The sequence below is a fragment of the Kordia sp. genome (assembly GCF_022447245.1).
Taxonomy (GTDB): domain Bacteria; phylum Bacteroidota; class Bacteroidia; order Flavobacteriales; family Flavobacteriaceae; genus Kordia.
Map to the genome: position 1 here is coordinate 1 of NZ_JAKVBC010000040.1, position 44,811 is coordinate 44,811.

At 34.1% G+C, this 44,811-nt stretch carries 36 protein-coding genes and 3 pseudogenes; 10 read left to right on the plus strand and 29 right to left on the minus strand.

What is annotated here, in order from left to right; translation table 11 throughout:
* Nucleotides 1–327 precede the first annotated feature (327 nt).
* Nucleotides 328–1,050: a hypothetical protein gene (locus tag MK119_RS20630; protein ID WP_290682920.1), complete on the minus strand. Its 723-nt coding sequence runs from the start codon at nucleotides 1,048–1,050 to the stop codon at nucleotides 328–330.
* A 209-nt stretch (nucleotides 1,051–1,259) separates the two neighbouring features.
* Here MK119_RS20630 and MK119_RS20635 point away from each other — a divergent pair, with 209 nt between their 5' ends.
* The 3 genes from MK119_RS20635 to MK119_RS20645 all read left to right on the plus strand — a co-directional run bounded on the left by MK119_RS20635 (nucleotide 1,260) and on the right by MK119_RS20645 (nucleotide 5,501).
* Nucleotides 1,260–2,474 carry a multidrug effflux MFS transporter gene (locus MK119_RS20635; RefSeq protein ID WP_290682922.1) on the plus strand — a complete coding sequence of 405 codons (1,215 nt, stop codon included), beginning with the start codon at nucleotides 1,260–1,262 and terminating at the stop codon, nucleotides 2,472–2,474.
* Between the two features lie 54 nt (nucleotides 2,475–2,528).
* Nucleotides 2,529–4,709, plus strand: coding sequence for a T9SS type A sorting domain-containing protein (locus tag MK119_RS20640; protein ID WP_290682924.1), 2,181 nt, complete (start codon nucleotides 2,529–2,531; stop codon nucleotides 4,707–4,709).
* 138 nt (nucleotides 4,710–4,847) lie between these two features.
* Nucleotides 4,848–5,501 carry a T9SS type A sorting domain-containing protein gene (locus tag MK119_RS20645; RefSeq protein WP_290682926.1) on the plus strand — a complete coding sequence of 218 codons (654 nt, stop codon included), beginning with the start codon at nucleotides 4,848–4,850 and terminating at the stop codon, nucleotides 5,499–5,501.
* Between the two features lie 129 nt (nucleotides 5,502–5,630).
* On the opposite strand, the gene MK119_RS20650 is transcribed toward MK119_RS20645, so the two are convergent.
* The 3 genes from MK119_RS20650 to MK119_RS20660 form a co-directional block, all read right to left on the minus strand.
* Nucleotides 5,631–8,558, minus strand: a complete 2,928-nt coding sequence (locus MK119_RS20650) for a S8 family serine peptidase (protein WP_290682928.1) — start codon at nucleotides 8,556–8,558, stop codon at nucleotides 5,631–5,633.
* Between the two features lie 302 nt (nucleotides 8,559–8,860).
* Nucleotides 8,861–10,081, minus strand: a complete 1,221-nt coding sequence (locus MK119_RS20655; protein ID WP_290682930.1) for a bifunctional alpha/beta hydrolase/OsmC family protein — start codon at nucleotides 10,079–10,081, stop codon at nucleotides 8,861–8,863.
* Between the two features lie 63 nt (nucleotides 10,082–10,144).
* A complete protein-coding gene (locus tag MK119_RS20660; protein ID WP_290682932.1) occupies nucleotides 10,145–11,707 on the minus strand; it encodes a protein adenylyltransferase SelO in 1,563 nt (520 codons plus the stop codon).
* 88 nt (nucleotides 11,708–11,795) lie between these two features.
* Here MK119_RS20660 and MK119_RS20665 point away from each other — a divergent pair, with 88 nt between their 5' ends.
* The 3 genes and pseudogenes from MK119_RS20665 (at nucleotide 11,796) to MK119_RS20675 (ending at nucleotide 14,532) form a co-directional block, all read left to right on the plus strand.
* Entirely contained in the window at nucleotides 11,796–12,488 is a 693-nt protein-coding gene (locus MK119_RS20665; RefSeq protein WP_290682934.1) for a pseudouridine synthase, read from the plus strand.
* A 430-nt stretch (nucleotides 12,489–12,918) separates the two neighbouring features.
* Nucleotides 12,919–13,848: pseudogene (locus tag MK119_RS20670) on the plus strand (S41 family peptidase).
* Between the two features lie 123 nt (nucleotides 13,849–13,971).
* Nucleotides 13,972–14,532: a biopolymer transporter ExbD gene (locus tag MK119_RS20675; protein ID WP_290682936.1), complete on the plus strand. Its 561-nt coding sequence runs from the start codon at nucleotides 13,972–13,974 to the stop codon at nucleotides 14,530–14,532.
* A gap of 72 nt (nucleotides 14,533–14,604) precedes the next feature.
* Here the strand turns inward: MK119_RS20675 and MK119_RS20680 are convergent, their stop codons facing one another.
* From MK119_RS20680 to MK119_RS20695, 4 genes are all read right to left on the minus strand, one after another.
* Nucleotides 14,605–18,960 (minus strand): immunoglobulin-like domain-containing protein, encoded by a 4,356-nt coding sequence (locus MK119_RS20680; RefSeq protein WP_290682938.1) that lies wholly within the window; start codon nucleotides 18,958–18,960, stop codon nucleotides 14,605–14,607.
* A gap of 422 nt (nucleotides 18,961–19,382) precedes the next feature.
* Entirely contained in the window at nucleotides 19,383–21,074 is a 1,692-nt protein-coding gene (locus tag MK119_RS20685; protein ID WP_290682940.1) for a patatin-like phospholipase family protein, read from the minus strand.
* A 174-nt stretch (nucleotides 21,075–21,248) separates the two neighbouring features.
* The gene (locus tag MK119_RS20690; protein WP_290682942.1) at nucleotides 21,249–23,141 is read right to left on the minus strand and encodes an FAD-dependent oxidoreductase; all 1,893 of its coding nucleotides are present in this window, start codon (nucleotides 23,139–23,141) and stop codon (nucleotides 21,249–21,251) included.
* Nucleotides 23,142–23,174: 33 nt separating this feature from the next.
* Nucleotides 23,175–23,351, minus strand: a complete 177-nt coding sequence (locus MK119_RS20695; RefSeq protein ID WP_290682944.1) for a hypothetical protein — start codon at nucleotides 23,349–23,351, stop codon at nucleotides 23,175–23,177.
* 273 nt (nucleotides 23,352–23,624) lie between these two features.
* Between MK119_RS20695 and MK119_RS20700 the strand changes: the two genes are divergently transcribed.
* Both MK119_RS20700 and MK119_RS20705 read left to right on the plus strand, forming a co-directional pair.
* Nucleotides 23,625–23,753, plus strand: coding sequence for a hypothetical protein (locus MK119_RS20700; protein ID WP_290682946.1), 129 nt, complete (start codon nucleotides 23,625–23,627; stop codon nucleotides 23,751–23,753).
* A gap of 6 nt (nucleotides 23,754–23,759) precedes the next feature.
* Nucleotides 23,760–23,897, plus strand: coding sequence for a hypothetical protein (locus MK119_RS20705; RefSeq protein ID WP_290682948.1), 138 nt, complete (start codon nucleotides 23,760–23,762; stop codon nucleotides 23,895–23,897).
* 8 nt (nucleotides 23,898–23,905) lie between these two features.
* Here MK119_RS20705 and MK119_RS24435 read toward each other — a convergent pair.
* The 6 genes and pseudogenes from MK119_RS24435 to MK119_RS20730 form a co-directional block, all read right to left on the minus strand.
* Nucleotides 23,906–24,052 (minus strand): annotated as a pseudogene (locus MK119_RS24435) (LytTR family transcriptional regulator DNA-binding domain-containing protein); the annotation flags it as partial.
* 15 nt (nucleotides 24,053–24,067) lie between these two features.
* Nucleotides 24,068–24,262, minus strand: a complete 195-nt coding sequence (locus tag MK119_RS20710; RefSeq protein WP_290682989.1) for a histidine kinase — start codon at nucleotides 24,260–24,262, stop codon at nucleotides 24,068–24,070.
* A gap of 39 nt (nucleotides 24,263–24,301) precedes the next feature.
* The gene (locus MK119_RS20715) at nucleotides 24,302–24,619 is read right to left on the minus strand and encodes a hypothetical protein (RefSeq protein WP_290682950.1); all 318 of its coding nucleotides are present in this window, start codon (nucleotides 24,617–24,619) and stop codon (nucleotides 24,302–24,304) included.
* Between the two features lie 5 nt (nucleotides 24,620–24,624).
* Nucleotides 24,625–24,873 (minus strand): hypothetical protein, encoded by a 249-nt coding sequence (locus MK119_RS20720; RefSeq protein ID WP_290682952.1) that lies wholly within the window; start codon nucleotides 24,871–24,873, stop codon nucleotides 24,625–24,627.
* Between the two features lie 90 nt (nucleotides 24,874–24,963).
* Entirely contained in the window at nucleotides 24,964–25,260 is a 297-nt protein-coding gene (locus MK119_RS20725; protein ID WP_290682954.1) for a hypothetical protein, read from the minus strand.
* Nucleotides 25,261–25,277: 17 nt separating this feature from the next.
* A complete protein-coding gene (locus MK119_RS20730; RefSeq protein WP_290682956.1) occupies nucleotides 25,278–25,538 on the minus strand; it encodes a hypothetical protein in 261 nt (86 codons plus the stop codon).
* 305 nt (nucleotides 25,539–25,843) lie between these two features.
* Between MK119_RS20730 and MK119_RS20735 the strand changes: the two genes are divergently transcribed.
* Nucleotides 25,844–27,784: a sensor histidine kinase gene (locus MK119_RS20735; RefSeq protein ID WP_290682957.1), complete on the plus strand. Its 1,941-nt coding sequence runs from the start codon at nucleotides 25,844–25,846 to the stop codon at nucleotides 27,782–27,784.
* A 180-nt stretch (nucleotides 27,785–27,964) separates the two neighbouring features.
* Here the strand turns inward: MK119_RS20735 and MK119_RS20740 are convergent, their stop codons facing one another.
* The 15 genes from MK119_RS20740 to MK119_RS20810 form a co-directional block, all read right to left on the minus strand.
* Nucleotides 27,965–30,166, minus strand: a complete 2,202-nt coding sequence (locus MK119_RS20740; protein ID WP_290682959.1) for a TonB-dependent receptor — start codon at nucleotides 30,164–30,166, stop codon at nucleotides 27,965–27,967.
* A gap of 143 nt (nucleotides 30,167–30,309) precedes the next feature.
* Entirely contained in the window at nucleotides 30,310–30,645 is a 336-nt protein-coding gene (locus tag MK119_RS20745; RefSeq protein WP_290682961.1) for a DUF6660 family protein, read from the minus strand.
* An 87-nt stretch (nucleotides 30,646–30,732) separates the two neighbouring features.
* Nucleotides 30,733–32,577 carry a carboxypeptidase-like regulatory domain-containing protein gene (locus MK119_RS20750; RefSeq protein ID WP_290682963.1) on the minus strand — a complete coding sequence of 615 codons (1,845 nt, stop codon included), beginning with the start codon at nucleotides 32,575–32,577 and terminating at the stop codon, nucleotides 30,733–30,735.
* A 107-nt stretch (nucleotides 32,578–32,684) separates the two neighbouring features.
* Nucleotides 32,685–33,017, minus strand: a complete 333-nt coding sequence (locus tag MK119_RS20755) for a hypothetical protein (RefSeq protein ID WP_290682965.1) — start codon at nucleotides 33,015–33,017, stop codon at nucleotides 32,685–32,687.
* Between the two features lie 99 nt (nucleotides 33,018–33,116).
* Nucleotides 33,117–33,293 carry a hypothetical protein gene (locus MK119_RS20760; protein WP_290682967.1) on the minus strand — a complete coding sequence of 59 codons (177 nt, stop codon included), beginning with the start codon at nucleotides 33,291–33,293 and terminating at the stop codon, nucleotides 33,117–33,119.
* A 169-nt stretch (nucleotides 33,294–33,462) separates the two neighbouring features.
* A complete protein-coding gene (locus tag MK119_RS20765; protein WP_290682969.1) occupies nucleotides 33,463–33,828 on the minus strand; it encodes a hypothetical protein in 366 nt (121 codons plus the stop codon).
* Between the two features lie 428 nt (nucleotides 33,829–34,256).
* Nucleotides 34,257–34,478 carry a hypothetical protein gene (locus MK119_RS20770; RefSeq protein WP_290682971.1) on the minus strand — a complete coding sequence of 74 codons (222 nt, stop codon included), beginning with the start codon at nucleotides 34,476–34,478 and terminating at the stop codon, nucleotides 34,257–34,259.
* Between the two features lie 134 nt (nucleotides 34,479–34,612).
* Complete coding sequence (locus tag MK119_RS20775; protein WP_290682973.1) at nucleotides 34,613–34,888, minus strand: hypothetical protein; 276 nt, start codon at nucleotides 34,886–34,888, stop codon at nucleotides 34,613–34,615.
* 178 nt (nucleotides 34,889–35,066) lie between these two features.
* A complete protein-coding gene (locus tag MK119_RS20780; RefSeq protein WP_290682975.1) occupies nucleotides 35,067–35,630 on the minus strand; it encodes a DUF664 domain-containing protein in 564 nt (187 codons plus the stop codon).
* 262 nt (nucleotides 35,631–35,892) lie between these two features.
* Nucleotides 35,893–37,542, minus strand: a complete 1,650-nt coding sequence (locus MK119_RS20785; protein WP_290682977.1) for a tetratricopeptide repeat protein — start codon at nucleotides 37,540–37,542, stop codon at nucleotides 35,893–35,895.
* A gap of 104 nt (nucleotides 37,543–37,646) precedes the next feature.
* Nucleotides 37,647–38,405 (minus strand): LytTR family DNA-binding domain-containing protein, encoded by a 759-nt coding sequence (locus MK119_RS20790; RefSeq protein ID WP_290682979.1) that lies wholly within the window; start codon nucleotides 38,403–38,405, stop codon nucleotides 37,647–37,649.
* A complete protein-coding gene (locus MK119_RS20795; protein ID WP_290682981.1) occupies nucleotides 38,386–39,483 on the minus strand; it encodes a histidine kinase in 1,098 nt (365 codons plus the stop codon). Before MK119_RS20795 ends, MK119_RS20790 begins: the two co-directional genes overlap by 20 nt.
* 77 nt (nucleotides 39,484–39,560) lie before the next feature.
* Nucleotides 39,561–40,460 (minus strand): hypothetical protein, encoded by a 900-nt coding sequence (locus MK119_RS20800; RefSeq protein WP_290682983.1) that lies wholly within the window; start codon nucleotides 40,458–40,460, stop codon nucleotides 39,561–39,563.
* A gap of 23 nt (nucleotides 40,461–40,483) precedes the next feature.
* Nucleotides 40,484–41,683, minus strand: a complete 1,200-nt coding sequence (locus MK119_RS20805) for a serine hydrolase (RefSeq protein ID WP_290682985.1) — start codon at nucleotides 41,681–41,683, stop codon at nucleotides 40,484–40,486.
* Nucleotides 41,673–43,442, minus strand: a complete 1,770-nt coding sequence (locus MK119_RS20810) for a serine hydrolase (protein WP_290682987.1) — start codon at nucleotides 43,440–43,442, stop codon at nucleotides 41,673–41,675. The genes MK119_RS20805 and MK119_RS20810 overlap by 11 nt, the downstream gene beginning before the upstream one ends.
* A gap of 196 nt (nucleotides 43,443–43,638) precedes the next feature.
* Between MK119_RS20810 and MK119_RS20815 the strand changes: the two are divergent.
* Nucleotides 43,639–44,811, plus strand: a pseudogene (locus tag MK119_RS20815) (hypothetical protein); the annotation flags it as partial.

The window sequence follows — 44,811 nt, forward strand, 5'->3', positions numbered from 1 at the left end:
CTGGAAAGCGTCGGCATATTGTGTGTAGAAAAAAATGCCAAAACATTTTATTTATACTAAGCAATAAAGCATTTGCGCGCGGCAATTTAGCATAACGACAAATTATAGTACAAAGAATTATGTAGCGCAGCGTTCCGATTAAATAAGGTTCATAGCCCAAGCAGAATGATTCTAGTAGCAACTCAAAGGTTCTGGGATATTTAGCATAATGTAGAATTATAGTTACAAAAACGAGAAATACACTTATTTACTTTATATAGTTTTTGTATTATAATTTATATTATGTTAAATAGAATATTTCAATAAAATCAATACAAAACAAATTCACTAATCCTCTATTTCATTAAAAAGGTTACGATATTTCATCAATATATCTTTTAACTTTGAAACAATGTTATTGTAGACATGTTTATATAAAAATAATAAAGTTACTATCCGAGCTTTGTGTTGCTTATTATTAAAGAAATAATTCGCACAGTCTTCTGTGCACTGAAAATTACTCATGACAAATTCTAAATACCAATCTTGTGTACGCTCTATTTCTTTAAGAACTTCTGTAGTTGTTATAAAAATTAATTGCTCCGTAGATTTTAATTTCTCATTGTAAAGCCTGTAATCCATAGCTAGACTCTTTAAATCTAACGATGTTTTAGATTTATTCAATGTAGCATTATCAATCATCGTAATCACTCTTGTGTCGTTTTCATGTGCATGATTATCAAATAATAAAGATCCTAGCACTTCTCCTGGAAATATTTCTGCACTATCCTTCGGGTGCTGTAAATACTTTCGGTAATTTTCATGTACGTTATCTGATTTGTTCAGATGCTCAGAAATTGAAGTAATATCTGTATCTAATTGCTTAATTACTTCCATACGAAGCTCTGCATTTGCATTGTTCAACTCTTTACGCTGATTCCAATTATTTAAGGCAACAGCAATCAAAATCCCAATTACAACCAACACAATTTCACCCAAAGCATACGTAAGGTATTTCTTAAAATTGGTTCCTCCCATAATCGCAAAACGTTGTTTGTTAAATAGTTTCATATCAAAAATTCTAATCGAATATACTAATATTCAACAATAAGAAAAAATAGACCGCAAATAACCAAGCTATAATATGTAAAACTACTAAGGAAAAAGCCCAGATCCAATAATAGCAAAGCGATCCAGACTCTTGAATTTAATAAAAAACAATATCTAAAAGCAAAGCGACCTAACACCCAAAACAAAAAAAATAGCCGTACTTTTGCCGAATGATTTCAAAACAACAATCGCAAACAGAATTTATCATCCTAATGGCATCGTTGATGTCTATTGTAGCATTATCTATTGACGCGATTTTACCAGCTTTGGAAGCTATTGGTGTCTCTATCGGTACAACACAGTCTACAGACAATCAAACCTTAATTACGATGATATTCTTAGGTTTAGGTTTTGGACAATTAATTTTTGGGCCGTTGTCTGACAGTATGGGACGTAAACCCATTATTTACATAGGATTTGGCGTATTTGTTTTTGCAAGTTTTCTTTGTGTATTAGCGCCAAATTTAGAAATCATGATTATCGGACGTATTCTACAAGGTATTGGACTTTCCGCACCAAGAACGATTAGTATTGCCATGGTTCGCGATAGTTTTAGCGGTGATTATATGGCAAAAATCATGTCGTTTATAGTGGCTATCTTTATTCTAGTTCCTGTGGTTGCTCCTGCTTTAGGAAAACTATTATTGGATAATTTTGGTTGGCGAGCTATCTTTAATAGTCAGTTAGCCTTTGGAGCTATCATCATGATTTGGCTTTGGAAACGACAACCAGAAACCCTTGATACAAAAAATAAAATAAGGGTTTCTAAAAATTTGTTTATCAATGGATTAAAAGATTTTTTTAAATTTAAATCTTCTGTAGCTTTTACCTTAATCTCAGGATTTATTACAGGTTCATTTATGGTGTATTTAAGTGCTTCTCAAGACATATTTCAAAATCAATATGGAATGGTCGAAGAGTTCCCATACATCTTTGCAGCATTGGCAATCTCTGTAGGATTTGCTACATTTTTAAACGGAACATTTGTGTTAAAGTATGGAATGTATGCTATGGTACGTGCTTTTATGATTGCATTTACAGGAATTCCAATACTATATCTAGCTTTTTTCTATGGTGAACCCAACCCAAATATCTATGTATTAGTGAGTTTCTTTGGTATTCAGTTTTTCTCAATTGGTTTCCTTTTCGGGAATTTACGTTCGTTGGCCATGCAACCTTTAGGGCATATTGCTGGAATTGGAGCTGCAATTAATGGATTTGTTTCCACTATCATGGCTGTCCCTATAGCAACTTATATTGGAAGCTTTATAAAAAAGACCGCTTCTCCTCTATTTATGGGCTTTTTAATTTGTGGCTGCGCTTCACTCCTAATTCTAGCAATTCTAAAAAAAGTGAATAAAACGGATTCATTGTCAAGAACATAGTTTGTAAAAAAAAAATCTTTTAATTAAGTTTACAAAAAAACCTCTATCAAGCTAATGAAAAAGATATTTATAACGACTTTTTTGAGTCTATTTCTTTGTATACCAATACTTAAGGCGCAACATTCTGTAGCTCGTGACTGGAATGAAGAATTACTAAATGCCATTCGTGGCGATTTTGCGCGTCCAACCGTACATGCCAGAAACCTTTTTCATAGTTCCATGGCAATGTATGATGCTTGGGCAGTTTTTGATACTACAGCAGAAACGGTATTTTTAGGAAAAACCTTCGGAACATACACAAGTACTTTTAATGGTATTGCAGCACCCACTGATATAGAAGTTGCACGTCATGAAGTCATTAGTTATGCTATGTATCGCTTATTAACTCATCGTTTTGCTAGTTCGCCTGGAGCAAGCACTTCTCTACCGAGTTTTCAAACCTTATTTCAATCCTATGGCTATGATATCAATTTTACGTCTACTGATTACAGTACAGGATCGTATGCAGCGTTAGGAAATCATTTAGCGGAAGAAATTATTGCTTTTGGTTTGCAAGATGGCTCTAATGAGCAGAATGATTATGCAAATGAATTCTATCAACCTGAAAATACCCCGTTGATTTTAGATTTATATGAAGATACCAACAATATAAATCCTAACAAATGGCAGCCTTTAGCATTTGATGTTTTTATTGATCAAAGTGGAAATACGTTTCCATTAAATACACCCGAATTTTTAAGTCCAGAATGGGGAGAAGTCTATCCTTTTGCCCTAAAATATGACAATTTAGAAATCATCAACGAAGGATTTGATTGTTACGTTTACAATGATCCAGGTCCGCCAGAATATATACAAAACTCAAATGAAGATGGTATTGACGATCCGTATAAGTGGCATTTTGCTTTGGTCTCTTTGTGGTCTTCACATTTAGATCCTGCTGATAATACCATGATTGATATCTCGCCGGGTGCTTTAGGAAACTTGTCTACAACAACTTTACCTGAAACTTTTGAAGAATACAAAGCATTTTATGATATCATTAATGGTGGCGATCCAAGTACGGGACATGCAATGAATCCAGTGACGAATCTACCGTACACTCCACAAATGGTAAAAAGAGCTGATTATGCACGTGTATTGGCAGAATTTTGGGCAGATGGACCTGATTCTGAAACACCTCCAGGACATTGGTTCACCATCATGAATTATGTAAGCGACCATCCCATGTTTGAGAAGCGATTGAATGGTTCAGGACCAGTTTTAGGTGATTTAGAATGGGATGTAAAGTGTTATTTAGCGCTCGGTGGCGCAATGCATGATGCAGCCATTAATACTTGGGGAATAAAAGGATATTACGACTATATACGACCAATTTCTGCCATTCGTTATATGGCAGGAAAAGGACAAAGCACTGATGCTTCCTTACCTAGTTATGATCCACATGGTTTACCGCTTATTCCAAATTATATCGAATTGATAGAAACTGGCGATCCATTAGCGGGAGCTAGTGACGAGAATGTCGGAAAAGTAAAAGTATATGCATGGAAAGGTCCAGATTATATCAATGATCCTACGCAAGATATTGCAGGTGTTGGCTGGATTTTAGCAAACAGATGGTGGCCTTATCAACGCGGAACCTTTGTAACGCCTCCTTTTGCAGGATATCTCTCAGGACATTCCACTTTTTCAAGAGCTGCGGCAGAAGTATTGACATTATTAACTGGAGACGAATTTTTCCCAGGCGGAATGGGAACGTTTGACATTCCACAAGACAACTTCTTAGTCTTTGAAAAAGGACCAAGCGCGCCATTCACACTACAATGGGCAACCTATCGTGATGCTTCTGACCAAACTAGTTTATCTAGAATTTGGGGTGGAATTCATCCTCCGATAGATGACATTCGTGGACGTCTGATTGGAGCAACCATTGGTGTAGAAGCGTATACCAAAGCGAGCGATTATTTCAACGGTGTATTAAGTACAGAAGATGTCGAAGTTAGCAATACAAGAATTTACCCAGTTCCATTTAAAAATCAGTTAACGATTGAAGCTGAAACTGAGCAAATTTCAAAAGTAAATTTATATAGTATTGATGGACGCTTGTTGTTTACAGAAGATATGAACGCTACACAAAAAACAATTGATTTGCCAAGTTTACAAACGGGAATCTATTTCCTAAAAGCCTATAATGCAACAGGAAAAGTGATCGTACAACAAAAAGTAATAAAGAATTAATAGGATAGATTGAAAGAAGGCTAAGTAACTATTTGTAACTTTAGAAGAAGTACTAAAAATTAACTTATGATACATACCATAAAAAAAACGCTTCTAAGACTTTGCTTTCTTGTATTCTTTTGCCTAGCAACTACAAAAATGACAGCACAAAACCCTGACGTTATCGGTACTTGGTATATTATCAATGTTATAAACGATTTTCAACCTATTACATATACACAACCACCAATTACTACAGAAGTTGCCTCAATTAAATTTTTAGATACTACAGATGCAGTAAACGCAATAGGTTTTAGTGGATGTAATAACTTTCAAGTGGAAGCCGATGTGTCTGCAGATACTATGTTCGGATATGGAGACATTTTTTTATCTAATTTTAGTTCAGAAATGAATTACTGTTCAGATGCTTATGATAATTGGGAAGGTCGTTTTTATTGGATACTAGATAATTATAATCAGTATTATTTAAGTAGTTCCAATGGTGTTGATTATTTAAGTATAGAAAATCCCATATTCAGTGGAATTTACATGCAAAATCAACCATTAAGTGTGACACAAAATAGTTTGACAAAGATACACATGTATCCCAACCCTGTAACAGATGTACTTTTTATAACAAATACAGCATTACAAATAAAATCGTTTGTAATTTACAATACGCAGGGACAAAAAATTAAAGAAATAAATAATCACAATAATTCTTTAGATGTTTCTACCTTATCAAAAGGTTTGTATTTCTTAGATATTTTGACATCTACAGGAAAATTTACAGAGAAGTTTATGAAAAAATAAAACACATCATGATGTTATCAAAATCATTATACTTTTCAAAAAACACACTCTTATATCAATATAAAAGCCTGTTTAGTGTATTCTAAACAGGCTTTATGATGTATATGTAATTCTTATAGTAAGTTCACACTATTTAGGTCGTTCAGCTTCCAAACGCAATGCAAATCCTCCTAATTGTAAACTAGACATATTTTCCTCAATAAGAACGAGCTCTATACCATCTTTACCAGGTTTATCGCTAAATTCTGTTCCTATCGCAACAGGTGTCAATCGTCCATTAATCATAGGTACATTAATGATTAATCGAGAATCTCTCGTATAAAAATAGGTATGTCCATTTTTAGATTTCACCAATGCATTTGCTTTTTTACATTTGTTTTCTTCTTTCATCAATATTGAATCATATTCTTTGTATGATGGATTTTTTCGCAACAATTCTAACACTGTTTTTTCAACGCGTTTATCCAAGAATCGAATCCAAATTGGGCTCTTTTTTGGTAATTTCCCTTTGTGTAATACCAAGCGTTTCATTGTCGATTTATCCTCTGCATTTCCAATAACTCCAGTAGCCTCATAAGTGTCATCAGTGCTGTCATCAGTATAATCGATGGTAATATTTCGTTGCCCTAGATTCGTGTTATCAATCACTAAATTTCCGGAAGGAGTTGGTCCTGTATGTGGTGAGACTTCTGCTAACAGACACGGATGCCAAGAAGTTCCTCCTACTGTTTCAGGCGGAACCAATGCTGCTGGCCATTGGAAATCATAAATAATCTCGTCTCCAACTGCTTGTGTAGCCACAAATTCCTCTCCTATCAAATAGGTTCCTTGGACTAGAGGATTTGGAATAGGATCTCCTGGGTTTCCTGATGGAATGAAATCTGCAGGATATACAAATTGTGAGCCCGCAAAATGTGAAAGATATAAACGAACATAAAAATTAGAAGAATCCGCTGTTCCAACGTTTTTCACACGTACACGAACCCAATTATCTACACCAGATATGGCATTTTGATTTGGCGGGTTGACTCCATACGCTGGATCTGCCAGTCCTTCCACTGCAGGATCAGCATTTCTAATCCAAATATCAGGACTTCTCCAAAACGTTCCTCCTGTAGGCACCACAGATCCATCATCAGATAAATTATCTCTAATTAAAAGATTTACCGCATTTGTATCAAAATCATTTGCTCCTTGGACAGCAGCGAGAATATCTAATCTTCCAAATCCATACCATTGGCTAAAACCACCAACCCATTGTCCTACAGAATCAGCATTAGCGCCATCAATTACTACAGAAGTATTTCTAAGAATATCTCTTATATCTATCCAAGTAAGTTGTGATTCCACAGAGAGCATTAATGCTGCAGCTGCAGCTACGGTTGGTGCGGCGGCTGAAGTTCCACCAAAAGTTTGTGTTCCGCCAACATCATCTAGGGATGGCGCATTGTGACCTTGTGCACAAATATCTATTTCTGGACCAAAATTAGAGGTATTTCTTAGTACTTCAACTCCTGAACCATTTGGTTGTAACGAATTAGAAATTGCCAACGTACGTGGATGCGCAGCAAAAGTTCGAACTCCAGTAATTGCCTGTCCACCATTTCCTGCAGAATACACTAAAAGAGTTCCAAGTCCACCACGACCATAAGTAGTTAAATATTGAAAGGTATCTTCCATAATTCCAGATACCGCAAGTCCATCCATACCATGTGAACATGATATAATATCTGCGCCATTTGGTATTGGCTCCGCTGGCCATCCAGCAGTTGTATTACCTGTGGTAAAACCTGCCGCCCATAACAAGATATCTCCATAATTAACAGAACTTACACTGACTCTTTGCAAACCTATTTGATGTGTGTTAGGCGCAATTCCTGCTACACCAGAATTATTATCTGTTAGTGCTGCTATGATTCCATACACACCCATTCCGTGGTCAGAAAGTGGCGTATATCCAGGAACGGTACACTGTTGCATGCCTGAAAAGTCAAAACACTGTGAGAGTTGTGGATTTCCATCTGTAAGATTCCCTCCAATATCTGGATGATCTATATCTATTCCACGATCTAATGTACATACGGTTACATCTGTACTTCCTAAAGTGATGTTTGGATCAATTCCGTTTAAAAATTGCCAAGCTTGATCTGCATTTTGAAGTGTTAAATTAGCTTGCGATCCATATAAAGTATCATTTGGCGGATCAGCAGGGAAAACATCATCCGTAATCTCTGCCATAATATCTGGTTCAGCATATACAACGATGTCTTTTTCATACCAAGACTCCATTAATGCTAAATGCGTTTTCCAGTCTCCTTTCAAAAATTCAATCAAAAAGGCATTTCCAGCTTGAATAAAGCTTCTTAAAATACGTCCATTCGCCTTTTCTACTAAAGCATCAATATCTTTAGGCTTCATGTGGTTTTTAAATCGAACCACAAAACGATGGTCAATTAGTTTGATTTGATTGGTACCTAAGTCAACAGGAATACCTACCCTTACATCTCTTTCTAAAAGTTTAGGTGCATTTTCTCTAATTTTACTTACATCTTTAGGATTTCGAACTTTAAACATCCATATAGCGCCATCGCCAGCAATGTTGTTTCTTTTTTCGTTTTTAAGTTTGAGTGGTTTTAACTTAAATTGTTTACAAACCTTTTCAATAGCGTCTCTTGAGTTTTTTTCTGATGGCGGCTTCATTTCAAAAATGAAACCTATGATGCTCTCTTCTGGTTGAAACGGCACGCGATTTTGTCCCATACGATACGATGGCCAACCTTTTTTTCCCAAGTAAATTGGTATGATTTCATTTCTTCCTTTTACTTCAAATTTCCTTGAAGGAGCTACCATATCCTTTGTCATTGCTGATATCGTATAGTTTCCTTTAGGTAGTTTTCCTATGTAAAGATTTTGCCCTTTTACACGTTTTAGTCGTGTTCTTCCGATACGAACTATTCCTTCTTTTTCGTACGGTTGACCTCCTGGATTATGGATAGAAATACGAACATTAACTTTCTCAGTTTTTTTTAGATCTTTTAGATTTTTTTTTGACTTCATATTAGTTTTTTAGGTTAACAATGTCTTTAGAAAGCAATACCTATATAGTTAGGAATTGGCTTCTAACGGAGCCAAGATAAACCGCTAAATGCTTGAATACAAGAGTCTTTTCCTTCTAATCGAGAGTAAAATACCTTAAAAAATGACAGGATTTTTCCTGTTTTGAATATTGTTTTATAGTGTGACGTTTTCACTATGATCTTAAAAGTCAGATAATAAACAAAGCTCAACAATAACTGTTGAGCTTTTATATAAATGAAGTATGTTGATAATATCTTTATATCTGAATCAGTTTGAGGAATCTACGAAATAACCTCACTCTCAAATACGACCTGATTCGCTAATGTTTTATGTACAGGACATTTTGCTGCAATTTCTTTTAAACGTTGTTTTTGTTCGTCTGAAAGGTCTCCCACAAATTTTAATTTCTTTGTAATAAAATCAATTCGTGTAGGTTTTTCTAGTTCAATTCCGAGTTCTTTGTTTTTCTTTTTACTGTGTGAAATGTATACAAAGACTTCTTCTAAATCCCAACCTTTACGATTGGCATACATTTTTAGTGTCATTGTCGTACAAGCCGCCAAACTTGCATATAAGAGCTGATAAGGAGAAGGACCAAAATCATCGCCGCCAACCGAAACAGGTTCGTCGGCAATCAAACTGTGATTTTTCATTTGAATATTTGTAGTGAAATTATCTTCAACCAAATTCAAATATCCAATTAAGTGTTCGCCTTCGGTGTCAAGCATGATATTTTCCTGTTTTGGAAAATAGCGTTCTACCCATGATCCGATCATATTTCCGGCATAACGACTGTCTCGTTCATTCATCAATAAATGATCTGCATTATCAAGAGAAACAAAGCTTTTTGGATGATGTGCGTTTACATATAATTCTTTAGCATTTTCAATTCCTACAATCATATCAATTGGAGAGTGCAGTATTAATAGTGGCTTGCGCAAGTTTTTTACAATCGTTGGCAAGTCTGTTTTATCAAAATCGCTTACAAATTCTTTATTTACTACAAATGGCCTTCCTCCAATGTTAATTTCTACATCTGTATCTTCTTGAATTTTATGAATGTCGTGTGAAAATAAGTGTTTTACGTGACTTACATTTGCGGGAGCTCCAATGGTTGCTACTGCTTTTACATCTGTTAATTGAGAAGCAGCCACCAATACTGCAGCGCCGCCAAGTGAATGTCCGACCAATAGACTTGGCGCTTTAAAATTTGCCTTCATATACGCATGAACAGCTAGTAAATCGGATACATTACCAGAAAAATGGCTTTCTGCAAACTCACCTTCACTCCTACCCAAACCTGTAAAATCAAATCGTACAATGCCAAAACCATGAGCTGTTAGGGTTCTACTAATATTTTTTACAGCATTTAAAGAACTACTGCAAGTAAAACAGTGTGCAAAAATGGCGTAATAGTTTGGTTTTTGATTTGCAAGCAATTCTAAATATGCATTTAAATTATGCCCTTTTTGATTTTGTATTTTGAGTTTAGTGCTTTTCATGAGTATGTTATTCAACTATGTATTATTATTGATACATGTTTAGTACGATAAAAATATAAAACATTACGAACTGCATGAAAGCATCGAACAACCTACTTTATGTCGAGCCCATTCTGGACGTTTGGCATACCATTTTTCATATTCGGGCTGTTCATTGTAAGGATGTTTTAAGACTTCGTATAATTCTTCAATCACGGAATAATCACGTTTGTTGGCTGCATCAATAGCAAGTTGTGCCATGTAATTTCGCAATACAAATTTCGGATTGACATCATACATTTTGAATTTTCGAGTTTCGTCTTTGTCCTCTTCCAATTGTAATAAGGAAAGATAGGCGGAAAACCATTTTCCCCATGCTGCTGCGGGTGCGCCTGCCAATTCAATAGGTTTATAAAATGCTTTGTGTACTTTTTGAAAGGCTTCTTGTACGGTATTTTTCTTTTGAACTCTGGGCAATTCACGGAAAAAAATCGTCATGTCAGTTTCTGTAAGTTGAAGATTTTCTTCTAGGTCTTCAATTAGTTTTTCAACGTCAGCATTGATTTGTGTTAAACCCAATTTTTGAGACATCATTTCTACATATTTTTGATCAAAATTTTGCTGATAGCTTTCTAGAATATCTTCTAATGGTTTTGTCTCTTCAATTAATGGGAATAAAGCATTTGCAAGCTGTACCAAGTTCCACAAGGTAATACCAGGTTGATTTCCATACGCATACCTGTGATTTCTACTGTCTGTAGTATTTGGTGTCCAGTTTGGATCGTAGCCTTCTAGCCAACCATAAGGACCGTAATCAATGGTTAGTCCTAAAATAGACATATTATCCGTATTCATGACACCATGTACAAATCCGACACGTTGCCAGTGTATCACCATTTCGAGTGAATTATTGACAACATTTTGAAAGAATTCTATATATTTTTCTTTTCCTTCTGTTTGGATGTCTTTATAAAAATTTCGAATCGTATAATCTGCCAGATTTTTGAGGTTTTTATGATCTTTTCGAGCGGCTAATATTTGAAAGTTCCCAAAACGCACAAAACTTGGTGATACTCTACAAACTACAGCACCTTTTTCATATTCTTGATTGCCATCATACATCATATCACGTAAAACTTCATCACCAGTAAGCATTAATGATAAGGAACGTGTTGTAGGAACGCCTAAATAATGCATGGCTTCACTGCACAAATGTTCACGAATAGACGAACGTAATACTGCCAAACCATCTGCTGTACGTGAATAGGGCGTCTCTCCTGCTCCTTTGAGTTGCAATGCCCAATATTGCCCATTCGATTTTACTTCTGCTAAATTGATGGCTCTTCCATCTCCTAACTGTCCTGCCCAATGTCCAAATTGATGTCCTCCATAACACATGGCAAAAGGTTTTGTTTTTGGATATACCGTTTTTCCTGAAAAGACATTTAAAAATTCTTCTGAATGTGTATCACGTTCCAAATCGAGCATTTCAGCAACTTCATCAGCTACGTGAATTAGTTTTGGATTTGAAGGAACTCGCGGTGTTACAAACGAATAACAAGCATCAAACACTTTACGTCGCGTATTATTTTTATTAGGATCGGCAGGTAATTCTTTGTTAAAAGTATCTTTTATATTGAGTTCCATTGTTTCGTAATTCTTTGTCTTACAAAGATACTACTTATTCTCTGTAGCAACAATGCGCTATTTACAATAGAGTTTCTTAGTTTTACAGATGATTTTATACGAAGACGATTTTGTAATTGCGGTGGCTAAACCTAATAACATGTTAGTACATCACTCTTCTATGGCGCGAAATCAGTCTAACGAACAAACATTGTTGGAATTGCTCCAAGAACAGTTTGAGAAAGTCTATTATCCTGTGCATCGTTTGGATCGAAAAACTTCTGGAATTGTTCTTTGTGCTAAGGAAAAGGAATATGTTTCTAGGTTTCAAGCATTATTTATCGAAAATCAGATTGAGAAGCTATATTATGGTTTGGTCAGAGGATTTTCTCCTAAAAAAGGTATAATTGATTCTCCTGTAAAAGGTCGTGATGCTAACGCACATAAAGAAGCACTGACGCATTTTGAAACCGTTTCTAGTATCGAATTACCAATTGCAGTGCAACCTTTTGAAACTTCGCGTTATAGTTTGGTGAAGTTACTTCCTAAAACTGGCAGAATGCATCAGTTGCGAATTCATTTGAATAAAATCAGTCATCCACTTATTGGCGATCCAAAATATGGTGATCGTTTTCATAACCGAATGTTTCTAGTAGAATTTGATATTTCTAATTTGTTCTTGCATGCGGCTTCACTTTCGTTTGTACATCCTTTTCTAAGCAAACCAATTGCTGTTCAATGTCCATTCCCAAGACATTGGTATATTATTACAGAAAAATTTAATTGGAAGTTGTCTTTATAGATTTTGAAATATAATGGTCATTTAGAAATAAATATTAGCTTTTCGGAAACAATTTGTCTCTTTCTTTACGCATTTAAAGTATGTTTCAGAAAAAGCTTTTATCTATCATTTTATGAACTTTTATAAACAAATTGCCCAGCATTCATTTGGGAATATGATGCGCTTCCTGTTGATTTTTAGTATCGGTACACAACTAAGCATTGCTCAAAAGCAATTATCACAAGAAGAAAAAATAGCTGATTTCAATTATTTACACCAAGAACTAAAAGAATCGTATCCGTATTTCGGAATTAATAAAAGAGCTTTTAAAACTGATTGGTTATCTAACAAACAAATCTATCTTGAAGCGATACAAAAGACAAAAAATGATGAGGATTTTTTTGATACAATAAATTCAATTTTACACGATTTGAATAATGGTCATACCGATATGTATCCAACAATTATTTATGACTATTTCTATAAAGCATACCAGCAAGGAGCTAGTCAAGACACTATTCATACTGTTTATGTCAAGGAGCTACAGAAGACTGATAGCATACGGACTAATTATTGGAAAAAGATAAATCATAAATTATATTTTCCAGGTAAAAAGGAAGATTCTCAAGAAGAACACATAACGACTACTGTAACACCACAAAATATTCATATCAACTTTATAGATTCTATCGCTACGGCAATGATACATATCAAATCTTTTAGTCATGATCTTGTGGAGAATGATATAGATACGTTGGCTCGTTTTTTTGAAAAAGCACATCAATTCAAGAATTTAATAATTGATATTCAGGGAAATGACGGTGGAAGCACCAATTATTGGTTAGATCATATTGTGCCACATTTAATAGATAAAGAGCTTAGTACTTCAGTTGTATATGCTTTTAAAGATTCTGAGAGACTTCAAAAGTTTAAACCCAACTATTTTGAAAACACCATCAACTATTCGGATATTAAGTTGCCAAATTTGCCGCAAGAATTAACAGACGGAAGTTATTTGTTTAGAAGAGAAGACATGACGGTGAGTCCTACAGAAGGAAGTAAAAAATATGCAGGAACTATTTATCTTTTGGTTGATAATATTGTGTACTCAAGTTCTGAAACTTAGGCTGTCTTTTGTAAAGCGACAGGTTTTGCAACTGTAGTTGGAGAAAAAACTAATGGTGATGGCGTAGGAACTGATCCTTTATTGCTAACCTTACCCAATAGTGGCATTGTTATTCGATTTACGGGAGAAATGGGATTAAATCCAGATGGTAGCGCAAATGATGAAACAAAAACAGTTCCTGATATGATAATCGAAGCTTCTAATCGAACAGAGAGAACTTTCAAATTTTTAAAATTTTTACAGCAAAAAAAATAGTAGTTACTATTCGTAACGCAAAAACAAAATTAAACGTTAGTTAACTCATTTATAATTAGTTTTAAACAGTGTTCGGCATCAATGTTGATGCAAATTTACTGTTAACATTAAAACCGATTTATTATGAAAATGTCCAGAAACACCAATTCTGGTATCAACGCAGGCTCTATGGCCGACATTGCGTTTTTACTACTTATCTTTTTTTTAGTAACGACTACTTTTGAAGAAGATGAAGGAATTAGTAGTGTCATTCCCAAACTTTGTCCAGAAGGCACAGATTGTAATTCAGAAGTCAAAACAAAGAATGTTTTTAAGATTAAACTGAACAAAAATGATCAGTTAATGGCAAATAACGAAATCATTTCTTTAAATGAGTTACGAGAAGAAGTAAAAGCTTTTGTGGATAATAATGGTGATCAATCCTGTAATTATTGTAATGGCGCTAAAAAGGAAAATTTATCAGAGCATCCTACCAAAGCTGTTATTGCTATTGAAACCGATAGAGAAGCATCGTATGATTCCTATATTGGTGTACAAAATGAATTGATGGGCGCATACACTGAATTGCGCACAATATTGAGTAAAACAAAGTTTAAAAAAGAAGTTGAAGATTTGACGAAAGAAGAATTGAAACTTCTTAAAGAAGCGTATCCATTTTTAATTACGGATTCGGAATTGAAATGATATCATTAAAAGCCCGATACAAGTTTATATCGGGCTTTTTTTATCTAGATTAGTAAAAGCCTCTCCAAATTGTTATTGTTTGATAAACTTTTTTGAAAGCGTTGAATGTCCGTCAAATATTTCAATAAAGTAAACACCAGAAGGCAGCTTGTTAACTTTTATTTGATTACCAGTTGTGCCAGAAGCGACTGCTTGCCCGTATAAGTTGATAATTTTATATGATTTTACCGTTCCACGATCTAGTTTTATGTTTAGCACATTTCCACGAACTGGATTTGGGAAAATTGTCAATGTAGTAGCATTACTTGCATCTACTATGCTAGTATCTTCTTTGGTATCCTTTGTCGTAACTGTTTCTTGACGTGCAGCTACTGTTGTTTTTAATTCTACTTTATCTATAGCAACATCTGCTTGCCACGTTCCTCCAGTAACTCTGTTGAATCGTAACTGTACGCTACCGCCAACGTATTGAGAAATATCTAAGTTTACATTTAACCATTGATTTCCTTTGTTTCCAGATTCTGTCCAAATGGTTGTCCACGATAGTGCGTTGTCATTGCTAATCTCTAAGGAAATTGTACCCATATCGTTTGCACCAAACATGTGATAACTAAAACTGAATGTAGCGCTAGCCTCGTTTGTTAAGTCGTAACATGGTGAATTGATGATTGCTTGCTTGTTAGGGAAACCTGTTCCATTTCCAGAAGCTTCTACATAGATATAGAAACTTCCATCTGTAGCGCTAGAAGGACCAGTACTGTTTGAAGGTGTACCATTTGAATTTATGCTCCAATCAATATCGTCTTGTCCAGACTGTGTCCAAACACCAAGTGTATTTTCATAACTTTCAGTGTATGGATATGTTCCTATTCCATTTGTACAGCCTTCTACAATAATTTCTTGGTCAATAAGACTCACATTATCGATAGCGATATCCGCTCTCCAAGTACTTCCTGTAACTCTGTTGAAACGTAATTGTACACTACCTCCTGTATATGCTGAAAGATCTAAGTTTATGGTTTGCCAAGCATTTCCTTGATTTCCTGTTTTAGTCCAGATAGATGTCCAAGTTGCTCCGTTATCTTCACTAATTTCTACATCTAGCGTCCCCATATCAGTTCCATACATGTGATAGTTAAAGCTAAACGTAGCTTGTGTTAACTGCGATAAGTCGAAACATGGCGATGTTAAAATGGCTTGTTTATCTGGATATCCTGTTCCATTTCCTGAAGCTTCCACAAAAATATAAGAGCTTCCATCAATCGCACTATTTGGTCCTGTTCCATTTGAAGGTGTCGTTCCTGAAGTGATTGTCCAATCAATATCATCTTGTGTAGATTGTGTCCAAGCACCAAGTGTACCTTCAAAACTTTCTGCATAAGGGAATGTATCTATTCCATTAGTACATCCTACTCCAACTTCTTCAACATTTACCGTACGTGTTACTTCTGTAGCAGCATTTCCTGCGGCATCACTTACATTATAACGAACTGTATACGTTCCAGCTACCGAAGTATCAACTGTTCCAGTAATGCTGATATTAGCTGTAATATCACCATCTACATTATCGGTTGCTGTTGCGCCTAATTCTGTATAGGCATCACCAACATTTAAATTGATTGTAGCGTTTCCAATTAATGTAATTACTGGAATTGTAGTATCTGGTAATACAGTTACTGTTCGAGTGACTTCTGTTGCTGTATTTCCAGCGGCATCATTTACATTATAACGAATCACATAAGTTCCTGCAGTAGAAGTATCAACTGTTCCAGTGATACTAATATTAGCAGTAATATCTCCATCCACATTATCTGTTGCTGATGCACCCAATTCAGTATAAGTATCTCCAAGGTTTAAAGTAATTGTTGCGTTTCCGTTTAATGTGATTACTGGAATTGTTGTATCTGCTACCACATTTACTGTGCGAGTTACTTCTGTTGCTGCATTTCCAGTGGCATCACTTACATTGTAACGAACTGTATAAACTCCAGCCGTAGATGTATTAACAGTTCCGCCAATACTAACATTTGCACTGATATCTCCGTCAATATTATCAGTTGCTGTCGCTCCTAATTCAGTATAGATATCACCAACATTTAGATTGATTACAGCATCTCCATTTATTGTAATTACTGGAGCAATATCATCAACAAGTTCTACAACATTAACTGTTCTTGTTACTTCTGCCGCTTGATTGTTGGCAGCATCTCTAACATTATAAAATAGTGTATATGTTCCAGCAACAGCGGTATTTACTGTTCCAGTAACTTCAATAAGATCTGTTACATCTCCGTCTACGTTATCCAATGCTGTTGCTCCCGCGTCTGTATATGTATTGCCTACAAATATTTGTACTGTGTTTTCTCCTAAAAGCGTAATGATTGGTGCTAATGAATCTGGTTCTGCCGAAATAAGATTTACGGTATAATCTTCTACTTCTCCATAAGTAAAGGTTTCACATGGAGTTGGTAATGCATTGTATTTCATTGAAATACGCATTCTAGTAGCTCCGTTTGGCGCAGATGTTGGAATCGTAATAGTAGTGCTTACAGGCGTTTGTTGCGTATTTCCTTGTGTCCATACTTGTTCTCCTGGATCTGTAAAGTCCCCATCTTGATTGTAATCAATCCATGCAGCATAAGATTCGTTGTATACTGTTCCTGTCCAAGTTGGTGTCACTGTAAGTACGTATTGACCATTTTTCACTAAATCTGTAGAAATGTTTGTAAAATCTGAATAGAATTGTGCTCCTGAAGCATTGTCAATATCTCCAAATTGCACTCTACTGATATATTCGTCATTTACATTCTCACTAGCAGAAGTACAATAGTTGATCACTACATTTGGTAGCGTTATAAAGGTTACTTCATTACTTGTAGCAGATTCATTTCCTGCAGAGTCAATAGCAGTTAAACCTATAGTATAGCTTGTATCAGGCGTTAAATTCGTTAATACAAAATTCGTTACTTGCGGAATGGTTTCTCGTAAGGTTCCATTTTGGTAAATTCTATAGCCAGTTACATCAACATTATCTACAGAAGTAGTCCAGAGTAAATCGGCCGTGGTCTCTGTAATATTTACTGCGGATAAACCAGACGGCGCTGTTGGTGGTATTGTATCATCCGAAATATCAGTTACAATAGTAATCGTCTGTGAACTTGAGAAATATCCGCATGTTCCAACAGTATAAGTAATCACGTAATCACCTAGGGTTGAGTTTGCTGTATCTATTTCCCCAGTTGCTGGATTGATAGCTAGTCCCGCAGGAGCAGAAAATGTTCCATTGGTCACAGAATTCATCAAAACTGGAGTTGGATTTGGTCCATTAATCGCATACATGCTCGCCATATATCCAAAACCTGCATAATCGTTGTAATGTGTATTTATAAAGTTCAGTACAACAGCCGCATAATCTTTTGCAAAAGGTACTAGCGTTTGTGGACGAGAATCGTATACTTGACCATTGTAGGTTCCTAAATCGCGTACACGGCGGTTCACTTCTGTCATAATTCCATCAATATTTCCAGCTCCTCCTACACCATCACTTGTACCATTTCCTGATCCATGTCGACGGTTGTTGTAAAAGTCTCCATCAAAATATGCGTTTCCGTTTGGACGTGAATCATCACAGGTTCCTCCACCATTATTGGTAGCACTTGGTACCGTTCTGTAACCACTTGTACTTCCACAACCAGGATATCCTAAACTTGCATAAAACGTTCCAGAAGCATCTTGAAACATTTGTCCCAAACTACTATTTCCACGTATTAATTCTTCATGCGTTAAATTGTTTAAGTTGTTACTTACTAGATTTCTAATGGTAGATTTATTAATAATGTTGGCAGCATTTAAATTTGAAGAATTCAACTCTCCTGCTGTAACATTGTATCCAGCTTCAATTCTTGGCACAGAATGGCTTTGTCCATGTAAATCTATGTACAAACCTTTCCCCCAATTTGCTTCAACAGAGGCACTTGCTTGGTCAATAAATCCGTGAAAAGCATTCCAATGGTCTGCTGCATTAGCGTTACCGCAAGTAGCTTCATTGATTTCACGATTTGGATCGAGTTTTGATCTGTGTAGATTGTTGATAATCACATGGGCATAACAACCTGTAAGTTCAAAGATTTCTTTTTGAATTTCACGTACTAAGATGTCTGTATTGTCATCTCTTTCATTTGTTCCACAGCTTCTATCTGGTAAAGAATTGTCATTATCAGGATAAAATATACCGCCTATTGTTTGTCCAGATTGTTTTACTCCACCATGTGGTGCAGAAATAATAATTGGTAAGTTTCCTGGAATGTACTCAATGTAATTTCGCGTATCTCCTGCAGTTTGTTCGTAGAAGGTAGAAACGCCTGGTGTCTGTGCTTGCAAATATGAGGCAAGTAAGCATAACACCATAAGGTGTAGCATTTTTTTCATAGTTTATTACTAATTAGGTTAAGTTCAAAGAGATTATTTTGGGGCAAATAACCTGTTAAAACAGTCTTTATTTTTTGAAATATGCATTCATGGCAAAATGTGTATTTCTTAGGGCTATTTTATTAGTATCATAAATCTAACTTCATTTAAAATCATCTCTAGAGTATTTAGTTGATCGCACATAATCTGTCGTCTAAACGCATGTTTTCATCGTTGTAATACACTTTTTAACGTTTAAATGCACAATTTCATGAAAATACTTAAGAATTATTGGGTTTATATATTGGGTTTTACCCTATGTATTTTAAGGTTTTTACGTACGTTGTTGCGTTTTTCGGAATGTTTGATGTTTTTCTTTGATTTTTTTGCATAAAAAAAGCGTTTTTTTACAAAAACGCTTCAAACAGGTAAGAAACTATGCATTAGCTCTTTAAGGATTCTATATAAAACATAGGATTCGTATTGAATTGCTTCCAATCATTTTCTAAGTCAGTATACAATGCATCAATAGCTGTCGTTTCCTCTTCAGAGAGCTTTATTTTTTTATTCTTTTTAAGTTTTAAGATATAATCCATCAACTTGTAACAAGATGTAAATTGCCCACAGGCAATTAAGGAATCCATACGATTGTTTTTGATATCATTTTCATCCCACCAAAGTGTCGTTGGCATTTCAGAAGCAATTAATCCAGTATGCTTTAATGCGTCGCTCGGTGCTGGGCTTACGTTTTTATTAAAACTAAAGGATTTGCTGTATGCCGTTTTTTCTCCATTTAATTCATATACTGTTGATGTAATGATTCTGTGGCGTAAATCGGGATCAGAATATAGCAAGCGATAGTTTAAGCGTCGTATTTGCTTTAAAAAGATATCATTTACCATAATTACAGTAGATGAAATACGTTCTGTCAACATGCGTTGTACCAATCCTACACTCAGTTTTTTAAAGCTTAATACATCATCTACTAATGGCGCTGGTACATTTTTATTGAATAAAGATTTTGCAAAGTTGATACCCAGATTTTTATACTTATTCGCAAAATATCCAAAGACAGTTAATAATAATCCTATTCCAGTGATAATTCCCCCAACAACATATAAAGAAGGTAAGGCATTCTCACCAAACACTTTCATTGCATTGAGGACTATAAGTAAGATACCAAGTACTAATATGATTAGATATAAAGGTTTTATTTTGAAATAATCCATTATATTAGAAACCACACTTTTTATACTCGCACTTTCGTCTTTCTTTTTTTCTTCTGGTTGCCAAGGATCCATTTTAAAACTACCCACATCATTCACCACAATTAAGTCCAATTCTTTATTGAGTTCATCATCGCGTTTTCGAGCAATACTAATATTCATCATGCTACCAATTCCTTGATTGTCTGCAATTCCTCCATCCATAATTCCGACACCATTAGCAAAACGATCTAGTTTTTTTACTTCTTTATAGGCTTCCGATTTTTGGTCACTTATATAATCGTCTGGAAATACTAATGGTTCAAATCCTAAAGGAAAACAAGAAGAAGAAGCTGTAATATCACCAAGTTGTAATTGACTTTCTAACGGATTTAAAAGTTTATTGCTTAACGGTTTGTTTGCTAATAGTCCTGTATTTTGGAATCGGAATGCCAATCCGAATGAGAATTCTGTTGAATTGAAACATACATACTTTAAGTTATATAACTTTTCTTTGTCCAAAAACATATCAAAACTTCCTTTATACACGTCCATATCTGCATAGGTTAATGCAAATGAATTGATTAGCGAACGCTTTTTATGTGGATTGTCTTTCCAAACTTGATCATCGTCGAGTTTGGCAATGGCAGTTTCTAAGAGTTGGTCATTTCCAGGTTTGAAATTATCATAGAACTCATTAAAAAAAGCTTTAAAATCAAAATCTTTTTGCAGTGAAGCTTTTGAAAAAGCCACACCAAATAATGTTCCTCCACTGACAGTGCTAATGGCTTCAATATGATCTAATAGTGGTTTTCCTTGATAATGGATTTTATCGTAATAGGAAACAACTCCTAAAGCGAAAAATGTGGCACGATATCCACCACCGCTAAAACAAAGTCCAATGTTTTTAAAAGGGATAAAATCTTTCATAATTGGTAAATATGGTTAGTTTTTGTTGATTGTTTACTTATAAGAAGGCTATTTCAATCTTGGGGAAGTCTCTCAAATATACTCATTTACGCGTATATATACCAAAAGGAAAGCATTAAAGCTCTCCTTTTAGCATAAAATACAGCGTTGTTAGTAAGTAGTTGATAGATGAATTTAATTCCTATTTCTTTTTACTGCTATATCTGGAGCTGTTAATGCGCCCCAAGTTGCTTGCATTTTGACAATATGTTTGGTGGCATTCATTTTCTCTAAAATGTTATTCACTGCATTATATGCTGAATCTAATGCGCCTACAATCCAACCGTGATGCACAGAACAACATTCACCAGCTAGGTTTAGTGCTCCGTTAAACTCAGGTGTCAATAAGGTTGGATATAGATTTTTGAATTGCCCTGGATTGAATAGTGCAAAAGCACCACCGCCTGCATGTTGATCCCAGAACCATGTCTTGGTAGTCACACCATCGTTGTATCCAGCAAAATACTTGTAAATGTCTACTTCAGGATACATAAATTGAATTCCTTTTAAACATTCGTATACACGTTCTTCATCAGATAATGCGCCCATACGTTCAGCATCTTGTGCCCAGCAATAGATTTGCAATACCCCTTTTTGAGCATCGTATCCGTAAGAAGGATATACAATTTGTCTGTTTGGTCTGTCGCTAGCAGATACGCCTAATCCTGTTTTATATTGACGTTCACCAATGTCTTTCCAGAATTGTGTGTTGAATGTAATGAATGCTTTGAAAGACGGCATATAGTTACATTCGCGTAAGACTCTCGATTTAGCAAAAGACAAGTCTTCAAAGAAATTCTTATGTTTTTGTCCATTAAGATACGCACCGTTTGGCAATGTACTGATGACATACGCATACTCACGATCTGTAATTTCGTTTTTATCATTTATGATGGATAAGCGGATTCCTCCATTGTTATCATATAGTTTTTCATCATATCGCGCCGTAGTGACTCTATGATTCATAAAAACTCGTTCTTTCGTAGCAGAAGGATCGTATTTAGTATTGGCATGTCCTTTTGGATCTGCTGGAGGAACTGTTGATGGAGGTTCTGCATCCTTAGTAAGGTTTGGAGGTGAATATCCATAATCGTTATTAGCACCTTTTTCCATTCCTATTAAGAGTTGTGCTATTTGTCCATCATCTAAAGTTACACCTTTTTCAAGATTTAACACTGTTCTACAAGCATCTGGAAAATGCTGCATTCCTTTGTCCATGGTAATCATATAGATATTTGGATCGGATGAATCGTACGAGTTTTTACTTCCATCCCAATCATATACTGCAATGACCATTTCCACAAAAGAGACACTGTACATTCCGGTTCCTACATTCAATGTTTCTAAGTAACTCGCTACATTGTATGGTAAGTTTTCACATGGTGCGCCCATTACCGGATCGAAGTATTCTTCTAAATCTGCCAGTGTAAAGACATTCGTTAGATATGCCCACATGGAATAGTTGTCATAACGCATTAGTTTGGCAAATCCGAGTTCAAATGATTTGTCAATCGCTGTTAAAAAAGGATCATTTACTTTGTCAAGAATGACATTAATCGGTAAATATTCGTTGCCATCTTCATCTTTTTTTGGAGTTACCCAAACTTCAGCCAAATCGCCACCTTGATCTACGCCAAAGTTTAAGGAATTTAGACTTGCATTTTTGACAATGATTGGGTCTTTCATATTGTTAAATCGCAAACGCTGATAGTCTGAGTTATAGTAGAATTTACGCCAGCGCAATAATTGATCCGTTAAGCCATTTCGTTCTAATACATAATTTAGCGACAACGCCAAATGTTGTACAGGCAACATATCATCAGAGAATTGAGGAATACGCATACCTCCTACTTCTCCATATAATCCTTTATTTTCTTGACTGTTGGTATCATATTCGGTAGAATACCAAGTGTCGATTCGTCCACCAACACGATCGGAAGCTTCAAAAATTTCAAATTCAATTCCGAGCGATTTTAAAATCAATCCTGCATACATTCCGGCAAAACCACCACCGATGATTCCTACCAATGGTTTCTTTTCATCATCTTTAGCTTCAATAATTTATTTTTTGAGGGATAAAATGTTTTCGACTTGCGAACGTTGTTTTAGTAATGTTTCTTTATAATCGTCTCCGTAATTCTTAATAATCCAATCAGAGAAGGCTTTACGAACAGAACCTTTCTTTTTTTTATCCTTATTGGAAGCTTGTTTTCCTGGGCCAAATGATAAATAACTCATGTGTAATGGTTTTGAGGTTAGTAAAGTAATTTACTGCGGTTTTCACAAAGCTACATATCCACTTAGAAAAGTGCAATAGGCGTTTTTACGTGATTTTAAATGGTATTACATTTCTACTCCGCTCAATGTACATGTACATACGATACGTCATTGCGAGGAAATAGGACGAAGCAATCTGTGACCTCATATAACAAAAGCGTAATACTATAAACAGATTACCGCGCTATGCTCGTAATGAAGTGCTTAGATACGTAATTGCGAGGAAATAGGACGATGCAATCTGTAGCTTCACATGCAAGTTATATAGCCAATGATCCACAAATTGGCAGTACCGATTATTATAATTACGATGATGATGATACGTTGCTTGGTGCAGAAGTTACGGCCGATTGTTATCGTTGAAATATCATGATTTATACTAAGATGATCAATCAGTTAAGTTATGAGGAAGATGCTGTTTTCTTGATTATTGAAGCTGATCACGTACCTATTTTAGAATATCTGTTTGATACAAATCCACATTTTGAAGTGGTAAAATCAAGTTAGTGGCTGAATTAGTGGAATAAGTTTTTAACTGTTGTTTTATTCGTACTACCTACAGGAATTTCGATGGTTTCAACAAAAACACTTGCAGGAGTTATCTTTTTTAAACGATTGGTATTAATGATGTACGATCTGTGAATTTGGATAAAGTGTGCAGTATCTAGCTTTTTTAGCTAATTTGATAAGCTACATAAGGTTAGAACCTTTTCGTTATTAATCAACGTATATGCATAAATATTGTTTAAGGTATTGAATAAAAAGTGCGGATTGATTTGACTTTTTAAGTTCTTCAATTCAGCCGTACGCAAATGATTTCCAGGAATGTATGATTTTTTAAAACTATAGAAACTATAGAATATCAAACACACCAAAATGTATTCACTCAAAACTCCAAGCGCATGTGTCTTTTAGGAATAATCATCTAAATGATAGATATATAGATTTAGAATGTATTTGGAAAATAAGGTTCCAAAAAAGGTCATTGATCCAAAAAATAATAGCAATAACGGTATTTTGTAACTATTCCGCCTAGGGAAGAAAAAATAATAGCAAACATATACCGTAATGATGAGCAATATAATATTACTATTTGCTGTAATCCATTGTACCACAATATACTTATTATCAATGTATTTGAGCAACGGATACGTAAGGTATAATACCCAAAATAAGAGATGTAGATAACCTTCTTTTTTTAAAATGTTTTCGATGCGAAACGATGTCATGCAATTCAATTTTTGATTTCAGAAAGAATTTTGGTAGCGTTTGTGTTATCTGGATTTAGTTCTAATGATTTTTGATAGTATTTTATAGCATTTATAGTATCTCCAAGCGTCAAGAAACATTCTGCATAACTGTCATAAGTATTATAAGCTTCTGGATACAATTCTGTATTGAGTTTAAAGATCGCCAAGGTCTCTTTTGCGTTTCCATTGCCCATAGAGGTATAGCCAAACTGATTGATGGAAACTTCAGACAAGTCATATTTAGAGGTATTTAGATCTTCTTTTTTGACAAATTCTACAATTTCTGCAATCGTTTTTCCTTCATTTGATAAATCTGAAAGTTTTTAACTGTTCATTTTTTTAACACGTTCACGTTGTTGTGCTAACGTTTGTACTCCAAACTCAATGCGCTCTTCATCCGTTATTTTAGTCGTATCAATATCTGACAATCGCCACGGTTCACCTTGGTTTCTTTCATATTGTGTGCCATAGACTTGCGATTCATTTTTACTGAGCAAGTACCTATCTGTGGCAGCTGCCAAGAGCCATTTATCTGCAGTAGCATCTAATTCAATAGATTTTTTCATCAATTTGACAGCCATTCCATAGTCTGTAGATTCTTTTCCGTGTTGAAAAATCATTGCGGCATTGTGATAATCTAAGGATGTGTGTACACTTTATCTTCTTTTAAGAGTTGATGAATTCGAACACGACGAAAGCTATCATTTTTAGAGACCACTTTCCAATCAATTGAACACGATTTCCGATCTCCTTGATCTTCTTTGTAAATGTTTTTCAATTCCTCATTATCTGTATGAACTACCTGTTTTTGTGTTGTTGTTTTTGTTGTAGTTGTTGTTTGCTTTTCCTTGCAAGCAAATACGATTGTAATTGCTAAAATTAAAATGATTTTTTTCATAAGATCATTTTTTAGAATTCCTGTCTGTTTTTTGATTTTGTATTCAAATCTCATTATTCTGATACAATTCTACAAAAAGATCTATGGACTTCCCTATTTGATCTATGAATAATAAATTAATGACACATAAGTATTAATTATAGCGGTGTTTGTATTTCCATAAGTCATTTATATTAGCTATTTTGTATGTCCCAAATATGAATATACTAGAGAGATTTTACCTACTACCAATCAGATTGTTCCAGAAACAATCAATACGTATACTATGCTGCATTAGTATATTCGTTCTTTCTACATGTTATTCATTGAGTTTTGGTCAATCTAATGACACTAAAAAGGTTATGGTTGATCTTCAACAGGAAACATTTGAAAATACAACAGAAATTCTTCTTGATGCTGATTGGGAATTTTATTGGAATGCCTTGCTTAAACCAGGCAATTTTAACACAAAAACTGCTTTTACAAAAGTTTCATTGAAGAGTTGGACCAATTTTCCGCTTTCTGACACAGAAAACCTTCCTACATTTGGATATGCAACGTATCGCTTGACATTTTCAATTCTAGAAGATCGTCCACAGGTCTCGTTGTATGTGCCCAAAATATACGCAGCTTCTAAAATATGGCTTAATGGAAAACTCATCTCTGAAATTGGTCATGTTGGAAAATCCAAAGCAGAAACATTGCACAGGCGTTTTGCGGAAATAATTCCGTTAGATGCTCACGAAACCACGTTTGAAATTGTGATTCAGGTTGCCAATTTTTACCATAACAAAGGTGGAATTAGCGCTCCAATTGTATTAAGTACAACACAAAAGCTTCAAAAAATGCAATCGCAGCGTGTGGTTACTGATATGGTTTTCATAGGGAGTTTGAGTTTTATTGGTATGTTCTTCTTACTCTTCTTTTTGTTTTATTGGCACAAAGATCGTGCAGTATTATATTTTGCAATTCTATGTCTTTCGTTAGCATATATGACATTAAGCGATCGATATGCACCTTTAGCACAAATATTTGAATCAGTAAGCTGGATTTTACTGACTAAAATTGAATACATAACGTTGTTTTTATCAGGATTGTCAGCCAGTATGTTCTTCTACTACGTATTTATAAAATTTGTACCTAAAATCTATACAAAGATTGTGATTTATATTTTCTTCATTCTTTGTGCATTTACTACAGTATTGCCAGCACCACATTTTACTAAGTTTGTAATGCCATTTATGATATTACTGATTTTAGACCTTATCTATGTTTCTTTTATCATTTTTAGAGCCATAGCAAATCAACGCCATGAGTCTATTCTGCTCTTGGTGAGCATGGTGTTTGCTGCTTGTATCTTTTTTGCACATATTTTCGCTTTCTTGGGTGATAATGGAAATGCAATTGTTTATGTGAATTTTGGTTATATCGTTGTGTTTCTATTATTATCAATGTTATTAATGACGCGATTTTCAGATTCGTTTAGAGCACTTGAAGAAGCTAAAATACTCGCATTAGCACAGAAAAAAGAGATATCTGAAAAGTCAAAAGAACTTTCAGAAGTGAATCAGGAATTAAAGGAAAATGTTCTTCAATTAAAAAATTATAATGCAGAGCTAGATAGTTTTAATCATATTGTATCTCACGATTTAAAAGCACCTTTGGTTGCCATGCATTCCTTAGTTTCATTTATTGAAGAAGATTTAGAAGTTCCAGTAAACACATATGCAGAAGCACATTTTAAAGCCTTAAAAGGACGCATTACTAAAATGTATTCGATGATTAATGGTTTGTTAGAATATTCAAGAATCGCACAAGGTCAAAAAAACAAAGAATCGTTCTATATCAATGAGGTGTTAAAAGAAATTATCGATACCGTTGATCCAGAGAAAAAACACACAATTCATCTCCCAATAAACGATAGCGAAATACATACAAGTAAGATCGAATTTCAACATGTGTTTTTAAACCTTATTGGCAATGCCATAGAGCATTGTGATAAAGTATATGCCGCAATAAATATTTCTTTTAGTAAATCGTCTAATAAGTATATTTTTACCGTACAAGACAATGGTCCTGGCATTGATCCTAAGTATCATGAAAAGATTTTTGATATGTTTTATCAGTTAGAACAGAGCGATGTTGTTGAAAGTACTGGAATTGGACTTTCGATTGTAAAAAAGATTGTATCTGCGAATCATGGAAAAATTTCTATTGAATCTAAAGATGGCGTTGGTGTTACCATTAAGTTTTCATGGAAAGTATAATAAATTGAGTTAAAAAATATAAAGTATCCTTCTAAACATGATTCTGTTAATCAGAGCATTTCTTCTGTTCCTCCTGACATTACTGCTGCTAAAAAAAATAAAAAACCGCTATTGCATATACAATAACGGTTTTTGATATTTTCTAAAAAGTCTAAAAATCAATAATCTAGCTATACAAGATTAGTGATCATCATGATGTTCATTATGATTTCCAAACGGTTTGATAATGATTCCTACACTAAAGATGAATCCATCTGTAGGTGCATAAATTTCTGGAAACGTTGGATTTTCGTGTGGCGGCAATACTAATGGCGAAAAACGACTTTGCCTACGATCGGTAAAATTTTCGAAATTGGTATAAATTCCTCCCCATTTGAAGTTACGCATGGCTAAGAATCCCATATAAATATAGTCTGTTGTTTCTGTACCATTTGACAATACTTGTGAACCTGTATAATAGGTTTCGTAACCCAAACGCCATTTTTCAGTCTCATACATCAACACACTTCCTGCATTGTGCTTTGCTGTTAATGGTTTTCTTGGGTTGCCAGGTAAATAGCGCAATTTTGCATCAATTAGAGCATAGTTTAAAAACCATTTAAAGTGGCCATAAGAGAATTTAATATTGGTCTCTGCTCCTTGTGTTAGAATTAAACCATCTGCATTTTCATATTGAAAGAAGTTGTCTGCGTTCAGGTTTAACAATAAACCATTGTCAATAGCTGTCATGTAAAACAATTGATTGACAGAGAAACCAACCGTTTCATCAAAGATTTTAGTTTTGTAATTAAAATCAAGGTTTACACCATACGATCGCTCCGCTTTTAAAACATCTTCGTCTATTTTTAGGATGTTTTCAAAATTGATAAATTCGGCTTCTTCTGTAAATAAATCAGGTGTTTTGTATCCTAATCCACCACCTAATCGACTCGAAAATCCTGAATCGTTTTTGTAGAGTAAGGAAACTCTTGGTAGTACAAATATTCCCCAACCTCGTGCAAAATCGGTACGTAAACCAGTTTCTAAAATCCAGTTGTCTGATAAATCAAAGTTAGAGTTTACAAAAGCTCCGAACGTCAAATCATTTTGATCGCGTTGTAAGGGAGCACTATCAGCTTCATCAAAACTTGTGGTGTATAAATTAGCTCCTAACGTCCAATCATTTTTGTCATAATTGTGCTGTAATGTTACTTCAGTAAAGGAATTTACTTGTTTTCCTTTGAACTGCATGTCGGGTACATTTAATTCACGATCAAAAAAAGAAAAACTGTTTTTAATCGTAAATACACGCGCAGAATCTAACTGCGTTTTATATACGGCTTGACTGCTTAAGCGCTTAGAAATATTTTCTTCTGTGTATTGATGAATTCCATTTTGTCCATCTTCAATTTTGTGAACATCTCCTCCTATTCTATCGTCATACGCAGCATTTAAACCAATCCAAAAGGTTGTTTCTTCAGAAGGGTAATAATAAAATTTCGGATTGAATGCTACGGAAGTGGTTTCTGGCAAATTGCTAAATCCATCATCTTCTGGATCGTATACTTTTTGATAGTTTCCAGAAGCATATAAACTCACACCAAATTTCTCATTACGCTTGCTGTAAAATACATTTGCTGTACTTCCTAGTGCATGTGTTTGCGTCAACATGATGTCTAATTCTGGCTCAAAATCAGGAGTTTTTGATACTAAATTCACTAAACCAGCAATGGCGCCACCACCATATAATGTGGAAGCACTTCCTTTAATTATTTCAAATTGTTTTAAGTCTAATGGTGTAATTTGCATGATGCTCAATCCGCTAGAAAAGCCTCCGTAAATCGGGAAACCATCACGTAGTAATTGTGTGTAACGTCCATCCAAACCTTGAATACGAATGTTTTGGTTTCCACTACTCAGTGACGTTTGCTGCATTTGAATTCCGGTGCTTTCGCGTAATACCATTGAGATATTAGTAGGATTCATCATGTTTTTTTCCATCAATTCTTCGCCACCAATCACCTCTATTCGTGTTGGAATTCTTCTAATATCACGTGTGCTACGTGTGGCTTCTATCGTCACAACATTTAATTCACTTTCGGCTTCTTCCATATAAAAAATGAATGCTGAAGTTGTTGGCAATGTGATCGTCGTTTCTATCGTTTTAAAGCCTAAAAAGGAAATCATAAGCTTGTGTGAACCAATAGGAATTCCTGTAAACGTTGCGATTCCTTCATTATCTGTAATCGCTCCTTTTTGTAAGTCTTCAAATAACACATTTACGCCTAGTAAAGCCTCTTTTTCGTGTTCTGAAAATACTTTTATTTTAATGTCATTATTTTGTGCGCTGACGAATCCGCATAGCATACATAGGAACAGTATGCTCCATATACGTATTTGCATAGTTATATGTTTTTTAGCCTAGAATCTAGTTTTTTGCTTTGGTAAACTTAACATAAATATTTGTAGATATATAGACTGTATTTGTGTTTTTTGTAAGTTTTAAATAACTGCAATTGTTTTTATTACAGTTCTTTTGTGAGAGGTTAACTTATAACTTGCGGTGGCTGCCAAATGGCGAATAAAATATCAAATCGATAATGTGATTCAAAATGTGTATGTACTTGTGTAGAGATTTCAATTTTTGATGCTAGTGTGAATGTTTCTGGAGTTTGATGTACGATTAACATTCCGCAACAGTTGCAAACACAAAGCATTGGACAAGAATCTTCATGGTCATCTTTATGATTTTTTTCATGTTCTCCATGATGATCAGTACAAATTTCAGTGCTATTTTCTTCCTCAGAACAAAAGCCATCAGCACAAGGTTTTAGTGCTAAGGCTAAAATCAAAAATCCGAGTATAAGACTAATGCTTTTCATTTGTCTTACAAATATAGAACAAAAGAAGTTTCGTACAATGCTTTATGATAAAGAGTTTATAACTATAATTGATTTTTTAATAACAAATTATTCGTCTCTTAGAACACGCACAGTTCCTGAAACTGTTTCTAACCAAGGTTCGAAACCATTATATATATTAGAATGCAACCCTTCAAATGTAAAAATAATATATTCTCCAACTTCCCCTATTTGAATTATATCTATTGTCATTTGATTTTCAGTCACGAAAACACTAGCACTTGGATTCAATCTCCAGTTTATCTGACCAGATGATTCTGGTATATTATGAGCAAATATGAAATCTGAGTCGATCTCATAAGTTCCTGGGGTTATAAATTGTTCTCCATCGGAAGGTTTAAATTGCATCACAAAATATTCTCCAGTGTTTTTTTGTATATATATTTTATTAGATTCAACTCTAACATTAAAAGGCGTGTCTACATATCGCTCAATAGTTGAAGATACGTAGGGTCTAACAAAAGTATAGATAACAAATTCCTCTACATCATTACAGGTTGTTAAATCTCCCACTTCTGTTATTGGAGTTTCAAAAGTATAGCTATTTTCACCAGTACTTTGAATATTATTTAGATCATACCCTTGTAACGTAAATGTTGTTTCTCCATCGCATATAAATGTATTGAACTCAAATTCTCCATCAGTTACTGCATAAAAAATAGGTTGATTATTATTTATGTTCATAATAACATATCCGTTAGTAACATTAGAATTATCACATTGTTTTAAGGTTCCTTGTATTTTTGACTGAGGAATCATGGCATCTGTTATAATGATCGGAGGAATTATATTAGTACTTTCTTCAGCAAATGGACCAATACTTAATGTTGTAATAACTTCATCACAATATCCAGTTATTTCCAAATTAATTAGACTATTTGCAGGTACAAAACCACAAGCTTTCCCTTCATTATTTGTGGTAAGTTTTCTTGAAACGGTTTCACCATCTACATATACATTAATATCTATACCTAATAAAGCGGCATTGTTTTGATTTAATACTGTTAGATCTATTTTAGTCATAGGAATTGGAAAATCTACATTCCAAGGAGTAAAGTGAGAAACTGTTCCTACATATTCACCACCTACTTTAGTGGCTTCTCCATCTTGAATCCAATAGCCATTTTCTTCATCAAAATACCATAATGGAATTGTGCTTGGCGCCGAACTTAATTGCTCTGCTGTAATAGGAAATTTTAGTTCTGAATTGGAAGCAATTTGGAGCTTTTCATTACTACTTCCTGTCAATTCAACCGTTAACATCCCATAGGTTTCTAATAGGTTGGCTCCGCCATCGGTATTTTGTCCCAATAACATACCTGGCATTAGCTCATTCAAGTTTTCATCTGTAGGACTTAAGTAATTAAACGCAATAGTTACAGATCCTAAATACGGTGAACCATCTTCTTTTACAAAATCTCCACTAAATCCTATAGAATATTCATCATATTCTAACGTAAATTCTTCTCCCGTTTCTCGTACAACACTAAATCGTTCTTTTAGCATAATTTTTATAACATTTTCACCATCTATAGGTATAATAGATCTTGAACCATTAAAATAGCCTGATAAAGATGCCCTTATGTATGCAAAATTTTCTTTAACTTGAACATTATTCATAACAAACATACCATTTAAGTCTGTTTGTGTAGTTTCATTTCCAATAGTAATTGTAGCAGACGCTAATGGTTGATTGTTTTTATTGACTACTCTTCCAATAAAGTTTCGATTGACATCATTACCAAAATCATAATTGAAGGTTATCGGACCTGGCTCAGGATTTTGATTTGTATCTGGGATTTCTGTGGTAGTTTCTTCAACATCATCATTTTCACAATTTGTGAAACTGAAAATTAACAAAAGGATTAATGGAAGGTATTGTAGTTTTTTCATAACAGTAAAATATGTTCCAAATTAAAAAAAAAACTACACACAGGATAGACAAATAAAAATTTGCTAAGTATCATTAAATAAAAGCATAGTATGAATCAATAAGTGAATCAATCCATTCCTGGAAAACTTGTTACAAACTTAACTTTGATATCTGCAAAATTTTCTGCGACATATACCTTTAAATCTTCACCGTATTCTACAACTTGCCATTCGCCACAATCATCAGCAAAGTTTTCTACTAATTTTACTTTGATGTCAGGAAAACTGGTGACTATTTTGATTTTAACATCTGCATCACTAGCGTATTCTACAAAACGAATTTTGCCATAGAGTTTTTTCCCTTCAAATTCACAATCATCTTTTTGTTGTATAGTTGTTGATGCAGAAATGCATATTGAAGCAATCAATAGAATTAATAGAAATTGACAAATACGTTTCATAACAAGTATCTTTTTTGGATATTAATTTTGCTGTAAATTTATTTAATTAAACACAAAAAGCGAACCGAAGCACGCTTTTGCATCTATGTTTTGTAGTTTTTAGCATAAATCAAAATCTGAAAGTATTACTGGTCCGCCATCATCTTGATTTGGAATTGGCAGCATGTCTGTCGGCATTGGATGCAACGGACATAATTGCACTGTGTAGTATCCTACTGTATGCAATCCTCCTTTTAGCATTTGTTGATTGAGAATGGAGATTGATTTTTTGTTCATTTTGAGTGAATTAAGATTCATTTTCATCATGAATGATTCTATTTTGTGGTTAATAATGACTCAAAAGAATGAAGAAATATTAGCACTAAAAAGGAATGCAATTGAAGGTTTATGAACTGTCAATTTAATTATGAGTTTTCTAAAATATTGGATATTTTTTTTATTGCGATTAGTAGTTTTTCGAATGATCAATAGGATACGCCAAATACATAAATACTCCTTGTACAGAACAAAATATTTTATAAGAGTCGTTTTTGAAGTTAAACCTGAAAAAACTTTCTTCTTTTTCCAGAGTAATTTTTTTATTTATTAATACATTATTTCCCATTCCTCCATAATGATACTCAAAGAGGACTTTTTCGACTTTAATAGTATTAGTTTTAAACTTATCCTGATATTTAAGTATAATTTCTTGTACTTGTGAGTAAACGTTATTTTCATTGAACAAACTAGTTTTGTACCTAAGAAGTTTTTTATTTTCCATTATGTAGATGATTACACCTCCTACATTTCCCATTGCTCCACCTTCTACCATTTCAATGTAGACTAAAATAATAGTAATGAAATGATCAAAAAAGTACCATAATGCAAGTACATTATTGTACAATTATTACAATAGTTTCCTTGGGATTATCTCCCATTTGCTGGAATATCTATTTCATAAAATATAGAACAATCAATACAATTTTATCAGGTTAACTAACGAACCAGATCACTATGACATTGACTAGTAATATTATCCCTAAAATGTGGATCCATGTTTTAGAAACTAGTTTCAATGGCTTAGCGACTTCATGCTCTATTTAAGACCAAAGTGCGATAAAGCTAATCCAAAGCCAGCTATTTTCAATTTTATTGATTAATAAATAAACCATTCCTGCCAAGAAGATAAACATGACAATTGTAAATAAAATTCAAGTGTTTCGATTCTTATCCATTTCCTACTTTTTTAGGGTGAATTCATTAATCATCAAGTTTGATCTTTTCATAGCCGTCTAATTTTAATTCGAATGACCCTTCTGTTGCTGTAGCTTTTTTATAAATTGAAAGTAATCCCAATTCATCATTTGCTAACCATACTTCTCCGCGCAAATGGCCATAATCTATATAAATTACATGACAATCGAATGTATATTTACCTATAGTACAAGTATCTATACGTAAGAACTTTTCTTTTAGTTTCATGGTTCGAGTAAAACAAACATCTATTATTTTTCTATTATACTCTAAACCTAATTCGAGTTCTCTATTTATTGGATCGTTGTAAATTGTACTGCAATGATAGTCTGTTCCACGAATAAATTATTGATGATTCGGGCTTAGATCTTCTGGTCCTTGTGAGTAAAAGTTACATAGATCACCATTAAGTAAAAAGTTGATATTTGATTCACTTCCATTGGAATATCTGTAAATTCTCCTTGATACTCTTCTACTCTATTCTTACCTATCCAGAAGGTTTCATTTATTTGTGTATCATAGGCATTTGTAAAGCCTTCAATACTATTTACAGCGTCCTTTATTAGAAGAGATTTTTTTGTTCTATCTACTTCTCTCGTAGATTTCAATTCTACAATTTGTTGATTGGAAGCATTCATTTTATAAGTTCTCGTTCTCGTAAATTTACAGGAGGATTAAAACTCTCTTTAGATGGCCAAATATCATCATCACTTTTACAAGAAACACTTATGATTATTAGACTAATAGATACGTTTTGAACTCAATTTGCTATTAATTGTAATTCACATATTCGAGGAAAATCCTGCATGCTCGTAATTATTTAGGCAATCGATTCTTTATCGTAGCAATTTGTCCCATATGATTTGCCGAATGTTCCATTACATGATACCAAATATAGTGGTAGTTGAGTCCTTCTTCTATATTTGAAGCAAACCAATCATCATCTTTTGTTTTGAGTAGCTTCAATGTTTTTTTACGGACTTGATCCCATAAATCCAGATAAAACGAAATCGGTTTGTCTTTGAGTATGCTTTTTACTTTTTCATTAATTTCACCTGCAATACCAAATTTCTTTAGTTCCTCTTTTGTCCATTCTCGATCTTCCAATGTCATGGTTTGATAATACGATTCTGTGGATACTAGATGCATGATCAATGATCCTATACTATTGGCATTAGCATCATACAAAAAATCAGTTTGTGATTGATCTAGGTCTTTGACTTGTTCCGTAATTCTATCTTTTAAATCTTCCAACATGTAAACCATTAAACCAATCTTTGGTGAATAGCCTTCATCTGCTTTCATCTCTCCTTGAGCGTTCATGAAGAGTATTGGTAATACTAACAGTAGAGATGTAATTTTTGTTTTCAGAGATTTCATAATGCCGTTTTAAAGTCAAAATTTATGTTCTAAAAATAGGTATTATTAGCATTCGTCCTTATTAAAGGATCGTTAATAGTTTTGAGAATATCAATAACGACTAAGTATCTATAAATTAAAATTTCTTACGTATAAATTGCACAGAACACGTATTTCTGGGTATTAACAATACGTAAAACCCAGAGAGATTTATTAATGAAATCTCCTCTGAGTTCTATATAATTATCTTATTGCTTTATATATGCTTACAGAATTATAACGGCTAATTTTTTATTTCGAGCAACAACTTCTTCGCAGCTTTTCCTAGTTCTCCATCAACATCCAAAGTAACTGTTTTGTTGAATAGTTCTTTTGCTTTTTCAATGTTTCCTAGTTTTAAATATGCTTGTCCTAAATTTTTGTGTGTCAAGGCTGAATTTGGAAATAATTGTAATATCATTGAAAATACTTGTGTAGAAGCCTGTACTTGCTCTTTGCGACCTGTTTGTAATAGAATGTTTCCTAATTTGTTTAATTCTGCTTCAAAATCACAAAAAACATAGCGTGGATCTTGTGCCATCTTCGGAAGTTCTTCCATTAACTTTTGCGTCTGTCCTGTAGTGTATAATTCTACGATATAGTCTAATGGTTTTGGTTTAAAACCTTCTGCATTAAAGTTTAACGCTGCTTCTAAAACAGTATCTTTATTATTTATATATTCATCAAAAGTCATCGTAACTGGAATGCTTGGTGCTGTCCAATCTGCATTTTCCAAAGCAGGCATATCTTGCCACCAGATATAGGATAAATATGCATTGATTTTACTATTCGGCAAGGTAACTGCACGCGCATCTCCATAGAAGTTTATATTTTCAGAAGTTGGTTCTCCTACTAAAATCGCGTTTGTATATCGTATTATTTCATTGGTTAGATTTTGACAGGCCGAAAAGGTTTCACGTCCAATGATATAATAGAAACTTCCTTTTTTGTTGATATGAGGTCTTGCCATCAAGCCTTTTATTAATGGAAGATTGTTGTAATTGTTTCCGCCACCATTCAAACGGACATCATAGACTAATTTTTCTATCTCATGCGTGTCTATAAACGCAAATAATCGCTTGTAAAATTGTTTCAATGTTTCGTTTGTATCATCAAATACAGAACTTTGACGAACATAGAGTACTTTTTTATCTTCTAAATATTCAAAATAGAAGAGTTTGTCTTTAAAATGTTTTAGATATAAAGGTGTTTTATCTGTATTTCGTACAGTAAGCCAATTTTCTGTTGGCATGGTAAAATTGAACACTTTTGGCTTGTCTTTTACATCGATCGTATTGAATTTATATTCAAATACTTTTCCGTCTTTTTCTAACGTCAATGTAACTGTTTTCGAAAGTGTTGGAATGACACCTTGCGCATGTAATACTTCCGGCGATGCTAAAAATCGTAAACCATAAGCTTTAAAGTATTGTGGATTTTCTACAGGAACGACTGGATAAATCAGTTCCATCGCTTTTTCTATAGACGTCTCTCCTATTCTTAAAACTTTAGCTCCTAATGCTTTTTTATGATCTTTTTGAACGCCTTCAATAAAGATTCCATTAGGAAATTGATAAAGATTGATCGGCAAAATTCCACTTTTAGCGGTTGTACTATACGGAATTTGTGTATGTCCATATCTGAATTGCGATACAATGCGCGTTAATCCCACACGGATTTCATGTTCTTGTAAGTTTGGAATTTGTTTGTACAGTGTTTCTACTGCAGCATCAAAGCTTTCTTTAGTGGTTTTTACAAACAGAAACGAATAGTCTTTATGAACAGTTTGTTGTAGAAATCGAAGATCTTCTTGCCATTGTGCTGGACTTAGTTTTGTTTGTGCAATTCCTTGTAAAAATAACAGCAGACTTAGTAATAAAAGTGTTTTTCTCATGATGTGATTGTTTAATGATACTACAAATATTGCTGTATTGGATCATAAGAAATAGCACTTTTTGTTGAAGTGTAGTATTTGGTACTTGAAACATCACAAAGGCATTATATGTTCATCCATTCTTTAAAATCATGAACCTTTTTTCTGCTAACAATGAATTCTTGATCTCTTGAATTGCTAATAGTTAACTTCAACCGATGATTAAAATATGGTTCTATTTTTTGAATGGAAGCTTTTAAAACAATCTGTCCTCTGTTGATTCTGTAAAACATTGTTTTCTCTAATGAATCAAATAATTGATCCATGGTTTCATCAATGATATAGCGTTTGTTGGTATGCGTGATGCCAAAAGTCATACTACTTTCAGAATATACATATAACAAATCTGAAATTTTAATTTGAACAAAGCCATTGCCTTCTTTTACCAAAATTCCTGAACGTTTTTTTGGTGCTTGCATGCTGGTAAGAAGCGTATTTAACAGCGTTGCATCTAATTCATTAGTTGCTTTTTTTGTTTTTTCAAACTTATGCAATGCTACCTCTAAATCTTCTTGTTGAACTGGTTTTAATAAATAATCTACACTATTTACTTTAAATGCTTGAATGGCATATTCATCAAAAGCGGTTGTAAAGATAATTGGTGCTTCCACTTCTATTTTTTGAAATATTTCAAAGCTCAATCCATCTGCCAATTGAATATCCATAAACACTACATCTGGCGCAATATTTTCTTGAAACCATACAACTGCTCCTTTCACTGAGTCAATAATGTCTAATAACTGAAAATCAAAAGCACTTTTCGTTAGTAATTTTTGCAGTTGACGTGCAGCACGTGGTTCATCTTCAATGATTAGTATTTGCATAATTTTTCTTTTGGTCAGATGATTTTAATAAAGGCAATGAGACTGTAAAATAAATTCCATCATTTTCAATGATTGGTAGTTTGTTTGAAATTAAAGCATATCGTTGTTCAATATTTTTTAATCCAATTTTTGTAGAATGCACTTTGGTTGATTTTGCTTGAATTTTGTTGCGAACCACTAAATAATCATCTATGATTGTTACAGTTATGATCAAAGGTTCTGCTCTAGAAACGATATTGTGTTTAATTGCATTTTCGATGAGTAGTTGCAAACTCATAGGCACAATCATAGCTGTTAATTGATCTTCTGGAATATTCCAATGAAGCTGTAAGTTGTCTCCAAATCTCTCTGACTGAATAGACACATAAGCTTTTGCAAATTTTAATTCTTTTTCAATAGCGATCAAATTTGTACTTCCTGATTCTAATATAAAACGATACACATTTGATAAATTGTCAACAAAATCTGTGGCTTCTTCCCTTGGATCTTGTTCAATAATATCTCGCAAGGTATTTAAACTATTAAACAAAAAATGTGGTTGTGCCTGATTTCGTAATGTATCAAGCTGCGCCTGAATCATTACTTGTTTTGCCTGTTCTTCTTCTCGGATAGACTTTTCTAATCGTACATGCGAATAAATGATTTCGTATATCGCCATAATCATAGCCGTAATAATCGTAATGGGAATCAATACTTTTAAACTCGTAATATGGCGTGCATGTACATCAAATAGAAAATTCACAAAACTACTGGACAACCAACCCGCAAAGAAATGTACAAAAGCTACCGAACCTATGATGGCTAGAATAAGCAGACTAATCCGCTTTTTATCATCTTTAAAATCTGGATATTTCTTTCGTAGAAAAATTAGCAATAGTCTTAAGATAATCCAATGAGAGGTAGTGAAAAACAATGTAACACTCCATGCAATCAGTTGTAGTTTTATCGTAACTAATTCTACTGCATTATTAAAAAGATAGTGATTGATAAAAGCTAGCGCAAGAATACCAAAAATTGTATACCAAAAATCATTAAACCCAATGTAATGAATACGTTTCTGCTTATTTAATAATGGCATAAAATAGTAAACTTGTTTAGTGTATTGCGAATAACGGAATTATTTGAATACCACGCAATTCAAAAAAATCACGACTACTATTCTTTGGGTCTGAGTGTTTCAATAATCTGCGCATCAACCCAAAATATGTCTACATTTTCATAATTATCTGGCGACATATTTCTATTAAAGAAAAGGTATTTTCCATCGGGCGTTACGCAGGCAAGAGCTTCCCAACCTGAAGTGTTTATCTTGTCACCCATATTGATAGCTTCTCCCCATGAACCGTCTTGTTGTTTAAAACTGATATAGATGTCAGAATCACCATATCCGCTTTCTCTTTCGCCATCCCAAATTAGATAGGATTCATCAGGAGCAATAAAAGGATGTGCGTTCATTCTTCCAGTATTAATCTGTTTTCCAAAAGCTTTTGGTGCTTCACGCTTGCCATTGATTAATCTTGAATACCGAATAATACCATCTCCGTTTGGCATTCCTATTTCGTCAAAAACGTACATTCCTTTTGAAGAAGCTGTAAGTCTCATAATTTGTATTTCTAAGAACGATGAATCTAGTTTTTTTAAGGCCGACCAATCACCTGTTTTGGTACGTTTTCTGTATTGCCTGCCCAAATGCATCGTTTGACCATCAGGAGCGATAAAAGGAGTTCCTCTGCGAGGAGAAACAATGGATTCTTCCCATTGATTATTTTTACATTGAAAAACAACAAGTTCTTGTTTTTTAGTTACCGCATTGTTTCTAATGAAATAGAATTCTTTTAAATCTGGTGTGAAGACGCCACTTACTTCCCAACCATCTGTTGTCACCATACCCGGAGCAAAAATTTCAGGTAACAAACCTGGTGTTTTTTGCCCAAGATATAGATGTTCGTTGTTTGTAGTTGATGAATTATGACTGTTTGAATTTTGTTTGTTAGTATCGCAAGCATTTAAGAATAATGCGAATACAATTGTCAAAATAGAATACGTTTTTCTCATGATGTATATTTTAGTACTGATTGTTATTGCTTTGTAAAAGCTGGTAAAACACGTTCTGCAACCAATTGCAATACACTAATTTCTAGTCTATGAACTGTGGTTACTATGATAAGATCCAGTTTGTCAATAAGAATGATGGTTTGTCCGCTACCGCCTTGTGCAGACGTGCTGAAATAGTTTTTATCACCTACTTTCATATCTGCTTGCCACCAAAAATAACCGTAACCAACATTGGAAATATCACCAATATCATCGAAGTTTTCATCGTCGCTATGACGCACTATTCTATGGATAGCTTTGTTAATATAAATTTCTGGAATCAATTGCTCTCCATTCCATTTACCTTTGTTATTGGCTAAAATTCCCCATTTGAGCATATCACGTGATGTCATGCTGCTACGACTTGAAGCCCTTGGCAACCCACTGATATCTCTTGGCCATTTATAATTTGTAATGCCAAGTTTATCAAGCAATTCATTTTTTATAAAGTCCTCTGCTGATTCTGGCACAACAGCATCTAATACTTGCATGACCAACATAGGATCGTTTTGATATTTGAAACTTGGCATATCTGCTGTAATCGGTTTTGTATGTTCAAAATAGGCTTGTACTTCTTTCTGCCCTTTTATCTTACTTGGATCTTTTTCAAATTGATCTCTCTGCGCATCAGTGATTCGAATGCCTGAACGCATTGTCAATGCTTGATTGAGCGTGATTTTTTCTGCGCCTTCTGCAAATTTCGTTGGATCTAAATCTTTCAGAAAACTAGCAATTGGTTTGTCTAAATCATCCATCGTTAAATATCCTAATTGGATAGCACGACCAATCGCCATACTTGTATATACTTTTGTGGCGGATGCTTGTGGATGTGGCAAGTTGATGCGTCCTTTGGAATAATAGGATTCAAAAACGAGTTTTCCTTTGTGAGCAATTAGAAAACTGTCAAAATTACCATGTTTGTGATTGGCAATTTCTTTTGCGAGTTTTAGAATCTTTTCTTTATCGCCTCCATTAAGGCCAAATTCTCCTACTGAAACACCTTCTTTTCGATCAGTAGGCGATGCATCAATAAAAGCTTTTTTTAGCTCTGGAATATCTCTGAATGAAAGTGAAGCTTCATCAACAGTAGCTTCTGGCGCATTTTGACTAAAGCTACTATTTATGAATAAAAGAAATAGTAAAAATAGTTGGATGGTTGTACTTTTTATATTCTTAGTTTTCATTTACTGCTGTGTTTTGTTTTTTCTTTGTTTTTAGTTCTTGTAACTTATGTCTAGTACGATTATTTTCAGGGTTTAATTCAAGAGATTTGGCGTAGTTCAAAATAGCTAAATCCATTTTTCCTGCTTTTTCACAGGCTTCTGCATAACTATCATACACTTGAAAGCTATCTGGATAGAGTATTATATTTATTTTGAAAGTGTTGAGCGATAATTTCATTCTGTTTGCATGAAAAAAGTCATATCCTAAATCATTCAAATGCGCTTCAGTTACCGCGGGATTCGTAGGCTCTTTTTCAAGTAACATTCTATATGCAGTTATTGCTTTTTCAACATCACCTTCTAAAAGAAACTCCACAGGTTCTTTTCTATCAGCATCGATTTTAACAAAAGTTGCAACCATGCTTCCATCATTTCTACTCAGGTATTGCAAATTCATTCTTTTATTTTCAGCATTAGGTTTGAATTGAATAAATAGACTCGAGTTTCTTCTCACAAAACTACTATCTGAGATTTTGACTAATTCTTCTGCTTCCACGTCAACAATATTTTTATAGAAAAGTTGATTGCCTTTTTGAATGACTTCGATAATGTTTCCATTCTCCGTATATCTTCCCGTAATGCTATCTGCAAAAGACTGCTCTATTTCTATTTTTTCATGTACTGGTACATAATTGTCCCATTCATAAGCTATGGCAACAGCGCGCATCACTTCTGCATTAAACTCTGGAAAAGTGGAATTTGTCATTACAACTACGCCGTATTCTTTGTCTCTATGCGCCACTATTTCAGTATAAAAACCTCTATTCCATCCATGATGTCTTAAGTAAATTTCATTATTTCTATTTAATAGCTGAAATCCTAATCCTAATGTAAATGACCAACTGGAACCATTGACTCCATAAGGTGTTCCCATCAATTTGGTGAGTTCTCTTGATAATCCTTTAGTAGTTTTACCATTTAATGTTTGGTATCTGTTAATGATAAATTTTGCATAGTCTTCGGCAGTTGTCCACAAGCCATTTGTAGCCATTGCAGGATAGATACTTCTTCCTCCTTCTGCCTTAGAACCGTCTGTTAAATACCCTGTAGCAATCTTCGACAACTGTGCTGCTGTCAGTGATTGATTATACGTACTATTGTTCATTTCTAAGGGTTCTAACACAAGTTCATGCATGATTTCTGGAAATGTTTTTCCTTTAACATCTAGCATTAATTGTTGAATAGGCACATAACTAGCATACGCAAAACGAACACTTTCTTCTGGTTCTTTATTTATAGTAATTGGCGCATTTTTAGCTGGAGAAGTTCCGTTTAGGATTTGTACAAGTGTTGGAATTTTTTCATCAATGCTATAGCGTCCTGTTCCACGAGGATGTATTCCTGCAGAATGATTTAATATATTTTTTATGGTTACTTTTTTTTCTTTGGTAAATTCATTTTCGGGTACTTTCCATGATTTTAAATAGTTATTGATATTTTCATCTAAGTCTAGTTGATGTTGTTCTACAAGACACAATGCACCGTAGGCAGATACCGGCATACTCGTTGCTGCTGCTTGAAAAAGAGTTTGTGTTGTTACAGGAGTATTACTTTCCTTATCCGTTACGCCATAGCCTTTTGCCCAAGCAATTTCGCCATTATGTATCACAGCAATACTAGCACCTGGAATGCCATAATGCTTCATGCGTTCTTCTATAGACCAAGTGGAATCACCTTTTATATATACTCGTGTTGTCAGCCCTTTTTCTACTTTTTTCATGAGATCTATTTCTGGAGTATCTGTAGTTGCTATTTTGGCACAAGATTGAAAGAGAATTAAGAGTAAAAGAACTGATATACATTTTTGAATATTCATAAATTTTATAGTTGAATGATTGAGATATTATGTTTTGCCTTACTTTTTGTGATTATCTATACAAAGGATGGTTTTTTATCGCATGAATTGAATTAAAATTATGTCAACTGCTCTATGCTTTTACGAACTACTCAAACAGGAGCATTATAATCAGTATCTTGCACGCAGAATTCCGATCAGTATGAACTTGAAATCGTTTGTATATTTTCTTTTACTGGGTACAATGTTACTTTTGACTTCTTGTACTGAAATTACTGTGTATAAGCAGCATGAAACTGTATTTCAAGTTGGAGATCAACAAGAATGGGCAGATAAAAATTTGAAAGATCAGTACTGGCAACAACGTATTTTAATTGTTCCTGATGGCCAAGTTTTTTGGTCCAGAACTAAGATTGAGCTTTTAAAAAGTTCCAAAGCTATGCGTCCGTATGGTTTGATGCTACAAGTTTACGGTGAATACGAAGTGTTTTGGGATGGTGTTTTAATTGGAAAAAATGGAAATCCTGGACAAGAAAACGTGTTAAAACCAGAAGGTAAAATGTGGGCGACCTTTAGTATTCCTGCGCACTTAACAAAAACAGGAGAACATGTACTGGCTTTGCGATCAAGTTTATACCATTTTCCAGATCATCTAGGAATAGAAGAAATGAAGATTAATGATTATGATGAATTACAAATGGATCGACTTATTGAATCGTCGTATATGCATCTTTTCGCAGGCGCTTTTTTGATTGCTTTTTTCTATTTTTTATTTCTATTTTTAAGTGATAAAAAGGAGTTTGCAACTTTAATTTTCAGTATTAGTTGTTTTTTGTTATTTGCCTTGATATTGGCAGAATTCAGTAAAGTTTATATCGCCATTCATTATAGTTTGCATGTCATACGCTTAAAGATTATAGGCGCGTTGATGCTGGGCATTTCTTTTTTTATTCCATACTATTTTTCCTTGCGTTTTCCATTTCCAAAACGAAAATTACTACTAACGATTTACGCAGGTATTTTATTGTACTTTTTCCTATCGAGACATGTTTTTGAGTTGAAAGCAAATAATATGATTTTGAGTATGTGGATATTTTCAATTGCAATTGTTGTATTTGGCGTTTATATGAAGATTAAAGGTTCGCGTCTTGTGTTGTTAGCTCTTCTACTTTCTGTATCTATTGGCTTTTTTACTCCTTTTGACAAGAGTTTGTTTGTAGGTTTTTGCTTGATTCTTTTAGGAATGTTTTATTTGCTTTCGCTCAGGATGAAAGAACAACGATTGGCGTATGAA

Excerpts from the sequence above, each read along its gene's own strand:
- MK119_RS20750 (WP_290682963.1), bottom strand. The coding sequence starts at position 32,577 with ATGAAAAAACTACAATACCTTCCATTAATCCTTTTGTTAATTTTCAGT.
- MK119_RS20685 (WP_290682940.1), bottom strand. The coding sequence starts at position 21,074 with ATGAAAGATTTTATCCCTTTTAAAAACATTGGACTTTGTTTTAGCGGT.
- MK119_RS20775 (WP_290682973.1), bottom strand. The coding sequence starts at position 34,888 with ATGAATGCTTCCAATCAACAAATTGTAGAATTGAAATCTACGAGAGAA.
- MK119_RS20635 (WP_290682922.1), top strand. The coding sequence starts at position 1,260 with ATGATTTCAAAACAACAATCGCAAACAGAATTTATCATCCTAATGGCA.
- MK119_RS20730 (WP_290682956.1), bottom strand. The coding sequence starts at position 25,538 with ATGAAAAAAATCATTTTAATTTTAGCAATTACAATCGTATTTGCTTGC.
- MK119_RS20805 (WP_290682985.1), bottom strand. The coding sequence starts at position 41,683 with ATGAAAACTAAGAATATAAAAAGTACAACCATCCAACTATTTTTACTA.
- MK119_RS20770 (WP_290682971.1), bottom strand. The coding sequence starts at position 34,478 with ATGAAACTAAAAGAAAAGTTCTTACGTATAGATACTTGTACTATAGGT.
- MK119_RS20795 (WP_290682981.1), bottom strand. The coding sequence starts at position 39,483 with ATGCCATTATTAAATAAGCAGAAACGTATTCATTACATTGGGTTTAAT.
- MK119_RS20785 (WP_290682977.1), bottom strand. The coding sequence starts at position 37,542 with ATGAGAAAAACACTTTTATTACTAAGTCTGCTGTTATTTTTACAAGGA.
- MK119_RS20810 (WP_290682987.1), bottom strand. The coding sequence starts at position 43,442 with ATGAAAAAAGTAGAAAAAGGGCTGACAACACGAGTATATATAAAAGGT.
- MK119_RS20630 (WP_290682920.1), bottom strand. The coding sequence starts at position 1,050 with ATGAAACTATTTAACAAACAACGTTTTGCGATTATGGGAGGAACCAAT.
- MK119_RS20680 (WP_290682938.1), bottom strand. The coding sequence starts at position 18,960 with ATGAAAAAAATGCTACACCTTATGGTGTTATGCTTACTTGCCTCATAT.
- MK119_RS20715 (WP_290682950.1), bottom strand. The coding sequence starts at position 24,619 with ATGACATCGTTTCGCATCGAAAACATTTTAAAAAAAGAAGGTTATCTA.
- MK119_RS20700 (WP_290682946.1), top strand. The coding sequence starts at position 23,625 with ATGCAATCTGTAGCTTCACATGCAAGTTATATAGCCAATGATCCACAA.
- MK119_RS20665 (WP_290682934.1), top strand. The coding sequence starts at position 11,796 with ATGATTTTATACGAAGACGATTTTGTAATTGCGGTGGCTAAACCTAAT.
- MK119_RS20650 (WP_290682928.1), bottom strand. The coding sequence starts at position 8,558 with ATGAAGTCAAAAAAAAATCTAAAAGATCTAAAAAAAACTGAGAAAGTT.
- MK119_RS20660 (WP_290682932.1), bottom strand. The coding sequence starts at position 11,707 with ATGGAACTCAATATAAAAGATACTTTTAACAAAGAATTACCTGCCGAT.
- MK119_RS20695 (WP_290682944.1), bottom strand. The coding sequence starts at position 23,351 with ATGAGTTATTTATCATTTGGCCCAGGAAAACAAGCTTCCAATAAGGAT.
- MK119_RS20800 (WP_290682983.1), bottom strand. The coding sequence starts at position 40,460 with ATGAGAAAAACGTATTCTATTTTGACAATTGTATTCGCATTATTCTTA.
- MK119_RS20705 (WP_290682948.1), top strand. The coding sequence starts at position 23,760 with ATGATTTATACTAAGATGATCAATCAGTTAAGTTATGAGGAAGATGCT.
- MK119_RS20655 (WP_290682930.1), bottom strand. The coding sequence starts at position 10,081 with ATGAAAAGCACTAAACTCAAAATACAAAATCAAAAAGGGCATAATTTA.
- MK119_RS20765 (WP_290682969.1), bottom strand. The coding sequence starts at position 33,828 with ATGGTAGAAGGTGGAGCAATGGGAAATGTAGGAGGTGTAATCATCTAC.
- MK119_RS20740 (WP_290682959.1), bottom strand. The coding sequence starts at position 30,166 with ATGCAAATACGTATATGGAGCATACTGTTCCTATGTATGCTATGCGGA.
- MK119_RS20640 (WP_290682924.1), top strand. The coding sequence starts at position 2,529 with ATGAAAAAGATATTTATAACGACTTTTTTGAGTCTATTTCTTTGTATA.
- MK119_RS20760 (WP_290682967.1), bottom strand. The coding sequence starts at position 33,293 with ATGAACAAAAAATCAATCTCCATTCTCAATCAACAAATGCTAAAAGGA.
- MK119_RS20675 (WP_290682936.1), top strand. The coding sequence starts at position 13,972 with ATGAAAATGTCCAGAAACACCAATTCTGGTATCAACGCAGGCTCTATG.
- MK119_RS20645 (WP_290682926.1), top strand. The coding sequence starts at position 4,848 with ATGACAGCACAAAACCCTGACGTTATCGGTACTTGGTATATTATCAAT.
- MK119_RS20745 (WP_290682961.1), bottom strand. The coding sequence starts at position 30,645 with ATGAAAAGCATTAGTCTTATACTCGGATTTTTGATTTTAGCCTTAGCA.
- MK119_RS20790 (WP_290682979.1), bottom strand. The coding sequence starts at position 38,405 with ATGCAAATACTAATCATTGAAGATGAACCACGTGCTGCACGTCAACTG.
- MK119_RS20725 (WP_290682954.1), bottom strand. The coding sequence starts at position 25,260 with ATGATTTTTCAACACGGAAAAGAATCTACAGACTATGGAATGGCTGTC.
- MK119_RS20780 (WP_290682975.1), bottom strand. The coding sequence starts at position 35,630 with ATGAAATCTCTGAAAACAAAAATTACATCTCTACTGTTAGTATTACCA.
- MK119_RS20755 (WP_290682965.1), bottom strand. The coding sequence starts at position 33,017 with ATGAAACGTATTTGTCAATTTCTATTAATTCTATTGATTGCTTCAATA.